Genomic DNA, 54,911 nt, shown 5'->3' with positions numbered 1-54,911 from the left:
GCCTGCTCGGGTTTGAGGCGGTCCGCGTCACCCGGCCCGACGCCGTCCCTGAAATCCGGGACAGGCTGCCCGCCTGGCTCGCGGACGGCCACCACGGCGAGATGGACTGGATGGCGGAGCGTGCCGACCAGCGCGCCGACCCCGCCACCCTGTGGCCCGGCGTCCGCAGCGTCATCGTGCTGGGCATGAATTACGGTCCCGAGGGCAACCCCCTTGCGCTCCTGGCGCGGCGGGAGCGGGGCGCCATCGCGGCCTATGCCCAGCGCCGCGACTACCACGAGGTGGTCAAGGGCAAGCTGAAGGAACTCGGCGGCTACCTCTCCGCCAAGGGCGACGTGCGGGTGAAGGTCTTCGTCGACACCGCGCCCGTGATGGAAAAGCCGCTCGCCGCCGCCGCCGGACTCGGCTGGCAGGGCAAGCACACGGTGCTGGTCTCGCGCGACCTCGGCAACTGGCTGCTGCTCGGCGCGATCTACACCTCGGCCGCGCTGGAGCCGGACGCGCCGGAGGGCGACCATTGCGGATCGTGCCGCCGCTGCCTCGACATCTGCCCGACGAACGCCTTCCCGGCCCCCTACCAACTCGATGCGCGCCGCTGCATCAGCTACCTCACCATCGAACATGCGGGGCCGATCCCGACCGAGTTCCGCGCCGCCATCGGCAACCGGATCTTCGGCTGCGACGATTGCCTGGCGGTCTGTCCCTGGAACAAGTTCGCCGCCGTGGCGGCGGAGGGGCGCATGGCCGCTCGCGCGGACCTCGCCGCGCCGCCGCTCGCAGACCTCGCCCGCCTCGACGACGCGGCCTTCCGCGCGCGCTTCGCCGGCACGCCGGTCAAGCGCACGGGGCGCGACCGCTTCCTGCGCAACGTCCTGGTCGCGATCGGTAATTCCGGCGCGCCCAGCCTCGCGGACGCGGCGGAGGCGAACCTGTCCGATCCCTCGCCCCTCGTGCGCGGCATGGCGGTGTGGGCCCTCGGCCGCCTCATCGACCCGGCGCGGCTGCGGGACCTTTTCAACGCCCGGGGTTTGGGCGAAACCGACGGCGTCGTCCGGGACGAGTGGCGCCTCGCCCTCGATTCCGGCGGCTCCGGGATGCCAGGACACGCCGCCTCATGAACCTTTTCGTCTTCGGTCTCGGCTTCACCGCCCGCCGCTTCGTCGAGCGTGCCCGTAGCCGCTTCGACACGGTGTGCGCCACGGTCACCGATCCGGCGCGGACCGGCCCGGGCGCTATCGCCGAGATGCGGGCCTTCGGGCCGGATTCCGACGACCCTCGCATCGCGGCCGATCTCGCCGACACGGATGTTCTCCTGGTCTCCGCGCCGCCCGGGCGCGATGGCGATACGGTGCTGAATCGCTACCGCGCGGCCATCGCCGACAGCCGTATCGGCTGGATCGGCTACCTCTCGACCATCGGGGTCTATGGCGACCACCAGGGCGCCTGGATCGACGAGGAGACGGCCCCGAGCCCAGTGAGCGGACGCTCGCGCGGACGTCTCTCCGTCGAGAACGACTGGCTGGCGCTGGGCGCCGAGACGGGCAAGCCCGTACAGGTGTTCCGTCTGTCGGGCATCTACGGCCCGGGTCGCAACCCGATCGTGAAGCTGCGCGAAGGCAAGTCGCAGCGCATCATCAAGCCCGGTCAGGTCTTCAACCGCATCCATGTGGACGACATCGCCACGACGCTGCTGGCCTCGATCGACCGGCCGCGCAACGGCGCCGTCTACAACGTCACCGACGACGAGCCGACGCCGCCGCAGGTCGTCACCGAATACGCCGCCAAGCTCGCCGGGCTGCCGCTACCCCCGGAGGTCGATTTCGAGACCGCCGACCTCAGCCCGATGGCGCGCAGCTTCTACGGCGAGAACAAGCGGGTGCGGAACCTCCGCATCCGGGAGGAACTCGGCGTCGACCTCGCCTATCCGACCTACCGCGAGGGCTTGGCCGCCCTCGTGGCGGATGCCCGGGCCTGAGGCCGGTCAGGCTGCCTGCCGGTTCGCCGCCGGCCCGAAATGGTCGCGATAGCGCGCCGCGATCGCCGAGACCGGCAGTACGACGAAGACGTCGGTGGTGCCGAACTGGTGGTCGATGACGGCGCCGTCGCCGAAGGTGGCGCCGACGCGCAGGTAGCCCTTGATCAGCGGGGGGAGCGCCTGCAGCGCCGCCTTCGGGTCCACGGCCTCGCGGGCGAGGCGGTTCATGGGCACGTAGCGCTCGGGCAGGGCGCGGGCGCACCAGCCCTCGGCGGCCCGGGCATGGTGATGGAGGAAGCTCAACGGCAGGGCGAGCCGCTCCGGGTCCGTCCCCTCCAGGCTGGCGCAGCCCAGCATGGCGTCGATGCGGTGGTGTTGGACATAGGCCCAGATGCCGGCCCAGAGCAGTTCCACCGTCCGCTTCGTCCGGTAGGGCTTCAGCACGCAGGAGCGGCCGAGCTCGAGGAAGCGGGCACCCGGATTGGCCGCCATCACCGGAGCGATGTCGTATTCCCCCGCCGTGTAGAAACCGAAATGGCGGTCCGCCGCGTCCTGGCGCAGGAGCCGGTAGGTGCCGACCACCTTCGGCCGGGGCCGCCGGAACGGCTTGGCGGCGAAGGGCGTCGCGTCCACGGCCGCGTGGTCGATGACGAGGAGATGGTCGCAGACCGCATCGTAATCGTCGATGTCCCGGCGCGACAGCATGGCGAGGCCGCTCGGAACCGCCGACATCTCCTCGTAGAACACCCGGTAGCGCAGGCGTTGCGCCCGCCGGATCTCCGAGACAGTGGTGGCGAGCCGCACCTCCAGGCTGCCGATGCGCCCGAGGGTCGGCGCGAGGCCGGGCGCGGCCAGGGGCTTCTTCAGGCGTGGCTTGAACCGGATCGGGGCGGCTCCTCCCGGCGGGAGCAGCAGGCCGCGGGGACGGAAGGCCGGCAGGCCGGCTTCCGCGGTGCGCTGCTTGAGCCGGGCGAAGGGGGCGTGCACGTGCGCCTCCCAGCCATTGAGCCACGCCGTGGAGGCATCGCGCGCGAAGTTCGGGACCATCGTCCAATCCGCCCTGTCGGGACACCGAGGCGGCTCCGCGGGAGCCCATGGCCTCGTGCCTTCGAGGGGCCACAACATCACGAAGCGCACACGCTTTTATGACACGGATTGCTGTTTTGCCAGAGGGGTTTGCGAAGTGAGGAGCCCGGTCCTCCGTCGAGCCCGCGATGGGTAGTCGCCGAAGGACCGGACTCGGGATCTCAGACGAACTGGTTCAGACCCGGGATCGAGCCGACGATCGGCCCCATGACGTCCTCGCCGGCCTTCTCGCGGCCGTAGGCGAACAGCTCCTGGCCGAGGGGCTGCATCTGGCCCATCGGCACGCCGGCCGACATCAGCTTCTGGCCCAGAGCCATCACGCCGCCCCCGCCCATCATGCCGCCGAGCATGCCCATCAGGCCCCCGCCGCCCTCACCGGCGTTGGAATCGGCGATCGCGGTCTCGGACCCGGGCAGGGCGCCGAGCAACTGGCTGACCTCGGTGGCCGGTCCCTCCTTCTGGAGGAAGGCCAGGATATGGCCGATGGCGGTCTGGGCCGTCGCGGCATCGAGGCCGGTCCGGTTCGTGACGCGGGCGATCAACTCTTCCATCTTCAAACAGCTCCAGCACGGTCGGGACCTAGTCCTTCCGGCCTCGCCGCCGCGAAATCAAGGCCGGTCCGCGAGGCGCTGGAAAATGACGCGGGCGCGGCCCATAACCGTCGCGGTCGATGCCGCGCCCCGGCCGGCAATGAGGAGCGGACGGTCATGCAGGACGACGGCACGATCCTGGTCGGCAAGGCGCCGCTCAGGGATGGCAGCCTGAAGGCCGAGGGTCTGACTCTCCGGCTCGCGAACCGCCACGGCCTAGTGGCGGGCGCCACCGGCACCGGCAAGACGGTGACCCTGCAGGTGATGGCGGAGGGCTTCTCCAACGCGGGTGTCCCGGTCTTCGCCGCCGACATCAAGGGCGACCTCTCGGGGTTGGCGGCGGCGGGCGAATCGAAGCCGGTCTTCGTCAAGCGGGCCGAGGAACTCGGAATCCCCTACGAGCCAGACCGCTTTCCGACGGTGTTCTGGGACCTGTTCGGCGATCAGGGCCACCCGATCCGCTGCACCGTCATAGAGATGGGGCCGCTGCTGCTGGCGCGCCTCCTGGAACTCAACGATACCCAGGAGGGCGTGCTCAACATCGCTTTCCGGGTGGCCGACGACAACAAGTGGCCGGTCCTCGACCTCAAGGACCTGCGCGCGCTCCTGCTTCATCTCACCGAGAATCTGAAGGCGATCTCGGGCCAGTACGGCAACGTCTCGGCGGCCTCCGTGGGCGCGATCCAGCGCCAACTTCTGATGCTGGAGAACCAGGGCGCCGACCGGTTCTTCGGCGAGCCGGCCCTCGACCTGAACGACTTCATGCGGGTGGACCGCGAGGGACGGGGCATCGTCAACATCCTGGCCGCCGACAAGCTGATGCAGCGGCCCCGGCTCTACGCCTCGTTCCTGCTCTGGATGCTCTCCGAACTCTTCGAGCAGCTTCCGGAGGTCGGCGACCTCGATAAGCCCAAGCTGGTGTTCTTCTTCGACGAGGCGCACCTTCTGTTCGACGACGCTCCGAAGGCGCTCCTCGACGCGGTGGAGCAGGTGGTGCGCCTGATCCGCTCGAAGGGGGTCGGCGTCTATTTCGTGACGCAGAATCCCCTCGACGTGCCGGAATCGGTGCTGGGCCAGCTCGGCAACCGGGTGCAGCATGCCCTGCGCGCCTTCACGCCCCGCGATCAGCGGGCTGTGAAGGCCGCCGCCGAGACATTCCGGCAGAATCCCGGCTTCGACGTCGCCAAGGCGATCACCGAACTGGGTGTCGGCGAGGCTCTGGTATCCTTCCTCGAGGCGAAGGGCACGCCGTCGGTCGTCGAGCGCGCCCTGATCGCCCCGCCGCAGGGCCGCGTCGGACCGATTACTCCGGCCGAGCGCGCCGAGCTAATTGCCAAAAGCCCGGTCCGGGGCAAGTACGACCAGTCGGTCGACAACGAGAGCGCCTACGAGATGCTGGCCGCCCGCAAGGGCTTGGACGGCGGCGGAACCGATGGCGCGGAGTCCGGCGCGGGCGGGCTGGGCGGAATGCTCGGCGGCTGGCTCGGGGGCGTCCTCGGCGGCAAGCCCGCCGGCAAGGGCGGCCGCCGCCCGGCCCCGGGCCTCGCCGAGCAGGTGCTGGGCAACGCCGCCCGCTCGATGGCCCGCAAGGTCGGCACGGAGGTCGGCAACGCGATCCTGCGGAACGTGCTCGGCGGGCTGACCAAGCGGTAGGCCGCCGGGCGCGGTACTTCGCGCCAGCATTGACAAATCGCCCCGTCTCCGCCTATCCACCGCCTCTCGCGCGGCTTCCTCGACGAAGTCCGCGCGTTTCGCGTTCGCGCTCGGCCCAGACGACAAGTCTCGATTCGGTGCCGCGGATGACCTGAACAAGAAGACGGTCCAGGCTCACCTCGCGGTGGGCTGGAGGCCGGCAGAGAACACGAAGAGAGAACGATGTTCGCAGTCATCAAGACGGGCGGCAAGCAGTATCGCGTCGCCGCCAACGACACCATCACGATCGCCACGCTCGCGGGCGAGGCCGGTTCGGCCGTCACCTTCGGTGACGTGCTCCTGTTCACGAACGGCGAAGGCGCCACCCAGGTCGGCGCGCCGCTGCTCTCGGGCATCAGCGTCACCGGCGAGATCGTCAGCCACGGCCGCGACGCGAAGGTCATCGCCTTCAAGAAGCGCCGCCGCCAGAATTCGCGCCGCAAGCGGGGCCACCGCCAGCACCACACGGTGGTCCGCATCACCGGCATCAGCGCCTGACGATCCGACCTGAGATTCAAGAATTCGGAGTAACTCCCCATGGCCCATAAAAAAGCAGGCGGCTCGTCCCGCAACGGCCGCGACTCGGCCGGTCAGCGCCTCGGCGTGAAGAAGTTCGGTTCCGAGGCCGTCATTCCGGGCAACATCATCGTGCGCCAGCGCGGCACCAAGTGGCACCCCGGCACCAACGTCGGCATGGGCACGGACCACACCCTGTTCGCCAAGGCCGCCGGCCGCGTGCTGTTCGAGACGAAGCGCGGCCGCGCCTTCGTCACGGTCGTGCCGGTGCAGGAAGCCGCCGAGTAAGGCGCTTGGCCTGGGCCTTCCGACAGGCGGGCCCCACCACCAGTTAATCCCGGGGAAGATGGGAAACCGTCTTCCCCGTCGTCGTTTCGGCGACGTGTCGAAATCCTGATGCCTGAACGAAGCCGAGTCCGCCCGTGAAATTCCTCGACGAAGCCAAGGTCTATGTCCGCTCCGGCGACGGTGGCGCCGGCTGCGTGGCCTTCCGCCGTGAAAAGTTCATCGAGTTCGGCGGGCCGAACGGCGGCGACGGCGGGCGCGGCGGCGACGTCTGGGTCGAGTGCGTCGACGGCCTCAACACCCTGATCGACTACCGCTACCAGCAGCATTTCAAGGCCCGGAAGGGCGAGCACGGCATGGGCTCGAACCGCCACGGGGCCAACGGCGCCGACGTGGTGCTGAAGGTGCCGGCCGGCACCGAGATCCTGGCGGAGGACGGCGAGACCCTGATCGCCGATATGACGCATGTCGGCCAGCGCGTGCGTCTCGCCAAGGGCGGCAATGGCGGCTTCGGCAACGCCTACTTCACCACTTCGACCAACCGCGCCCCGAAGCACGCCAATCCCGGCCTCGAGGGTCACGAGCAGTGGGTCTGGCTGCGCTTGAAGCTCATCGCGGATGCGGGTCTCGTCGGGTTGCCCAATGCCGGCAAGTCGACCTTCCTCGCCGCCGTCACGGCGGCCAAGCCAAAGATCGCCGATTACCCCTTCACGACCCTGCACCCGGGCCTCGGCGTGGTGCGCTCCGACGAGCGGGAGTTCGTCCTCGCGGACATCCCCGGCCTGATCGAGGGCGCCCATGACGGCGTCGGTCTCGGCGACAAGTTCCTGGCCCATGTGGAGCGCTGCCGCGTGCTGCTGCACCTCGTGGAAGCTACCAACGAGCATGCCGGCCAGACCTATAAGCTCGTGCGCCGCGAGCTCGAGGCCTACGGACACGGCCTCGACGAGAAGCCCGAGATCGTGGCGCTCTCAAAGGCCGACGTGGTTGACCCGGATGTGCTCAAGGAGCAGGTCGCCCGCCTGAAGCGCGCCTCGAAGAAGAAGCCCCTGGTCCTGTCCTCCGCCACCGGCCTCGGCGTGCAGGATGCTCTTCGGGCGCTGGCCCGCGAGATGGACGAGGCCCGGCTCGCCGAGGCCGAGGCGCAGCCCGCGCAGGCGTGGCAGCCCTGAGGAACGGCCGCTCGCTCTTGTGTCGCGGGCAGCCGGTCGCCACAAGCGCACCATCGTCCTCCCGCCGACGCTGCCGATGACCCTCGACGTCCAGATCCCCAACCTCCAAGATTTCCGCCGCATCGTCATCAAGGTCGGCTCGGCCCTCCTCGTTGACCGGGCGCGCGGGCGCCTGCGCCATGCCTGGCTCGCCGCGCTCGCCGAGGACATCGCCGACCTGCATGCCAGCGGGGCCGACGTGCTCGTGGTCTCCTCCGGCGCGATTGCGCTGGGGCGGACGGTGCTAGGCTACCCGCCCGGCACCCTGCGGCTTGAGGAGAGCCAGGCGGCCGCGGCCGTGGGGCAGATCGCCCTGGCCCGGCACTGGTCGGAGGCGTTGGGGCATCACGGCATCGCGGCCGGGCAGATTCTGGTCACGCCGCAGGATACCGAGGAGCGCCGGCGCTACCTCAACGCCCGCGCCACCGTGCTCAAGCTGCTCGAAGTGCGGGCCGTGCCGGTCGTCAACGAGAACGACACGGTGGCGACCTCCGAGATCCGCTACGGCGACAACGACCGCCTTGCCGCCCGCGTCGCCACGATGATCGGCGCCGACGTGCTGGTGCTGTTCTCGGACATCGACGGTCTCTACACCGCCCCACCGCACACCGACCCGGAGGCGCGCCACCTGCCTCTGATCGAGCGAATCACCCCCGAGATCGAGGCCATGGCAGGCGGCCCGGCCTCGGAACTCTCGCGTGGGGGCATGCGCACCAAGGTCGAGGCGGCCAAGATCGCCGCCAGCGGCGGCACCCACATGATCATCGCCGACGGACGCGAGAAGAACCCGCTGCGCACCATCCTGCGGGGCGGCCGCTGCAGCTGGTTCCTGTCGGGCTCCAATCCGGTCACCGCTCGCAAGAGCTGGATCGCGGGTTCGCTCGAACCACGCGGCATCCTCACGGTGGATGCCGGCGCGGCGCGCGCCCTTCAGGGTGGCGCGAGCCTCTTGCCGGTGGGCGTCACCAAGGTGCAGGGCGGCTTCGGGCGCGGCGACGCCGTGGTGATCCGGGACGAGGCCGGCCGCATCCTCGGGCGCGGCCTCGTGGCCTACGACAGCGACCAGGCCATGCGCATCATCGGCCGGCCGAGCCGCGAGATCGCGGATCTCCTCACTCATCCGGGCCGCGCCGAGATGGTGCATCGCGATGACCTCGCCATGGTGGGGGAATAGCTGATCTGTCAGCGGCAATGCTTGTTTTTACGGCACGCGACGTGGCATGACGGGTACGAACACATGGCGGCCGCGCCCTTTTCCGCGACGGTCGCGAGGATGAAGGCCGTGCCCGTTCTGAATCTGAGAACCGATTTTGCGCCCCCCGGCGATCTCTCCGAGGAGATGAACGCCATCGGCCGGCGCGCCCGCGCCGCCGCTCGCCAGATCGCCCTCGCTCCGGCCCACACCAAGGACACGGCCCTGCGCCTCGTCTCCGAGCGCCTGCGGGCCGAGCGGGACACGATCCTGGCCGAGAACGCCCGCGACGTGGAGGCGGCCCGCGCCGCCGGCCAGACCCAGGCGCTCATCGATCGGCTCACCCTGGATGCTGGGCGCCTCAACGCCATCGCGGATGCGGTCGCCAAGATCGGCGCGCTGCCCGATCCCGTCGGGCGGCAGATCGCGGCGTTCGAGCGGCCGAACGGCCTGCTCATCGAGCGCATCGCCGTGCCCCTCGGCGTGATCGGCGTGATTTTCGAGAGCCGCCCCAACGTCACCGCCGATGCCGGCGCGCTTTGCCTCAAGGCCGGCAACGCCGCGATCCTGCGGGCGGGCTCCGACAGCCACCGCTCGGCCATGGCCATCGCCCGGGTCATGCGGGCCGGGCTGGAGGCCGCCGGCCTGCCCGGTGACGCCATCCAGATCGTGCCGACCCGCGATCGCGCGGCCGTCGGCGCCATGCTGTCGGGCCTCGACGGGGGCATCGACGTCATCGTGCCCCGCGGCGGGCGTGGCCTCGTGGAGCGTGTGCAGGCGGAGGCCCGCGTGCCGGTCTTCGCCCATCTCGACGGCATCTGCCACGTCTACGTGGCGGCGGGCGCCGATCTCGACATGGCCCTCAAGGTCGTTCTCAACAGCAAGATGCGCCGGACCGGGATCTGCGGCGCCGCCGAGACGCTGCTCGTCGACCGGGCCTGCGCGGAGACCCACCTCGCCCCCTTGGTCAAGGCGCTGCTCGATTTCGGCTGTGCCGTGCGCGGCGATGCGGCCACGCAGGCCGTCGACGGCCGGGTGACGGCCGCGAGCGAGGCCGACTGGCGCACCGAGTACCTCGACGCCATCATCGCGGTGCGGGTGGTCGACGGGCTCGACGCGGCGATCGAGCATATCGAGACCAATGGCTCGCATCACACCGACGCGATCATCACGGACGACATGGCGGAGGCGACGCGCTTCCTCGCGGAGGTCGATTCGGCCATCGTGACCCACAACGCCTCGACCCAGTTCGCCGATGGCGGCGAATTCGGCTTCGGTGCGGAGATCGGCATCGCCACCGGGCGCATGCATGCGCGCGGGCCGGTGGGCGTCGAGCAACTCACCACCTTCAAGTATCGCGTCCACGGGAACGGGCAGACGCGCCCTTGACGCTCGCCCGTCCGACCCGGGACCCCGATGCGCCTTGACGCATCGGGGCCGGCGCGCCTGCCTCCCGTCGCGCCGGGCCTGCGCATCGGCCTCTACGGCGGCTCCTTCAATCCGGCCCATCTCGGGCACCGGCATGTCAGCCTCGTCGCCCTGAAGCGGCTTCGCCTCGACCGGGTCTGGTGGATGGTCACCCCTGGCAATCCGCTGAAGGACCGGGGCGAACTCGCGGCCATCGACCGGCGGGTCGAGCGGGCGTCCCGGATCGCCGATCATCCCCGCATCGCGGTGACGGATTTCGAATCACGGATCGGCGCGCGCTATACCCGCCAGACGCTGGGCTTCCTCACCCGCCGTCATCCGAATGTGCGCTTCGTCTGGATCATGGGCGCAGACAGCCTCGCGACATTTCACCGCTGGCAGGGATTTTCCGAGATCGCCGGCCTGATGCCGATGGCGATCGTGGATCGGCCGGGCTTCACCTTGACGGCACCGGCCGCCCGGGCCGCCCGGGCGCTCGCGCCCTGGCGCATCCCCGAGACGGAGGCGGCGAGCCTGCCAGACCGTGCGCCGCCCGCCTGGGTCTTCCTGCACGGGCCTCGTTCGACCCTCTCCTCGACGGCGCTTCGCGCCAAGCCGGGCGGCCCTGCATAGGCCGCACATGGAAAAGGCAAGCGCCACGTTCCACTTTATCCCTATCCGGGGTACGATGATGGGATGACGATGGCGATAGCAGGAACCCAGACGCTGAACGACGCGGCCCACACCGGAGTCCCGAGCTCCGAAGAAACCACCAACCGGAAGATCGATGATCTCCGGAGCCTCGCTCTCGAGTGCCTTGAGGACATGAAGGCCGAGGAAACGATCGAGATCGACCTGATGGGCCGAACCTCCCTGGCCGACACCATGATCATCACCTCGGGCCGCTCGCAGCGCCATGTCGGCGCGATTGCGGATCGCGTCCTGCAGGAGATGAAGACCAAGGGCCTCGGCACGGCCCGGGTCGAGGGTCTGCCGGCCTGCGACTGGGTGCTGATCGACGCCGGCGACGTCATCGTGCACATCTTCCGCCCCGAGGTGCGGGGTTTCTACAACCTCGAGAAGATGTGGGGCGCCGACCGTCCCGCCGCCGCATTGCCCTCCGCCGCCTTGGCCGAGTGAGAGCCGGCGCCGCCTCGTGCGCCTGCTCGTGGCGGCGGTTGGCCGCCTGAAGCCCGGTCCCGAGCGCGATCTCGCCGCGCGCTACCGCGAGCGTGCCGCGCAGGTCGGGCGCGGGCTCGGTTTCACTGCCTGCGACATCGCCGAGATTACCGAGAGCCGGGCGCGCCGCGCGCCGGATCGGGCCTCCGAGGAGGGCGCGGCCATCCTGGCGCAGGTCGCCAATGGTGCGGTCCTGGCGGTCTACGACGAGCGTGGGCGTTCGGACCTCACCAGCGAAACCATCGCGTCGCGGATCGGCGACTGGCGCGATGCGGGCCGTGCCGCCCTCGTGCTGGCCATCGGTGGCGCCGACGGCCTCGACCCGGCGGTACGGGCGCGGGCCGAACTGAGCCTCTCCTTCGGAGCCGCGACCTTGCCGCACGGGCTTGTGCGCGTCTTGGCCCTGGAGCAGGTGTATCGCACGCTGACGATCCTGGCAGGCCACCCGTACCACCGCGGAAACCTCGACGAGCGATGAATCCGGCGATCCGATTCGGACGAGACTGGGCAAAGCGCGGGCTGCTGCTGGCGGCCTGCCTCGTCGTGTCGGGGACGCCCCGCGCCGAGGCACCGGCGACGCCGGACGCCGTCCAGAAGGCCCTGGACGAGAAGACCCGCCGGGCCGAGAACCTGAAGCGCATCGAGGAGGCCCTGGCTGCCAGCACGGGCGCGCGGGCGAAGTACGAGGCCGAGATCGCGGCGATCGGCGGCGACCGGGCGAAGCTGAATACGGCTCTCCTCGACGCCGCCCGCCAGGCGCAGGCCACCGAGGTGCGTATGAGCCGTCTCGAGGAGCGCCTGAAGACGCTCGGCGCCAGCGAGACCGCCCTGCGGCGCTCCCTCGAATCCCGGCGCGGGGTGATCGCCGAAATCCTGGCCGCGCTCCAGCGCATGGGCCGCCGGCCGCCGCCGGCCGTGCTGGTGCGGCCCGAGGACGTGCTGGCGGTGATCCGCACCTCCATGCTTCTCGGCGCTGTGGTGCCGGAATTGCGTGGCGAGGCCGAGACCCTGGCCGGGGACCTCTCCGAACTCGTGCGCCTCAGGGGTCTGATCGCGGCGGATCGCGAAGGTTTGAGCAGCGATCTCGCGGGCTGGGCGCGGGAGCAGCAGCGCCTGAACGCCCTCATCGCCACGCGCCGCACCCGGCAGGCCGAGGTCGAGAGCGGACTGGCGGCCGAGCGCACCCGCACGGCCGAGCTCGCCGTGCAGGCCCGCAGCCTGAAGGACCTTCTCGACCGGATGGAGGGCGAGGTCGCGTCCGCGCGGCGTGCCGCCGAGGAGGCGCGGGCGGCCGAGACCCGCGAGGCCCGCGCGACGCAGGAGCGTTTCGCGGCGGCCGGCGCCCGCGACCCGGCCCGGCTGGCGCCGAAGGTGCGTTTCGTGGATACCCGTGGCGACCTGCCCCGTCCGGTCAGCGGAGCCACCCTGCGCAGCTTCAATCAGCCCGACGGAAACGGCGGCACGACCCGCGGCATATCGCTCGCGACTCGGCCGAAAGCCGTCGTTTCGTCACCGGCCGATGGCTGGGTGTCCTTTGCCGGGCAGTTCCGCTCGTACGGGCGACTCTTGATCATCAACGCCGGCGATGGCTACTATCTCTTGTTGGCGGGGATGGACCAGATCAACGTCGAGGTCGGCCAGTTCGTGCTCGCGGGCGAGCCGGTGGCTGCGATGGGGGAAGGCGGCGCCAGCCCCGACCCAGCAGGCGGTGATCGCGGCGATCCGGTCTTATACGTCGAGTTCAGAAAAGACGGCGGCTCCATCGACCCGGAGCCTTGGTGGGCGAAAAGCCCCAGCGAGAAGGTTCGCGGATAATGCGCAAGGTTTCCCTGGTTTTGCTCGGCGCGTTCCTCGGCGTCGGATCCTCGGTGGTGACCACCCAGACCCACCTGCTCTCGGGGACGAGCGCCGTGGCGGCTTCCGCTGAGACCTACCGTCAGCTCAGCCTGTTCGGCGACGTGTTCGAGAAGGTCCGCACCGACTACGTCGAGAAACCCGACGAGGCGAAGCTGATCGAGGCTGCCGTGAACGGCATGCTGACCTCCCTCGATCCGCATTCGAGCTACATGGATTCCAAGAGCTTCCGCGACATGCAGGTGCAGACCCGCGGCGAGTTCGGCGGCCTCGGGATCGAGGTCACGATGGAGGACGGCCTGATCAAGGTCGTGACCCCGATCGACGATACGCCCGCTTCCAAGGCCGGCATCCTCACCAACGACGTCATCACCCAGATCGACGAGGACCAGGTCCAGGGCCTCACCCTGAACCAGGCGGTCGACAAGATGCGCGGCCCGGTGAATTCGCCGGTGAAGCTGAAGATCAGCCGCAAGGAGTCGAAGGACCCGATCGAGGTCACGCTCAACCGCGACGTGATCAAGATCAAGCCGGTGCGCTCGCGCGCCGAGGGCGGCGACGTCGGCTATATCCGCCTGACCCAGTTCAACGAGCAGACCTTCGACGGCCTGCGCGCGGCGATCGACAAGCTGAACACCGACATCGGCGCCGACAAGCTCAAGGGCTACGTGCTGGATCTGCGCAACAACCCGGGCGGCCTCCTCGACCAGGCCGTGATGGTGTCGGACGCCTTCCTCGACCGGGGTGAGATCGTCTCCACCCGCGGCCGCAACCCCGACGAGACGCAGCGCTTCTCGGCGAAATCCGGTGACCTGACCAAGGGCAAGCCCATCGTGGTGCTGGTGAACGGCGGCTCCGCCTCGGCCTCCGAGATCGTGGCCGGCGCCCTCCAGGACCACAAGCGCGCCACGGTGCTGGGCACGCGCTCCTTCGGCAAGGGCTCGGTGCAGTCGATCATCCCCCTCGGCGGCTCGGGCGCTCTGCGCCTGACCACGGCACGCTACTACACGCCGTCGGGCCGCTCGATTCAGGCCAAGGGCATCGAGCCGGATCAGGAGGTCCTGCAGGAGGTGCCGGACGAGCTGAAGGGCAAGGACGAGACCAAGGGTGAAGCCGGCCTGAAGGGCCACCTCAAGCAGAAGGACGTCGAGGAGCGTGGCGGTTCGTCGGCCTACGTCCCGCCGGACCCGGCCAAGGACAAGCAGCTCATCGCGGCCTTCGACTACCTGCGCGGCATCCAGAAGGGCGCGGCCAACACGCCCAAGGCCGCTGTCCCGAACTGACCTCGTCCTCCGGGACGAGCCGGATTTAGCGAAGCGTTAACCATGGCGGCCCCCAATGTCGGTCCACGACCGATCTTGGGGGCCGTCTTCGTTCGGACGCGCGCCGCCCCGACCGTCGGTCCGGGACTTTGGGGAAGCGCCAGCGCGTGGCCACCGACGACATCCTGACCCGGCCCCTCGGGGCCAAGCCGACCGCCGGTCAGCGCTTGCAGGCCCTGAGGCGGTTCCGCCCCACCGTCCCGATGGTCCTGGGCGGTGTGGTGGCGGGCCTCGCCCTCGGCCTCAGCATTCTGGTGGCGACGGGCGATCCGGAGGGTGGCGAGCCCAGCGCCGTCGTGGCCATCACCCTGCGAGAGCCCGCCGTGGCGCCGGTGGCGCAGGCCGCGCCGAAGCGCGAGGCATCCCGATCACCCTCCAGCAACGCGGACGAGGTCGAGAGCGCCTCGGGCGTCACCGTGTTCCGCCCGCCCGGGACAGCCGCCCCCGGCGATGCGGTGGTGATTCAGGTACCGTCCGCGGCACCCGTCAAGCTCAACGCCGCCCCCGATTCGCGTCTCGTCGAACGCGGGCGCCACGGAAACCTGCCGCGCATCGGCGACGGCCGCCTGCGTCCCCTCGACGTCTATGCCCGGCCGGAGGGGAGCGGTTCCGGGCCGCGGGTCGCGATCCTGGTCTCGGGCCTCGGCATCGGCCAGGCCGCGACGGCGAGCGCCATCACCCGTCTGCCCGCCGCGATCAGCCTCGCCTTCGCGCCCTACGCGGGCGATCTCGAGCGGACCGTGGTGCGTGCCCGCGAGGCCGGTCACGAGGCGCTGCTCCAGGCACCGATGGAGCCCTTCGATTATCCCGACAGCGACCCGGGTCCACAGACCCTGCTGACCACCGCGCGCCCGCCCGAGAATCTCGACCGGCTGAGCTGGGTCATGAGCCGCTTCCAGGGTTTCGTCGGCATCGTGAACTACATGGGTGCCAAGCTGACCGGCGATGCCGCCGCCCTGGAGCCGGTTTTGCGCGAGATCGGCGCCCGCGGCCTCGGCTTCGTGGACGACGGCACCTCGCCGCGCTCGCTGGCCACCACCCTGGCCGCCAAGGCAAAGGTGCCGGTCGTTCGCGCCGAGATCGTGCTCGACGCCCTGCCACGCCCGGAGGCCATCGACCGGGAATTGGCACGCCTGGAGGCGCAGGCCCGCAAGAACGGCTTCGCCTTCGGTTCGGCCAGCGCCATGCCGATGAGCATCGACAGGATCGCCCGCTGGGCGGTGGAGGCGGAAGCGCGCGGTATCCGGCTGGTCCCGGTGAGCGCCGCACTGCGCAGCCCCGGTACAACCCGGGTGACGAGTGCCAAACCCTGAGGCCGGAGGCACCATAAGCGTGCGCTGCGGGAGCCGATTCCGTACAACTCGACGTTTCGTGCGTTGCAGCACATCATGCGCTTGCCTATGGTCGCGGCCATGACCGCATCCCCGATCGCCGACGGCGCCGACCTGCCGTATCGCCCCTGCGTCGGCATCACGCTGATCTCGCGGGCCGGCCTCGTCTTCATCGGTCGGCGCCGGGCCGATGCAGGGCCCGAGCACGTGGCGGACGGGCGCGCCTGGCAGATGCCGCAAGGCGGTATCGACGCGGACGAGGACCCGGAGGCGGCGGCCCTGCGCGAACTCTACGAGGAGACCAGCGTGGCGGCGGGCTCCGTCGTGCGCCTCGGTGAGACGGAGGATTGGCTGTCCTACGACCTGCCGCCGGACGTGCTGAAGCAGGCCTGGAAGGGGCGCTATCGCGGCCAGACCCAGAAGTGGTTCGCCTTCGGTTTCCTCGGCTCAGACGACGAGATCGACGTAACGTCTCCCGGGAACGGTGCTTTCAAATCCGAGTTCGACACTTGGCGCTGGGAGCCGATGGCGGGCTTGCCCGACCTGATCGTGCCGTTCAAGCGGCCGGTCTACGAGGGGGTGGTTGCCGCGTTCGCGGGGCTCACGTCCTGGCGGGCCCCGCAGTGACCGCCTGAGCCGGCGCCCCGATGCGGTGGTGGTCGATCCCGATCCTGTTGTTGCTCGGGTGGTTCGCGTTCACGCTGACACCCTTGTGGGCGCTCTACGACCTCGCCCGCGCGGTCCAGGCGCACGACACCGACTACATTGCCCGTCACGTCAACTTCCGCACCCTGCGCCTCTCGGTGATCCGGCAGGCCGCTGCCGCCGCGCAGGCGCGTAATCCCGCCGCGCCCGACGTCGAGCCGCGTGAGCGCCAGCGTCTCTCCGAGGCCGCCGCGGCCCTGGCTGTCCCGATCGCGGAGGCGCTCGTGACGCCCGCAACCGTGGTCGATCTCCTCGACGACGGCTGGCCGCAATCCGTCGAATTGGGGCAGGAGGCGCCTGCCCCGCGCTCCGGGGGCGGGGGCCTGCGCATCGACAACCTACGCCGATTGATCCCGTTCTACCTTGCCTCGGAGATGCGGGGCTTTCGGACGGTCGTGGTGGGCGTGCCGCCCGAGGCGTCCCGCGAGCGTCGGCTGCGCGTCCGCCTCCGCCTGCGCAACTGGACTTGGCGCGTGGTCGACATCGAGCTGAACGACGAGCTGCGGGCGCGCATCGCCCAGACCTTTGCGCGGGCCGACGCGAAGACGCGCTGAGCGGAGCGGGGCCTCCGATTGCCCCCCGCGCTCAGCCCTCGGCCTGTTCCGTCTCCCGATTGGTGAAGCGCGCGTTGCCGAGGCCGGTGCCGATGGTGAGAATGCCCCAGCGGGTCACGTCCTTGCGGTCCGGCACCTCGCTCAGGCCCTGCACCACGGCGTCGTTGTGCATCACCACCATGGTGGCGTGCCCACCAATGCGCGGGATCGACGCCGCCACGCGTTCGGCGAGGTTGAAGCCATCGCTCTCCCAGTTGCCCGGCAGGTTCTGGCCGCCGCGGGTGATGGTGCCGTCGGCTTCGATGAGACCCGGGCAGCCGATTCCGATAAACGGCGCCAGGGTGAGATTGGCGCGGTCGGCCCGTCGGATCAGGTCCGTCAGCATGCCGATCAGGCGCTCCACCGCCTCGTCGCGGGTCGGCATCGGCTCTTCGTCGCGGTGGCGCCAGATCTCCGAGCGCCAGACCTCGCTGCGCGACAGGTCGGGGGCCTTGCGCAGGTTCGTCGTGACCACGCCCGTGCGGATGTTGCTGCCGCCGATATCGACGGCCAGCAGGCTGTCGTAGCCGGAGAAGATCCAGGCCGGCGCGAGGTGAACGGCACCGATCAGGCCGCCTTCGTCCGGATGATGCCGGATCGGCTCCAGGGTGATGTCGATGCCCGCCGCGCGCAGGAGGTAGCTCGCACGCCCGATGGCGAGACAGCCGGCGCGGCTGTCGCGGAACCCCCCGCCCACCGCGATGGCCTGCGTGCCCTTCCAGCCGTCCTGGGCCAGGAAGAGCCGGACCACGCGGGCAAGCTCCTGCGCGAAGGCCTCGATGGCGCTGAAGACCGTGCCCGAGGCAAGGGTGTCCTCGGCCAGGAGGACGTGATCGAGGCGTCGCTTGGAAAAGTCGCAGCTGTCCTTGTCGCCCAGGGGATCGGGGCCGAGGGCGCGCATCCTGGCGCGGCACGTTTCCAGCATCTCGCGGAAGGCGGCCTTCGAGACTCGGTCGCCGACGAAGCCGTCACCGTCCTTCAACTCGATGTTGTAATCATCGACGATGACGGATGGCAGCCGTTGTGCCGCGTGCGCGATCCCCGCCTCGCGGACCGAGGACTCTTTAGCCGTACCGTTGCTCGTCATGTCCGTTCGCCTGACCTTCGCCGCATCATCACGCGCGTCCCAACGCGCGGGCACGCTATTTCGGCTTGACGGTTTCGGGAGCGATCGGCGCCTTCGGCTCGCGGGCCTCCATGAGGTCCTCGGCCTTCTCCTCGTCGGTGTCGCCACCGCGCTCGATCGTCTTCTCGGGATTTGCCGCGAGCGCGCGAACGATCGCCACGAGGCGCTCGCACTCGGCGTCGTACTTGTAGGTCTCCAGCACGATGGCGGCGTCGCGCAGGGTGCGCAGATCGCGCACCGTCTGCTTGTTTGCGGCCTCGCGCAGCTCGGACTTGCCCGCGATCGCCTCTTCGAGCTTGGCCCCCTTCACGTCGCAGGCGGCGCCGGCCATGGCGGTGCTGGCGGCAAGGATCAGGGCGGCGGCGAGGATGCGCATCGTGTGGCTCCGGAAGGCGGGTCCCGCGCGAGTCGCGCGGAATCGTCAGGCGTGGTGGGGGTTGGGACGCAGGATGCCGTTGGCCAGGGCCACGAGGTGGCTCAGACGGTAGGGCTTGGGCACGAACACGGATTCGGCGACCGCGTCCGCCTGGGCGAGGTGGCCGCGTCCGCCCGAGGTATAGACCACGGGCAGGTTCGGCCAGTGCTGGCGGGCGCGGCGGGCGAGCGCGATGCCGTTCGTGTTGCGGGCCAGATCGATATCGGTGAAGAGCAGGTCGACGCGCTCCCGCGCGAGGATGTCCTCAGCCGCGTCGGCATCGGCGGCGGTGAGGACCCGGTAGCCCTCGTCGAGCAGTGCCTCGGCGGCGAGCTCGCAGACCATGGCTTCATCCTCCACCACCAGGACGGTCTCGGCGGCGGCGCGCGGGCTGAAGGCGGGCAGTGTCGGAAAGGCGCAGGCGAAGGAAATCATGACGCAACTCCTACTCACCCGGCATGAGGCCGTGGGGCCCGTGCCGGATCGCCAGAGAAACGGGCCGCCAAGGCCCATCGTTCGCCGCCGTTCACTCCAATTGCGCGGACTTGGTAAGCGAAGCTTTAACCCTGTGAGCCAAGTCGTGAAGGCGTGCCTGCGGCGCCCATGACCCGTCCCTGGCATCTCGGCTTCGGCCTCATCCTCACGGCGCTCGCGGGCTACGTGGACGCCCTCGGTTTCATCCGGCTCGGCGGCCTCTACACCTCCTTCATGAGCGGAAACACGACGCAGTTCGCGGTCGCCCTCGGCCATGGCGATCCGCATCACGCGCTGCTGCCGGCCCTGCTGATCCTCGCCTTCCTCCTCGGGGGCATCTGCGGCGGCGGCCTTTCGGCGCTCACCCCGGCGCGGTGGGTGACGCCCGTGATCCTAGGCTTCGAGACCGCGGTGGTGACGGCGGCCTTCCAGGCCGCGACGGCCGCACCGGATTCCGGCATCGCCTCCCTGATGCTGGCGCTCGCCATGGGCGCGCAGAACGCCGTGCTCTCGTACGTCCAGGGCTTCCGGGCCGGCACCACCTTCGTCACCGGCGCCTTGTTCGGTCTCGGCCAGAAGCTTGCCCTGGCGCTCGCCCGGCGGGGCGCACGCACCGCATGGGTCGGGGACGGCGTCGTCTGGTTCTCGCTCCTCGTCGGATCGGTGGCCGGAACGGTCGCCTACGGGAAGCTGGCGTTGTATGCCCTCGCCATTCCCGCCGGCCTGGCCGGCTCCCTCGCGCTCCTCGCGACGATCCTGATCGCGCGGTCCGCCCCGCCCAAGGGTGTCGTCAAGGCACCCGCCATCAAGGCCGTGGCGAAGTGAATCGCGAGGACCAGCGTTGAGAGATCCGTCCGGATGAGTGCCCCCTCCCTCCTCGATCACGTCGCGCCGGTCGCGGCCGGCGCCCACGTCACGCAGGCGGTCTGGCTGAAGGATACGCTCGCCCTGGCCCTCGGCGATGGCGGCGTGCTCCTCGTCTCCGGCCAGGAGACGCGCCGCGTCGAGGCGCATCCCGATGCGGGGATCTTGGTTGGCGTCGGCGACGGGCGCCGCCTCGTCACGGGCGGCGACGACGGGCGCGTGGTCGCGACCTCCGCCACCGGCGATGCCGTCGAGGTGGCGGCCGCCAGGAACGGCGCCTGGATCGATGCCCTCGCGGTGCATCCCGACGGCGCCATCGCTTTCGCGGCCGGCCGCAACGTCGTCGCCCGCGACGCCAAGGGCCGCGAGAAGACCTTCGCGGCACCCTCCACCGCGCGGGGCTTGGCTTTCGCGCCGAAGGGCTACCGCCTCGCTGTCTCGCACTACAACGGCGCCACCCTCTGGTACCCCAACCTCGAGACCGCTCCCGACTTCATCGAGTGGAAGGGCTCGCATATCGACGTGACCTGGTCGCCCGACGGCCGCTTCGTCGTCACGACCATGCAGGAGAACTCCCTGCACGGTTGGCGCCTTCAGCCCGATCGCGGCCACATGCGGATGTCGGGCTATCCCGGCAAGGTGCGCTCCGTGGCGTGGTCCGGTGACGGCGATTGGCTCGCCACCAGCGGCGCCGAGGCCGCCATCGTCTGGCCGTTCGATTCGAAGGAGGGCCCCACCGGCAAGGCGCCGCGCGAGTGCGGTGTGCGCCCGGCCCGCGTCTCCCGCGTGGCGTTCCACCCCAAGGCCCTGGTCCTGGCCATCGGCTACGAGGACAGCTGCATCCTTCTGGTGCGGTTCACCGATGCCTCGGAACTGCTGGTGCGCCATGCCGTGAAGGGCAGCGCGATCTCGGCGCTGGCCTGGGACGGGCGCGGCACCCGCCTCGCCTTCGGCTGCGCCGACGGGCAGGCCGGTATTCTCACGCTGCCGACCTGAGGCCGCCCGCGATGGCGCTGTTCGGATTCGGCGGTCGCCGCGCTCCGGTTGACCAGGAAGCCCGCGAGGGGGTGATCGCCCGGGTTCGCCGCCTCGGCGGCTTCGATGCTGAGGTGATCGTCAAGGTCAGCGAGATCGTCTGCGCCGATCCGGCCTGTCCCGGCCTGGAGACGGTGATTCTGATCATGGTGCCGGGCGATCCGACCCGGGCCGTCAAGATCGCGCGGGCCATGGCCGAGATCGGCGACGCGGACGTGGCGGCCGCCCTCGACTCGACTTCGTAGGCCATCGGAACCGGCTGCCTGGTTCCCGCCTTGTCCTCGGCAGCCTTCGGTTCTCCGCCGTGCCCGACCGGGAGGTCTCGTGTTCCGCGTCCTGCGCACCCTCGGACTCGCGCTCGGTCTCCTCGCCGGTGCCATCGCGGCGCAGGTCCCCGAATTCGCTCAGCAATACGCCCAGCGCCTCGGCGGCACCGTCGACGAGTTGCGCCGGGTCGTGTCCGGGTTCGAGGCGGACGCCGCCGCCAGCGGGCGGAGCCGCAACGATGCGCTCGACCGCCTGAGCGGCGACCGCGACGCGCTGGTCTCGCGCCGGGGCGCGGCGGCCCGCGCCGACATCGCCCGCCTCGACGCGCTCTCGGGACAGCAGCGCGCCCTCGCCGAGGCGGGCGGCCCCCTGGGTCGCGCGGTGGCGGTCTTGCGCAATCCGGACATGTCCCTCGCCCGGGCGACCTACCAGGACTACGTTCCGGCGATCCCCACCACGGCGGATGGACTCACCGCCGGACTCCTGGGCTTCCTCGCCACCTGGGCGGGCTGGCGGCTCCTGGCCGAGACCGGTTGGCGGATGGTGCGGGGGCGCCGCCGCCCCGTGACCCAGGGCGCCTGACCTGCTTTGCCGTGGGCCACGGCATCGTGACTGTTGCACATCGTCTACAGCCCGTCCGCCGTGGCTGCACTAGGACTGTGGCGTAGCGCGTGGGCCTCACCCTGGCGCCGTTTCACGGCCTTCGATCGAACGCATGGCGCGCGCCTCAACTTCCTCCGTCGATCCGGCGAGCGATGCCGCCGCGCTCCTGCGGCGTGTCGGCTTCATCGGCCTGTTCGTGGTCATGCCAGTGGCCGCCCAGTTCGCGCGCCGCGCCGTGGTGGTGCTGGCGCCCATCGCCATCGCGCTTCTGGTGCTGGCCAGCATCGTCGACGGCAAGTCACGCCCGGTCCGTCCGGCCTCGACGCGCCTGCTGCGCTCGCCCGCGTTCCTGGCCGGCTGCCTCTTCATCCTCTGGGCCGCCCTCTCGCTGGTCTGGACACCCTTCCTCGATCTCGCCACCGAGCGCCTGCTCAACCTGGTGGCGACCCTGCTGATGACGATGGCGGGCTACCTCGCCCTGCCGGATCGCATGCGCTCGGCGAATCTCTATCTCCTGCCGGTGGGTCTCGCGGCCGCGGCCCTCGTCGCCATCGGCCTCGGTCTCACGGGTCAGGGCCTCTTCGGCCAGCGTCTCGCGCGGATCGGCGACGACGAGGGCATCCTTGACCGCGGTCTCATCCTCCTCGTCCTTCTGGTCTGGCCGGCCGTGGCGTGGCTCCGCTCGCGCGGCCGCGACGGCGAAGCCCTCGGCCTCGCGGTCCTGGTTTCCCTCGCCCTCATCGTCTCGCCGGGGCCGACGACCCTTGTCGCCCTCGCGGTCGGGGCCCTTGCCTTCGCGTTCACGGCCTTCCGGCCGAACCAGGGGCCGCGCATCCTCGCCCTGGTGGCCGCAGCACTCCTCGTGCTCGGCCCTGTTCTGCCCTTCATCGCCCGCCCGATCGGCGCGTGGCTGTTCGGCGGGCGCTCGCCCGGCGTCCTGAGCTTGAAGGCCTGGCAGGCGATCGTTACCTCCGAGCCGTTCCGGCTTGTCACCGGGCACGGGTTCGAGACGGCCCTGCGGGGCCGTTACGTCAACCTGCTGCCCATGAATGCGCCCCGGACCCTGCTTTTCGAACTCTGGTACGAACTCGGCCTCGTCGGCGCCTTCGCGGCCGCCTTCGCCCTGCATGCCGCGATTCGGCGGGCTGGCCGCGAGGCCTCGGTGCTGGTGCCGGGGGCGATGGCGGCGTTCGCCGCGGCCTTCCTCATCGCCTGCGTCGGCGTGGGCATGATGGTGATGTGGTGGCTCACCACGCTCGCCCTGGCGGTGCTGGTGTTCGTGGCGGTGGAGCGCGGCCAGTTCCGCACGCGCCGGCCCAAGGCCAGTCTGCTGCGCCCGGCCGGTAGCGCCTGATCAGGATTCCGCTGCCGCCTCGATGGCCTCCATGTCGGCGTCCGACAGGCCGAAATGGTGGCCGATCTCGTGGACGAGAACGTGGGTGACGAGGTGCCCCAGGGTCTCGTCGTGTTCGGCCCAGTAATCGAGCAACGGCCGCCGGTAGAGCCAGACCTGGTTCGGCATCTGCCCCGTGGCGGCCTCGCCGCCCTGTGCCAGCCCGATCCCGCGAAACAGACCGAGTAGGTCGAACTCGCTCTCGCACCCCATTTCGCCGAGGGTCTCTTCGTCGGGGAAATCCTCGACGTGGATGAGGAGGCCGGCGCACAGGTTGCGGAACGCCAGGGGCAGGTTGGCGAAGGCGGCGTGGGCCATGTCCTCGAAGGCCGCGAGATCCGGTGCCCGCGCCCCGGTCCAGTCCGGTGAGGTGCTCACGCGAACTCCGGCAGCACACGCTGCGCCAGGAAGCCCGCGAGGTCGCTGGTGATGTGGTCGATATGCGGTTCGCGCACCGCCTCCTGCTCGAAGGCCTCGCGGAACGGATCGATCGTCGGGGGCACCACCAGCACCGTCGACATCCCGATGTCATGGGGCACGACCAGGTTGCGGGCGATGTCCTCGAACAGGGCCGCCCGACGCGGCTCGACCCCGTGCCGCTTGAGGAAGCGCTCGTAGGTCGAGCGCTCGGGCTTCGGAATGAAGTCGGCGTCGGCGATGTCGAACACGTCCTCGAAGTGATCGAGGATGCCGAGCTTGGCCGCCACGTTCTCGGCGTGCCTGCGCGAGCCGTTGGTGAGGATCAACTTGCGTCCGGGCAGGGCCTCGATGGCATCGCCCAGGGCGGCGTCGAGCCGGATGGTCGAGTGATCGATGTCATGCGCGAAGTCGAGGAAGTCGTGCGGATCGATCGCGGATTCGACCATCAGTGCTTTTAGCGTCGTGCCGTAGCGATGGTAGAAGTACTTCTGCAGGGCGCGGGCCGAGAGGCCGTCGAGCCCGTACAGGCGCATGACGTAGAGGGTGATCCGCTCATCGACCTGGGGCCAGACCCGGGCGTCGCTCGGATAGAGCGTGTTGTCGAGGTCGAACACCCAGGTGTCGACGTGACGAAAGCCGCGGGATTGGGCGGTGGTGAAGTGGCTCTCGCCGGGGAGGAACAAAGCGTCTCGACACGGTTCGGGGTGGGCTCGCGAAGCCCGGCCGTCCGAGATGGGGACCGGTCTGTGCGAAGGGAAGCGTCACCTGAGGCCATTTCAGAGCATGGCCGTGGGCATACGGCAAGCGTCCAGGGCGCCGTCCAGGGAATTGGGACACCTCGCATTCAGCCGGTTAGGTTCGATTTCCTGGTCCGTGCTGGAAGATTGAGCAGTAGGATGTAAATTTGAGCGTATTGCCCCAGCAATAGAGAGAGTCAGAGCCTCGCCTTCCAGCAAGTATCGAAGTGTGTCCTTGGCGCCACTTTAACCGGACATACACGAATGCGAGACTAGGTCTAAGGGGTGGTGTGGCGCACCCCGGGCCGGGCGCTCCGCGCCTCCTCCGTCGGGAGAGAAAGCCTTGCTCGCTCGCGATTTCATGAACTTCTTCGACGCGTCCCGGCGCCAGGGCGTGATCCTGTCTTTCGGCGGCGACATCTCCGAGAACGTGCTGTTCTCCCTGGGCGAGGTGCTCAAGCTGCGCATGAGCCAGGGCGAGACGGATACCTCGGTGGCCAAGCGCGTGTTCGCGATCTTCGTCGAGCAGGCCCAGAACGTGATCCGCTACTCCTCCGACAAGGTGGCCAAGCCCTCCGGACCGGCGCCGGGCTTGATCAGCAACGGCGTGATCGTGGTCGGCATGGAAGCCGCGCGCTTCTACGTGCTCTGCGGCAACGAGATGCCCGATGCTGACGTGCCGTCCCTGCGCGCCCGCCTCGACCACATCGCCAGCCTCAACAGTGACGCGTTGAAGGCTTTTTATCGCGAGAAGCTGCGCCAGCCGCCGGACGAGGGCAGTCTCGGTGGAAGCATCGGACTCATCGAGATCGCCCGGCGCTCGAGCGCCCCGGTGGAGTACGGCTTCCAGGCGCTGGACACCCAGCGCAGCTTCTTCTGCCTCAAAGCCTATATTTGATGGGCCCGTCACCGATGGATCGCATCCAGCTTGCCGCCACGGACCGCTCGCCGCAGGTCGACTTCGACTTCGCGTCGGGCCACCTGACCCTGCGCGGCGAATCCTACCCCGAGGACGCGGCCGCCTTCTTCGGGCCCTTGCTTCAGGCCCTGAGGACCCATCTGGCGGACCAGTCCGGGGCACCGATCGTATTCGAGGTCGGCCTGGCCTACTTCAATTCCTCCAGCGCCAAGGCGTTGATGAACCTGTTCATGCCCCTGGAGGATGCGGCGGAGGAGGGGCGCTCGGTGACCGTGCGCTGGCACTTCGTCGACGGCGACGAGACCATCGAGGAGGCGGGCGAGGATTTCGCTGCCGATTTTTCGCATGCGCGCTTCGAGATGGTGAAGGAGCCGGTGGCATGACGCGCGCGGTACGGGCCGTGGCCGGGACGCCTCCTGCCAAGCCGGAGGATGCCTTCAGCCTCTACGACGCCGAGGAGGCGGTCCTGGCGCGCTCCGAGGCCATGCTGGCGGGGCTCTCGGACGTTGCGGGCGGCGTCCAGGCCCTCGCCGATGCCTATCGCCGGGGCTACCGGGAGCAGCGCCGCCTCGTGCGGATGAGCGACCGGATGCAGCTCGACCTCCAGAAGGCGAACCAGGCGCTTGCCGAGCAGCGCCGCGATCTCCAGGCGCTGAACACCGCTCTGTCGAGCGAGATCGAGCACCGGACCCGCCTCGAGGCCGAGCTGCGGCGCCTTGCCGACACCGATGACCTCACGGGGGCGCTGGCGCGCCGCCGGTTCATGGAGATCGCCGCCCGGGAATGGCTGCGCCACGAGCGCAGCGGTGCCCCGGTCTGCATCCTCATGCTCGACCTCGACCGCTTCAAGCTCCTCAACGACAGCTTCGGGCATGCCGCCGGGGACGCCGCCCTGGTCGCCTTCGTGGCGACCTGCCGGGCCAATCTGCGCACCCTGGACTTCATCGGCCGCACCGGCGGCGAGGAATTCGCCATCGTTCTGCCGGACACCTCCCTCGATGGGGGCTTCACCTTCTCGGAGCGCCTCCGGGAAGCCGTCGCCACCACGCCCGTGGGCGGAGCCGACTCGGCCGTGACCATCACGGTGAGCATCGGCGTCGCCCAGGCCTGGCAGGGCGAGAGCCTGGAGAGCGCGATGCAACGCGCCGATGCCGCCCTCTACGCGGCCAAGCGCGACGGTCGCAACCGCGTCGGTCTCAAACCCGACACCGCCGTCCCGGAGCGCTCGTGAGCGCCGAGGCGAACCCCATCATTCCGGCACAGGCCGCCCGGGTCGAGGACGCGGGCCGACGCCCGCGCGGCGGCTCCCTGCGCGGAGCGGGCCCCCGCCGGAGCAGCGACTTCCTGGAGGTTGCGGGCTTCGTCGACGTGCCGACCGGCGAGCCCGGCACCATGCGCCCGGGCGCGCTGCGCGGCGCCGCGCAGGGGCGCGACCTCGATACGCTCGCCCACATCCTGTTCCTGCGGATCTACCCCGTCATCGCCGTCGTCGTGCTGGTGACGCAGATCGGCATCGCCTGGGTGAACTACCGCGACCAGCTTCACCTCTACAGCGAGCGCGCCGACCTGATGGCCTCGCTCGCCGCCAGGGCGATCGCGCGGCCGGACTGGAGCGCCAGCCCGGAGATCTACCGCCGCCAGGTGGAAGCGCTGAGTCTCGATCCGGCCTTCCGCTCGGCGACCCTGCGCAACGCAGCCGGCGCCGTGCTGATGAGCTTCGGCGATCAAAAGCCCGGTCGTGGCTTCGAACGCATCACCGCACAGGCCGACATACCCGCAGAGCCGGGCGCCGCCGCCCAGGGACGCCTCACCGTGGCGATCTCGGCCGAGGGCCTGCGCGGGAACGCCGAGAAGCAGGCGGTGCTGGCCGTCGTCACCAGTCTGATCCTGATGTTGGCCTTCGTGTTCACGCTGCACGCCAACGTGCGCCGGCACGTGCTTTCACCACTCAAGCGTCTGCTGCTCGCCATGCGGGAGGTCGAGCACAAGCGCTGGGTGCCGGTGGAACTCGACGGAGCGTTTCGCGCCAGCAACGAGATCGACGTCATCTCCCAGGCGTTCAACCGGATGGTGGACGGCCTGCGCAGCGGCGACGAGGCCAAGCAGCTGCTTCAACAACTGGAGCAGGCCCACCACAAGCTGGAGGACGCCAACCGGCTCGTGATGGAGAGCATCGGCTACGCGCGCCGCATCCAGAGTTCCGTACTGCCCGACCGGACGGCCCTGGACGGCACCGGTCTCGACGTGGCCGTGCTGTGGGAGCCGCTCCACCTCGTCGGCGGCGACTACTTCTGGCTCGAGGAGATCGACGGGATCGGCATCCTGGTGGTCGCCGACTGCACCGGCCACGGCGTTCCGGGCGCCTTCCTGACCCTGATCGTCGCCACCGCCCTCGACCGCCTGCTGCACGAGCGCGGTCTGCGCGATCCGGCCGCGATTCTGGAGGCCCTCGACGGCATGGTCCGCACGCAGCTGCGCCAGGATGGCCGTGGCGCGGAATCCGACGATGGCCTCGATTGCGGGATTTGCGTCTGGGACCGTGCGCGGGGAGAAATCCGCTTTGCCGGGGCCGGCACCGCGCTGACCATCATCGACGGCGCGGCCGTGACCCGGATCCGGGGCGCCAAGCGCGGCCTCGGCTACCCCCAGCGTCCTGGCGAGCGCGTCTCGGTCGAGGAGACGCTCCTGACGGTCGCGCCCGGCATGAGCTTCTACCTGATGACCGACGGCATCACCGATCAAATGGGTGGCGCCGGTCCCGCCCGCCGGCTCCTCGGCCATCGTGGCGTCACAGACATTCTGGCCGGCGATCAGGCGGCGCCCCTGGCCGAGCAGGTGGCGCGGCTCGACGCTGCACTGACCGCCTACCGAGGCGGCGAGGCACGCCGGGACGACATGACCCTGCTGGCCTTCCGGCCACGCCGGGACACGCTGCCCGACGCGGCCTGAACGGGATCCCGGGACGGCGCGTCCCGGGCCGAGCCCTCAGCTCCGGCGGATCAGGGTACCGGCACCGTAATCGGTGAACAGCTCCAGCAGCACCGCGTGGCTGACCTTGCCGTCGAGGATGACCACCGCTTCGACGCCCTGCTCCAGGGCGTAGATGCAGGTCTCGACCTTGGGGATCATGCCCCCCGTGATGGTGCCATCCGCGATCAGCCGGCGGCAATCGTCGATCGACAGCTCGGGGATCAGCTTCTTGTCCTTGTCGAGGACGCCCGGGACGTCGGTCAGCAGCAACAGGCGCTTGGCCCGCAGCGCCCCCGCGATGGCACCCGCGAAGGTGTCGGCGTTGACGTTGTAGGTCTGGCCGTCGGCGCCGAAAGCGACCGGAGCGAGGACCGGGATCAACTCGGCCTTGAGCACCGCGTCGAGGACGCCGCGCTCGACATGGTCGGGCTCGCCGACGAGGCCGAGATCCAGTTCCTGCTCGGTCTGGCTCTCGGGATCGATGATGGTGCGCGTGGCCTTGCGGGCCCGCACCATGTTGCCGTCCTTGCCGCACAGGCCGATGGCGCGGCCGCCCTCGGCCGAGATCCAGCCAACGATCTGTTTGTTGATCGAGCCGGCGAGAACCATCTCGACCACCTCGACGGTGGCCTCGTCGGTGACGCGCAGGCCGCCCCGGAATTCGGATTCGATACCGAGCCGGCCGAGCATGCGCCCGATCTGCGGTCCGCCGCCATGCACCACGATCGGCTTCAGGCCGGATTGCTCGAGGAGCACGATGTCCTCGGCGAAGTCCTCGGCGGCCGCGCGGTCGCCCATGGCGTGCCCGCCATACTTGATGACCACGATCTCCTGGTCGTAGCGCTGCATGTGGGGCAGGGCCTGGACGAGGACTTCGGCGCGCACATGAACGTTGGGCAGCGGTTCTTTCATCGTGGGGCTGGTCCTCGATGGCGCGTCGGGCACCGCGCGCGACGCGGGGCTTCTAGCGCAGCAATGCGGCGGTGCGAAGCAGGCCGCGGACGATTATTCGCAGCGCGAGCGGAGTCCGCTGCCGGAGGCGTCCTGCGGGGTGGGCTTGGAGACCGTGGTGCTGCGGACGGGTAAATCTTCCTTAAGGTTGACGAATCATCATCGGAGCATCGCCCGGGAACTCGCGCCATGCTCCATTCCGACCCGCTTCAGCCGCGTCCGACCCTCGTGAATCCCAGCCATCTCGCCAGTGCGGTGGACCAACTCGGCCATCACGCCGCGTCGCAGGCGGAGGTCTGGCACCTGCTCACCCAGAACTTCATCGTCGACCTCGACGCCGTCGCCGTCCTGCTGCCACGCAGCGAGCCCGAGCCGCACTGGCTGCCCACCCGGCGCTGAACCATTGCCCGCGGGCGGCGGCGCGTTCGCACCTCGTCCCTCCATACCCCCTCTGGCACACGCCATGCTTGAGCGAGGGGCAACGCCAAGAAACCGATCCGACAGGCTAGAGGAAACACCAGGACAACGATCACGCGGACGCTCTGACGCCGGAGCCACACCGCGGACCTTATTCGCCATCTCGAACAAGGGGTCCGTCATGTCCGAACTGCTCACTGTTGCCCTCGTTTGCGCCGCGACCCTCGTGGCCAAGGATTGCTCGCGGGACACCGCCCTCGACGTCATCGTGTCGCCCGCCCGCACCCCCATGGAATGCCTGATGCACGGGCAGGCCGTGGCCGCCGCGACCGGCCTGCCGGGCGGCGACAACCGCTACCTCAAGGTCACCTGCGAACGCCGTCATGCCGACCTGCGCCACCTGCGCCGGGCCGGTTACGCGGCCGCCATCGTGCTGGTGCATCGCGACGCGATCTAGCACTTCGGCAGAGTGGGACGACGCCATGGCCGGCAAGGCCATGAGCGCCGCCGCAAGCACGGACGTCCACACAGACGGAGGCGACAGCACCGGCTTCAGGGTCCGCCGGCTGAGGCTCGCCTCAGGCGAGAGCGAGGGTCGCGCCGGCCGCGAGTTCGCCGCCCGCGATCACTTCCGCGTAGACCCCGCAATCGGTGTGGCCGAGATGCTGGGACAGGGTGCGGGGGATCGCGAGGTCGCGCTGGCCCGTCGCAGGGTCCACGTTGGTGGCCGCACAACGCTCCGTGCGCTTGTGGACGCGGAGGCGCACACCGCCCGGCGCCGTGAGGGTGCGCCCCACGAGGTCGAGTTCGGCCCAGGGCGCGAGGCCCGAGAGGTAGAGGTTGGCCCGGAAGCGGAGCGGGTCCACGGCCGCGCCGGTCATGTCCTCCAAGGCCGCCACGCTCGCCAGATTGACGAGGGAGACGAAGCCGCGCGGTGAATCCGTGAAGCGGTAGCCCTCCGGCGCGGTCAGCAGACGCGCCGGTCCCCGCATGGCGTCCGGCAGATAGCCGGCGAGGAAGGCCTCGATCACGGCGCGGCCCTCCGGGGTGGTAAGATCGCCCTCGGCCACCACCGTCCCGCCCTGGCGGATCGTGAGAAGGCCGCTGGCGGACTCGTAGCGCGTGTCGAGCTGCGCCAGAGCCTCGTGGCGCATCAGCATCAGGAACTTGATCTTGGGCTGGTGGGTCGGCGCCTCCGGATCGAAGCCGGAGGGGCCGTTCTCCACGGCGAACAGGCGGTCCCCCGGGAAGTAGGCGCCGGCCGCCAGGTCGACCTTGTCCAGGCGTTCCGGCGAGAGCCCTTTGACCGGGTAGCGGTAGAGGGCTTCGAGGCGAAGAGGCGCGGGGGAGGCAGCAACGTTCATGCGTCCAGCGTGGCCCTGATTTGCATCCCGGCGCAAGTCTGAACGCGGCGCGGTAAACCGCGTGGCGCGAGCCCTTGTGGTGCCGATATGCAACACCACATCCGGATGACCGGCGGCCAGGTGGCGCCGGGGTCTCCAGCGACAGCGGTCGTGGAGGCGACGTTTCGGCGACCGGCCGTGCCGCGACGAGCGGGCGGCGGGTCGAGTCGACACGGGGAGGTGGGACGAGATGAATTTTGAAATCTATACCGAGCGCGCCCGCGGCTTCGTCCAGGCGGCGCAGAGCCTCGCGATGCGCGAGGGCCATCCGCAATTCCAGCCGGGCCATATCCTCAAGGTGCTGCTCGACGATCCCGAGGGCCTCTGCGCCGGTCTGATCGACCGGGCGGGCGGTCAGTCGCGAGTTGCTCTGGCGCAGACCGAGGCTTGGCTCGCCAAGCAGCCGAAGGTATCCGGCAACGCGTCCCAGCCGCAGGCGACGCGCGAGCTCGTGCGCCTGTTCGACACCGCCGAGAAGGCGGCCGAGAAGGCTGGCGACAGCTATGTGACCGTCGAGCGCCTGCTTCTCGCCCTCGCGGTGGAGAAGGATACCGAGGCCGGCCGCGCGCTGGCGGCGGCCGGCGTCACCGCGGCCTCGCTCAACGGGGCCATCAATGCGCTCCGCAAGGGCCGCACCGCGGACAACGCCACGGCCGAGAACGCCTACGACGCCCTTAAGAAGTACGCTCGCGACCTCACGGAAGCGGCGCGCGAGGGCAAGCTCGACCCGGTGATTGGCCGCGACGAGGAGATTCGCCGCACGATCCAGGTCCTGTCCCGGCGCACCAAGAACAACCCCGTCCTCATCGGCGAGCCCGGCGTCGGCAAGACCGCCATCGTCGAGGGGCTCGCGCTTCGCATCGTCGACGGCGACGTGCCGGAATCGCTTCGCGACAAGAGCCTGCTCGCCCTCGACATGGGATCGCTCATTGCCGGTGCCAAATACCGCGGCGAGTTCGAGGAGCGGCTGAAGGGCGTGCTCTCCGAGGTTACGGCGGCCGAGGGTGGCATCATCCTGTTCATCGACGAGATGCACACCCTGGTCGGGGCCGGCAAGGCGGATGGGGCGATGGACGCCTCGAACCTGCTGAAGCCTGCTCTGGCGCGCGGCGAACTGCATTGCGTCGGCGCGACCACGCTCGACGAGTACCGCAAGCACGTGGAGAAGGACGCAGCCCTGGCGCGGCGCTTCCAGCCCGTCTTCGTGTCCGAGCCGACCGTCGAGGACACGGTCTCGATCCTGCGCGGGATCAAGGAGAAGTACGAGCAGCACCACGGCGTGCGCATCCAGGATGCGGCGCTGGTAGCGGCCGCGACCCTGTCGAACCGCTACATCACCGACCGCTTCCTGCCGGACAAGGCGATCGACCTGATGGACGAGGCCGGATCGCGCCTGCGCATGCAGGTCGATTCGAAGCCGGAGGAGCTCGATAATCTCGACCGCGAGATCGTGCGCCTGAAGATCGAGGGCGAGGCCCTGAAGAAGGAGACGGATTCCGCCTCCCGTGACCGCCTCGTTCGCTTGGAGAAGGAACTGGCCGACCTCGAGGAGCGATCGGCTGCGATCACCTCGCGCTGGAAGGCCGAGAAGGACAAGCTCGGCGCCGCCGCCGACCTCAAGCGCAAGCTCGACGAGGCCCGCAACGAACTGGCCGCGGCCCAGCGCCAGGGTCAGTACCAGCGCGCGGGCGAGCTTGCCTATGGCGTGATCCCGGGGCTGGAGCGCCAGCTCGCCGAGATCGAGGCACGCGGCGAGAGCGCCGTGTCCCAGGACGGCATGGTCGAGGAGGCGGTGACGCCGGCCCATATCGCGGGCGTCGTCTCGCGCTGGACCGGCGTGCCCGTCGACAAGATGCTGGAGGGCGAGCGCGACAAGCTCCTGGCCATGGAGAAGGTCCTGGGCGAGCGCGTCGTGGGGCAGCGCGAGGCGGTGGAGGCGGTGGCGACCGCCGTGCGCCGGGCACGCGCCGGCCTTCAGGATCCGAACCGGCCGATCGGGTCGTTCATCTTCCTGGGCCCCACGGGCGTGGGCAAGACCGAGCTGACCAAGGCGCTCGCCGGCTTCCTGTTCGACGACGACACGGCGCTGGTCCGCATCGACATGTCGGAATACATGGAGAAGCACTCCGTGGCCCGGCTAATCGGCGCGCCCCCGGGCTATGTCGGTTACGAGGAAGGCGGAGCCCTGACCGAAGCCGTTCGGCGCCGGCCCTATCAGGTCGTGCTGTTCGACGAGGTCGAGAAGGCGCACCCGGACGTGTTCAACGTCCTGCTGCAGGTGCTCGACGACGGGCGGCTGACCGACGGACAGGGGCGGACGGTGGATTTCCGCAACACGCTCCTGATCATGACCTCGAACCTCGGCTCGGAATACCTCGTCAATCAGAGCGAGGGCGACGACACCGATGTCGTGCGCGAAGAGGTGATGGGGGTGGTGCGCAGCCATTTCCGGCCGGAATTCCTGAACCGGATCGACGAGATCATCCTGTTCCACCGCCTCAAGCGGTCGGAGATGGGGGCGATCGTCGATATCCAGCTCAAGCGCCTGCAAAAACTCCTCGACGAGCGCAAGATCACCCTCGACGTCGAGCCGGAGGCCCGCGACTGGCTCGCCGACAAGGGCTACGATCCGGCCTACGGGGCGCGCCCCCTCAAGCGGGTGATCCAGAAGGCGGTGCAGGACCGGCTGGCGGAACAGCTCCTGTCGGGGCTGATTCACGACGGGGAGGCGGTGCCGGTGGAGGTCGGCCCCCTCGGCCTGAAGGTCGGCAAGTCCGGCCTCAGCACCGAGCGCCGGCCGGAGAGCGTCACCCTGAACTGAGACGGCGGGCCATTGACGAACGACGGGACCCAGGACGGAAGCGACCGTCTCGAGCCCCGTCGCTGCTGCGCGTCATTGTCCGGAATTCAGGATTATCTTGCGAATTCGGCCGTCGAAATCTCGGAATCGGGTCGAGATTCCGCGTAACGCGCAGGCCCCGAAAGTGTCGCCGGCATAGAAGCCGCGCGCGCTCTGCTCGCTGCACGCCATCAGGGGCGGCACGAGCACGGTGGCGAGGCCGACGGCCACCACCAGGGCAATGTTCAGGAGAACGGCGCCGAGCCAGCCGAGCGGCGATGAGAACGGCTTCTCGAAGTCGGTGCTGCCCTTGTTCGGTCCGGAGAGGTCACGAACGGCGGTACCCGCGCCACGACGTTCGGCCATCCGCTTATCGAGGTCCCGGAACTTCGAGATGTCGGCCACGAACGATATCCTCACGCGAGCGCGACCCACCTTGCCCGGACAACTCTCAAGGAAGGCTGAAGCGCGGCGCTGACATTCGCGGCGGACCGTTTCCATCAAGGCTGTGCACCGACGCGAATGCGTCTTGAGCGGAGTCGGCATTTGCGGAGAATGCCGCCTCCAAAAGCCGCGTTTCTCGTTCTCAGGACTCCCGATGTCGACATTGAAGCCGGAACGTCGCGCCGATCCGGCCGCGACGGAGAGTGCACTCTCGCGAGCCGGCATCCGCTTCACTGCCTGGGCCGAGAAGTGGTTCCCCGACGCTTTCATCTTCGTGGCGATCGCGGTGGTCATCGTGGCGCTGGGTGCCTTGGCCAACGGGGCACCGGCGCCCGCCATTGCGAAGAGTTTCGGTGACGGCTTCTGGAGCCTCATCCCCTTCACCATGCAGATGGCCTTCGTCACCATCGGCGGCTACGTGGTGGCGACGGCGCCGCCGGTGCAGGCGCTGATCGACCGGCTAGCGAGCATTCCGAAGACCGGGCGCGGCGCTGTCGGCTTCGTCGCCGCCGCGACCATGCTGTCCTCGTTCCTGAGCTGGGGCCTCAGCCTGATCTTCGGCGGCCTGCTGGCACGAGCGCTCGCCCGCCGTACGGAACTCCGCATGGATTACCGCGCCGCCGGCGCGGCCGCCTATCTCGGCCTCGGGGCGACCTGGGCCATGGGCCTCAGCTCCTCGGCCGCCCAGCTTCAGGCGAACCCCGCGAGCCTGCCGAAGGCGCTCCTGCCGATCACCGGCGTGATCCCCTTCAGCGAGACCATCTTCCTGTGGCAGTCGATGCTGATCGCGCTGGTCCTCTTCGTGATGTCGGTGATCATCGCCTACGCCTCCGCTCCGCGCCCGAACACGGCGGTGACGGCCGAGGACCTCGGCGTGAGCGTCGAGCGCGAGAAGCCCGATCTCGGCCGCCCCGAGCAGCCCGGCGAGTGGCTGGAGCACTCTCCGATCCTCACGGTCCTGCTGGTGGTGATCGCCGGCGCCTGGATCTACCAGGAGTTCGCGCGGCAATCCTGGATCACCGCGATCTCGAACCTCAACACCTACAACCTTCTCTTCATCACCCTCGGCCTGCTGCTGCACTGGCGCCCCAAGCGCTTCCTGGTGGCGGTCTCCAAGGCCGTGCCTGCCACCGCCGGCATCCTGATCCAGTTCCCCCTCTACGCCGCCATCAGCGCGATGCTGACGGGGCCGAAGAACGCCGCCGGCATCTCGGTCTCCGAGGTGATCACCCACGCCTTCGTCAGCCTGAACACCACGGGCAGCTTCCCGATCTCGATGGGCGTCTACTCGGCGGTGCTGGGCTTCTTCGTGCCGTCGGGCGGCGGCAAGTGGCTGCTCGAAGCCCCTTACGTGATGCAGGCGGCCAACGAGCTTCAGGTGCATCTCGGCTGGGCCGTGATGGTCTACAATGCCGCCGAGGCCCTACCGAACCTCATCAATCCGTTCTGGATGCTGCCGCTGCTGGGAATCCTTGGCCTCAAGGCGCGCGACATCGTGGGCTTCAGCTTCCTCCAGCTTCTGATCCACCTGCCGGTGGTGCTGTTCCTGCTCTGGGCGCTGGCCTTCACGCTGACCTATCACCCGCCAGTGATGCCGTAGGCTCGGGCGAAAGCCTCGCGAGGGGACTGAACCACATGCGCATCGCCATCCTGCCGGTCCTGTCGACCCTGCTGCTCGGGAGCCTGTCCGCAATGGCCCAAGATCGACCGCCGGAAGATCGACTGCCGGAAATTCCGGCTGATTCTCTGACCGACGCCCAGAAGAAAGCGTCGGCGGACTTCCTCGCTGCCCGCAAGACGCCGGTGTTCGGGCCGTTCGTACCGCTCCTGCGCAGTCCGGAGTTGATGACCAATGCCAGCAACATGGGCCTGCATCTGCGCTACCGCAGCGTGCTGCCCCTGCGCTTGAGCGAGTTCATCATCCTCATCACCGCGCGGGAATGGACGCAGCAGCTGGAGTGGCACATCCACGCGCCGATCGCCCTGAAGGCCGGCCTCGATCCCGCGATCGTCGCGGCGATCCAGGAGGGCCGGCGGCCGGACGCGATGGGGCCGGAGGAAACGCTGGTCTATGCGTTCTCGACGGAGCTCCACCACAACAAGGCGGTGAGCGACACCACCTATGCTCGCGCGGTGGAGACTTTCGGCGAGCAGGGCGCCATCGAGATGGCGGGGATCAACGGCTACTACACCCTGCTGGCGATGAGCATGAACATGGCGCGCACGGCCTTGCCGAAGGGCGCCACGCCGCAACTGCCGCAGCTGGTGCGCTGAGAGCGGGCTATCGGTTCTCCTGACGAGATGCCGGCGGACCGGCACATCGCCGATGACCAGGGCCGGGGTCGTTCACGTCCAAACGGACCGGTACGCCCTAAACTCATGCGCGCCGCGCCGGAACGAGGGCACCGGCGGCGGCGAGCAGCCAGCCGGCCATCAGCGCGAAGCCCCCGGTCGGCGCCGCCATGGGAAACAGAGGCGTGCCGCGGAGCGCTCGAAGGGCGAGATCGCCGCAGAACAGCACCAGCCCGACGACGAGAGCCCAGGCCGCGACGCGCGTGATCGGCCGGTGCGTCGTGCCCGTCGCCGAGAGCGCCACGAGCGCCAGGATCGCGGGGGCGTGGAACAGTAGAAACTGGGCGGCCGTCTTCAGGCTGTCGGCCCCGCTGAGATGGGCGGCGGCCGCGCTCGCCGCGACGCCGAGGAGGCCGGCAAGCGCGCCGAGCGCCAGGAGGACGCGGTCGAGTCCGCTCACGCGCCGCGCTCCCGCAGCAGCCGGGCGATGCTCGCGCGCAGCTCGGGTACGCCCCGATCGTCGCGGCTCGAGGTGAGCAGGATCTCCGGATAGGCTGCCGGGCGCCGGGCGATGGCCGACTGGATGCCGGCGATGCGCGCATCCATCTCGGACTTCTTCAGGGCGTCGCCCTTGGTTAGCACGATCTGATAGCTGACGGCGGCCTTGTCGAGCCCGTCGAGAACGTCGGTGTCGATGCTCTTCAGGCCGTGGCGCGAATCGATCAGCATGAACACGCGCGCGAGGTTCGAGCGGCCCTTGAGGTAGTCGTGGATCAGGTCGGTCCAGGCCTCGACCTTCGTCTTCTCCACCGCCGCGTAGCCGTAGCCCGGCATGTCCACGAGGGTGAGCCGGCCGCCGATGTCGAAGAAGTTGAGCTGCTGCGTGCGCCCGGGCGTGTGCGAGGTCCGCGCCAGGGTGTTGCGCCCGGTCAGCGCGTTGACGAGGCTCGACTTGCCGACGTTGGAGCGGCCCGCGAAGGCGATCTCGACGCCCTTCATCGGCGGCAGGGCGGGGACGTTCGGCGCCGAGGCGATGAAGTCGGCCGCGCCCGCGAACAGCAGGCGTCCCGCCTCCAGAAGGGCGGCATCGTCTTCGGCTTGGGACATCAGGCGGCTCCGGACGGATGAGGCGCATCCGCCGCCCTCGCGAGCCGACACGCCGGAAACAGGAAGTCCTCCCCGTCGTGAGACGGAGAGGACCGGTTGGGGTGTCGCGCGCCGTGGCCGTTGGCTCGACGCTCGGCTGAACTCAGCTTTTGGCGACGGCGTTCTTGTCCGCGCTCTTGCGCCGGAACATGCCGCTCAGGTTGTCCCACAACTCCACCTTCACGCCGTTACGGCGCATGATGACGTATTGCTGGATCACCGAGAGGGTGTTGTTCCAGGCCCAGTAGATCACCAGTCCGGCCGGGAAGGAGCCGAGCATGAAGGTGAACACGATGGGCATGAAGGTGAAGATCTGCGCCTGGACCGGGTCCGGCGGTGCGGGGTTCATCTTCATCTGGATGAACATCGTGATGCCCATGATGATGGGCCAGATGCCGAGGTGGACGAAGTCCGGAGCCGCGTAGGGCAGCAGGCCGAACAGGTTGAGGAAGCTCGTCGGATCGGGGGCCGCCAGATCCTGGATCCAGCCGAAGAACGGCGCGTGCCGCATCTCGATGGTGATGAACAGGACCTTGTACAGTGCGAAGAAGACCGGGATCTGAATCAGCACCGGCCAGCAGCCGGCGACCGGATTGATCTTCTCCTTCTTGTACAGCTCCATCATCGCCTGTTGCTGTTTCATCTTGTCGTCTTTGTACCGCTCCCGGATCGACGTCATCTCCGGCTGCACGGCCTTCATCTTGGCCATGGACTGGTACGACTTGTTCGCGATGGGCAGGAACAGAAGCTTCAGGCAGAGGGTGACGATTAGGATCGCCACACCGAAATTGCCGAACAGGTGGAAGAAGAAGTCCAGTGCCCGGAACATCGGCTTGGTGATGAAGTGGAACCAGCCCCAGTCGATCAGCAGGTCGAACTGCTTGATGTTCTGGTTCGCCTGGTAGGCGTTGACGGTGTTCACTTCCTTGGCGCCGGCGAAGAGCTGCTGGGTCGCCGCTACGGTGGCGCCGGGCTGGACCACCTGCACGTTGCCGAGCACGTTGGCCTGGTAGACCTTGGTGGCGCCGTCCGTGCGCTCGGTGAAGCTGCCGGTATAGGGGGTCGACTGGTCGGGGATCGCCGCGGCGGCCCAGTACTTGTCGGTGATGCCGACGAAGCCGCCCGTCACGCCCGTCCAGGTCTTGCCCTTGGTGAGCGCATTGCCGAGGGCAGGCTCCTTGGCGAGGTGATCGTAGGTGTATTCCTGCAGGCCGTCGGCGCCGAGGACGCCGATCATGCCCTCGTGCAGCACGTAGTAGCCCTGAGTGTGCGGCTTACCCCAGCGCGAGACGAGGCTGTAGGGATAGAGGCTGACCGCGTTGGAACCCTTGTTCTCGACCTCGTCGCGGACCGTGAACAGGAACTTGTCGTCCACCGCGATGACGCGCTTGAAGAGGAGGCCGGCGCCGTTGTCGTAGGTCAGCGTCACGGGTTTGCCCGGCGCCAAGGTCTGGGTGTCGGCGGCCCACACGGTGTCGCCGTTGGGCAGGGGGCCGGCGTTCTGGCCGACCCATCCGAACTCCGCATAGTAGGGATTCTCGGTGCCGGTGGGCGAGAGCAGGACGATGCGCGGGCTCTTGTCGTCGACGGTCTCGTGGTAGTTCTTGAGCAGGACGTCGTCGATGCGACCGCCCTTTAGGGCGATCGAGCCCGCGAGGGCCGGGGTGTCGATGGTCACGCGCGGCGAGCGCGCGATGGCCGCCTCGCGGGGCACGATGCCGCCGCCGGCGCCCGAGGCGCCCGGCAGGGTTCCGGGGACGGGCGTGGCCGGGCCACCTTCCTTCGGGGCCGCGCTCGGCACGCCGTCGGGGCTGGTGGCCTGCGTCGCCGCCTTGTTCTGCAGGGCGGCCTGGCGCTGCTGCTCCACGCGCGGGGCGGCGATGAAGTAGTTCCAGCCGAGCAGGACCGCCAGCGACAAGGCGATCGCGACGATCATGTTCGTCTTGTCATTACCCATCGGTCGGTCCGTCGCATGCGTTGGATGGAGAGGAAGGCGCGCCCGCTCTGTCAGGCCGGGAGCCGGGCGACGCGGAGGCCGTCGCGCCCGTGGCCAATACCGGAGCCGTCGCCGATGCGCCAGACGCAGGCGCGCCTTTGCCGCGTCTGCGCCGGGACGACACCTGACCGGATTCGGCCCTGTGTCCGGAACCGGCGCCAGTTTTAGCGGCTTGCGGCTTCGTCACCACGGCAACGGCTTGGCGTAGATCCTCGATCAGGGTCTGGAACGGGGCGTGAAGGGCAGGGCGCCGGGCCACCAGCACCACGTCGGCGTCACGCGCCGGCAAAACGCCGGCCGCTTCCGCCACGGCCGCGCGCAGACGCCGGCGGATGCGATTGCGCTCCGTCGCGTGGCCGACCCGCTTGGTGATGGTGAAGCCGATGCGCAGGCCCTCGGGCGCGTCGTCGCCCGCGGCCGGTTCGGCACGGACGAGGCCCTGTGCCGAGAGACGCTCGTTGTGATAGCGACGCCCGCCGGCCGCAGCCAGAAAATCGGAGCGTCGGGTGAGTCGTCCGATCGTCGACATGGCCGATCCGATCCCGCGACCCGGTCTGCGGTCCTCGGCCGGGAGGCTTCGAACCAGGAACATGCTGGAGCGCGCCGCCATGGCGGCGCGGCCGGAGCTCTTAGGCCGAGAGCTTCTTGCGGCCGTGAGCGCGGCGGGCCGCGATGACCTTGCGGCCGCCGGCGGTGGCCATGCGGGCGCGGAAGCCGTGACGACGCTTACGCACGAGCTTGCTGGGCTGATAAGTTCTCTTCATGGCGCGATCTCCGAATGGTCGAGGATCGATCCGGGCTGCACGAATGGCCGCGCCGGATATTCACTCGCCCGAAAATGTGTCTGCAAGCGCGAACAGCGCCCATCGAGGGCGCCGCGTCGCGATGGCGCGGCTTATGACGGATGGGGTGGACCGAGTCAATTCCGGCCGACCGGTTTCGGTGCGTCGGATCTCAATTTCGAGCGTCGCACGCGGGCGCCGCTCGTCGCCTTCCGGCCGGCATCCAAATTGGTCGGCGCGGTAACGGATCGTTAACCACGTTGCGCCATCCTGTGATCCTGTTCGGCGACCCCGAACAGCGTTGGACTGCTTATCCGACGCTTGAATCGCTCCCGACGACCTCTCCAAGGCCGCCCTGGAAACAGGCGGCCTTTTTTCGTGTTCGCTCGGCCAAGGCACCGATGGCGCCGATTAACGTTAACATCACGTGAAGCCCCCGCGCCGGGTCTTCGGCGCTAGAGTTGCGAACCAGGTGCAAACGCGCCGCCAGCGTCTCACTTTGGGACGATCCCGGTACGGTCGCGGCACAGGAGGCACCATGAGCGGATTCGACGTCATGTTTCGAGACGAGCGGGATTGGGTCAACTTCGGTGACACCTACGTCACCTCCGAGGCGTTCAAGGTCCTGTTCCGCGAGGGCATGACCCTGGTGGAGGAGGCCGCCGCCTATCTCGACGGCACGGGACGGGAGGAATCTCGACTCATGTCCCGCGACGGCACGCTGAGCTATGCCAGCGAAAGCATGCGTCTGACCACCCGCCTGATGCAGATCGCCTCCTGGCTTCTCGTGCAGCGGGCGGTGTCGGAGGGTGAACTCACTCCGGCCGAAGCCATGCAGGAGAAGACCCGCGTTCGCCTGACCACGCCCGAGACCTTCCGCGGCGAGGTGTTCGGCGTGCTGCCGCCGACCCTGCAGGATCTAATCGTGCGCTCGCGGCGCCTGCACACCCGCATCCTCCACTTGGATGCGGTGATCACCGACGAGCGGCCGACCCCCGCCCCGCAGGAAAGCCCGGTGGTGGCACAGCTGAGCCGCCTGCGTTCGGCCTTCGCGGCGCCGGTCTCGGCCTGACGCCCGCCGCCCCGGCATCGCCGGGGCGCGGCAGCGGGAAGGTCGCGCGCATCAGAATCCCGGAACGCAGAGCGGGCGACACCCATGAGGTGCCGCCCGCTCTGCGTTTCACGCCATCGTGAGGCCAGCCGCCGCGCGAGCGCCGGGCCAGCCTCCGATCCGATTACTTCTTGCCGAACGACAGGGCGCCGAAGCGCGAATTGAAGCGCGAGACGCGGCCACCGCGATCGAGCATCTTCTGCTCGCCGCCGGTCCAGGCCGGGTGCGTGTTCGGGTCGATGTCGAGGTTGAGGGTGTCACCCTCCTTGCCGTAGGTCGATCGGGTCATGTAGTCCGACCCATCGGTCATCACGACCTTGATGAAGTGGTAGTCGGGATGCTCGGTACCCTTGGCCTTGTCGGCCGCGCTCTTTGCCATGACGAAACCCTTGAAGTCGAAATCCTGGAATAGCCAAGCCGACCGGCCCGTCTGGCGGCCCGCGGCCATAGATCACGCGCAATCGGATGAAGGCGCGCCTATACCCCACGCACCTTCGCCCGACAAGCGTGCGCCGACCGAAGAGACCGACCAACGGTCGCTTTTCCCGAGACGACCAACGAAGATGAGGCACCATGGCTCGCGGCCGTGACAAGAAAAATCCCGGGGCGGCCCGACCAAAGGCACCGCTCGGCTCGCTGCGCCCACTGATTCCGTTTGCGGTGGTGTATCGCGGACGAATCCTGGCGGCGTTCCTTGCGCTGCTGGCGGCGTCGGGCGCGACCCTGGTGGTCCCGATCGCGTTGCGCCGGGTGATCGACCACGGCTTCTCGCCGGACGGGCAGGGGGTGATCGACACCTATTTCGCCGCGTTGATCGGCGTGGTCGCGGTGCTCGCGCTGTCCAGTGGTGCGCGCTACTACACCGTGGTGACCCTGGGCGAGCGCGTGGTGGCGGACCTGCGCACGGCCGTGTTCCGGCGCCTCACCCAGCTCGACCCAGCCTTCTTCGACCGGTCGCTCTCGGGCGAGATCATCTCGCGCCTCACGGCGGACGCGACGCAGGTCAAGGCGGTGTTCGGCGTCTCGATCTCGATCCTTCTGCGCAATGCCTTCCTGTTCTCGGGCGCCGTGGTGATGATGGTCATCACCAGCCCCAGGCTCTCCATCCTGGTGCTGGCCGCGATTCCCCTGATCGTGTTTCCGCTGATTCTCTCCGGGCGGGGCGTGCGCCGGCGCTCGCGGGCGGCGCAGGACCGGCTGGCGGACGCCTCCGCCTACGCGGCCGAGGCGGTGAACGCGATCCGCACCATGCAGGCCTTCGGCATGGGCCGGACCACGGCGGCCCGGTTCGGCGAGGCTTCTGAGAACGCCTACGGGGCGGCCCGGGATTCGATTCAGGCGCGTGCCCTCCTCACGGGCGTGGCGATCTTCCTCATCTCCGCCAGCGTCGTCGGGGTGATGTGGTACGGCGCGCAAGGGGTGCTGGCCGGCACCATGACCGCCGGCCAACTCTCTCAGTTCGTGCTCTACGCGGTGTTCGGCGCGAGCGCCCTGGGCCAGCTCTCGGAGGTCTACGGCGAACTCGCCCAGGCCGCTGGTGCCGCCGAGCGCCTGGGCGAGATTCTGGCCGCCGAGCCGGCGATCCGGGTCCCGGCTGACCCCGTGCCGATGCCGGTCCCGGCCAAGGGCGCGGTGTCGTTCGAAGCCGTGCGCTTCCTCTACCCGGCGCGCCCCGAGCATCCCTCTCTCGATGGAATCAGCTTCACGATCGCGCCGGGCGAGCGCGTCGCGCTGGTCGGCCCCTCGGGCGCCGGCAAGACCACGGTGCTGCAATTGCTGCTGCGCTTCTACGATCCGCAGACCGGCCTCATCCGGGTTGACGGAATCGACATCGCCAGGGCCGATCCCGATGCGCTGCGCGAGCGCCTCGCCCTGGTGCCGCAGGACCCCACCGTGTTCTCGGGCAGCGTGCTGGAGAACATTCGCTACGGCCGGCCCCAGGCCACCGAGGCGCAGGTGCAGCGCGCCGCCGAACTCGCCAATGCGGACGGTTTCATCCAGGCCCTGCCGCAGGGCTACGCCACCACCGTGGGCGAGCGCGGCGTCACCCTGTCCGGTGGCCAGCGTCAGCGCGTGGCGATCGCGCGCGCCATCCTGAAGGACGCCCCGATCCTGCTCCTCGACGAGGCGACCTCCGCCCTCGACGCCGAGAGCGAGCGCGCGGTGCAGGCTGCCCTCGACACCCTGATGCGCGGGCGCACCACCCTGGTCATCGCCCACCGCCTCGCCACGATCCGCAAGGCGGACCGGATCCTCGTCCTCGACGGCGGCCGGATCGTGGAGAGCGGGACGCACGAGAGCCTGCTGGCGCAGGGCGCGCTCTATGCGCAGCTCGCCGCGCTGCAGTTCACCGACGCGCTGGACGAGACGGCGCGGGGCAAGGAGCCGCGTCCGCGCCTGACGGCCCTTCCGGCCGAGTAGGCGCCGGCCGGGCCGACGGCCCGGTCAACCCTGTGGCTGCGTGCCGCTGAGGGGGTTCGCCTCGTCCCAGCCGTAGCCCAGGGTCTCGAACCGCATCGAGCGGGTGTCGACCATGAGCAGGCGCCCGACCAGGGATTCGCCGAATCCCGTCACGGTCCGGATCACCTCCAGGGCCATCAGCGAGCCCATGAGGCCGGCGAGCGCCCCGAGGACACCGGCCTCCGCGCAGGGGGGCACCGTGCCAGGCGGCGGCGGGCTCGGGAACAGGCAGCGATAGGTCGGGTTCGGGCGCCCGTCCGCGCCGGCCTCGTAGGGCCGCAGCGTGGTCAGGGAGCCGTCGAAGCGCCCGAGCGCCGCCGTCACCAGGGGGCGCCGGGCGTGGAAGCAGGCATCGGAGACCGCGTAGCGCGTGGCGAAGTTGTCCGAGCCGTCGGCCACCACGTCGTAGGCCGCGATCAGCGCGCCCGCATTCTCCCGCGTGAGGCGCGTCGGGTGCGCTTCCACCGTCACGTGCGGATTGAGACGCGCCACCGCCTCGGTAGCGCTCTCGACCTTGAGGCGACCGATATCGGCGGTCGCGTGGATGACCTGCCGCTGGAGGTTCGAGAGCGAAACGATATCGTCGTCGACGATGCCGATCGTCCCGATTCCGGCGGCGGCGAGGTACTGGATCAGCGGCGCACCGAGGCCGCCAGCCCCGATGACGAGGACGCGGGCGGCCTTCAGCCGTGTCTGTCCCGGGCCCCCGACCTCTGGAAGGACGAGGTGGCGGGCATAGCGTTCGACTTCGTCGGGGGAGAAGGCCATGGCCAGCAGATAAGCCCCGCCGGCACGCGGCGAAAGCCCGGCCGCGAATTGCACCCCCGCGCACCGGCGCTTATGGCCGTGCGCACCCGGACATCACGCGAAGAGTCCCGCCCGTGCCGAACGCGCCCCTCGACCGCTCCCCCGTCGCCCTCGCCCAGAGTCTGATCCGCTGCCCATCCGTGACGCCCGAAGAGGGCGGCGCGCTCACCTGGCTCGCCGGCATCCTCGAAGAGGCCGGCTTCACCGTGGAGCGTCCCCGCTTCTCGGAAGCGGGCACCCCCGACATCGACAACCTTTATGCGCGCATCGGCACGCGGGCGCCTTACCTGCTGTTTGCCGGCCACACCGACGTGGTGCCGCCGGGCGACGTCGCGCGCTGGGGCCACGGCCCTTTCGACGGTACGGTGGAGAATGGAATCCTGTACGGGCGCGGTGCCGTCGACATGAAGGGCGGCATCGCCTGCATGCTCGCCGCGGCCCTCGACTATCTCGACGTGGCCGGACCCGACCTGCCGGGCTCGATCGGCTTCCTCATCACCGGCGACGAGGAGGGGCCGGCGATCAACGGCACGGTCAAGCTCCTCGAATGGGCCCGGGCCCGGGGCGAGCGCTTCGACCATTGCCTGCTGGGCGAACCCACCAACCCGGATTCCCTCGGCGACATGATCAAGATCGGCCGGCGCGGCTCGCTCACGGGCCGGCTCGTGGTGCAGGGCCGCCAGGGCCACGTGGCCTACCCCGATCTCGCCGAGAACCCGATTCCCGGTCTCCTGCGTCTGGCCTCCGCGCTGCTCGCCGAGCCGCTCGACGCCGGCACACGGCACTTCGACGCCTCGAACCTCGAATTCACCACTCTGGACGTAGGCAACGAGGCCACCAACGTGATCCCGGCCGAGGCCCGCGCGACCTTCAACGTCCGTTTCAACGAAACCTGGACCGCCGAGACCCTGGGGGCGGAGATCCGTGCCCGCCTCGATCGGGCGGCGGGCCGCAGCGTCCGCTACACCCTCGCTCTCCTGCCCTCGAACTCTCCGGCCTTCCTCACGGAGCCCGACGTGTTCACCGAGCTCGTCGCCGGCGCGATCACGACGGAGACCGGGCGCCGGCCGCTGCTCTCGACCACGGGCGGCACCTCGGATGCCCGCTTCATCAAGGATGCCTGCCCGGTGATCGAGTTCGGCCTCGTCGGCCGCACGATGCACCAGACCGACGAATGCGTGCCGGTGGCCGACCTCCACCGTCTGACCGCGATCTACACACGGGTGCTGGCGGCGTATTTCGAAGCGCGCTAACCCCGTCGTCGCGCCCGGCAGAGCCTGTCTGCCGCGAGGTCGGACTTCAGGCGGCACCACTCGGTGCGCCCGTGGGCGCGGATTGGGTCCGGAAGCGCCGGGAATCCGGACCGAGGCGGTCGCCCACCGCGATGAAGATCTGGCGCAGGCGCTGGACGTGTGGATCGTCGAGCCGCAACTCGATGCTGGCGACGACGAGGTCGACCGCGGACGCCCGGTCCGGTGCCGCTTCGATCATGGTCGCACCCAGGATGATTCGGCCGACTTCGAGTAGCAGAGCCTCATTACGCACCGCGCTCGGGGCCGCGAGCCGTTCGAGGTCGAACAGGGTGCGCACACCGAGGGGCCAGAGCCTGATCACCTTCTCGCGCCCAACCGAGCAGCAGAGCTGCGCCTGAGCCACCCAATCCATGATCTGGTAGACGCCGTAGGGCGTCTCCACGAACAGCATCAGGGGGTTGGCGGCCGCCAGGTTCTGGGTCGAATGGATGTGGTGGTCGTCGAGGCGGACGCGGATCTCGCTGTCGATCCCGTCGATGATCTCCACGGGCGTGATCTTGAAGGCCCGGTAGACCTCGTATTCCTCTCGCTTGAAGTTCTTGAGCTTGTCGCGCTGAACGATGTTGCGCAGCACGACGTCCGGCATGATCCCGGCGACGAAGCAGCCGGTGACGGCCAGGGCCAGCACCAGGGGCGCGTTCATCGGCTCCTTCACGGTGGTGAGAAGTTCCGCGCCGCTTGCCCCGAGGCGGAGCAGGCCGATCACCAGGATCGGCGCGAGGACGATGCCGATGACGATCTTGATCGTCTCGCCGACGATCGTCGCCGGGCTCAGGTCGAAGTTCTTGATCGCGCGATACAGGTTGCGCAGCGCCGTCAGGTAGCTTCCGGCGAAGGCCGCGCAGGCACCGAACAGCCAGACCGTGGTTCCGTCCTGGATCCGCGCGCAGGCGCCGTCCAGCCACGCGAAGCCGGGCGACGTCGCGCACAGGAAGGCGGCCAGCAGTGACAGGGTGTGAAATACGGCCGCTGCCGCCAGGAGGCTGAAGGCGATGCTGCCCAGAACCCAGGCGGTCGTGGTGAAGTCCTCGCGGTGTCGTGACTGGTCGAAGATGTCCAGCGACGCGTCGGAGCCATCGACCGCCCCGCTCTTTCCGAAGACCCGGGCGCGGCCGACGAAGTACTTGTATTTCACGAACTCGAACGAGGGGATCAATCGCTGGCTCGAAGGCCCCGCGATATCGAAGACCGCTGCGAGGTCCCGGACGATCTCCTGCCTCTGGCGTTTCACCGCCTCGCGGATCGCGATGAAGATAAAGGGCGACAGGGCCGCGAAGACGGTTGCGCCGAGGATGAACAGGTGAACGGGAGGTTTCGTCACGGGGCGTTCCATCATCTCCGGCACGAGTCACACCGGGTCAGACGAATGATCACGCTTCCTGCAAATTTCGCAACTTAAGAGAGAATTTTATCAATCTGAAGTTATTATTGATACGTAGTCCACCCCCACGAGCGTCAGTCCGCAGGCCGGGGCCAGCGGACCGCAGCGGCTGCGGTCGCGGCTGGCCAGGATGTCGGCGACGTCGTCGGCACTGAGCCGACCGCTGCCGGCGAGCATCAGCGTGCCGACCATCGAGCGGACCTGATGGTGCAGGAAGGCGCGGGCCGAGGTCGCCACCACGATCTCGTCGTGCAGGCCCATCGGTATCGCCGCGACGTCGAGTTGATCGAGGGTCCGAAGCGGGCTCTTCGCCTGGCACTCGGCGGCGCGGAAGGCGGTGAAGTCGTGCAGGCCGAGGAGTCGTGCGGCGGCCGCCCGCATCAGCCCGACGTCGAGGGGCCAGGGCACCTGCCAGACATGGGCCCGGTTGAGGACCGGTGGCGTGCGGCGGTTGAGGATCCGGTAGCGGTAGTGTCGACGGGTGGCGGAATGCCGGGCGTTGAAGTCGGCGCCGACGATCTCCGCGCTGAGGATCGCCACGGGGTTCGGGCGCAGGTGCGCGTTGAGCGCGTCGCGCACCACGTCGGTACGCCAGTCCCGCGCGAGATCGAGATGCGCGACCTGGTGGGTGGCATGCACCCCGGTGTCGGTGCGGCCCGCGCAGGTGAGCCCGGCCACCTCGCCGGAGAAGCGCTTCACGGCCGATTCGATCGCGCCCTGGACGGAGGGCTGGGCGGTCTGGCGCTGCCAGCCGCGGAACGGGCTGCCGTCATATTCGATGACGAGCTTGTAGCGCGGCATCAGGTCCGACCCGGACTGGTCATGCCAGCTCCATTCCCGGCGTGCGATGCGCGCCGCGCACAAACTCCGCGCCGCTGGCGACCCCACCCTTGCCGGCTCGGCGCAGGGCCCGCAGGCGCACGGCGCCCGTGCCGCAGGCGACCGTGGCCTCCGCGTCGAGGAGCGTGCCCGGGGCACCGGAGCCGGATGCGGCCTCAGCCGCCAGCACCTTCACGCGCTCCAGCCCCTTGCCGAAATCCGCCTCGAAGAACGCGCCCGGAAACGGTGACAGGCCGTTGATGTGGTTGGCGACATCGCGAGCCGGCCGAGACCAGTCGATGCGGGCCTCGTCGTTGCTGATCTTGTGGGCGTAGAGCACGCCGGCCTCGGCCTGGGGCGTGAAGGTGAGGTCGCCCCGCTCCAGGGCCTGGAGCGCGCGCGCCATCAGGTCGGCACCCAGCGGCATCAGCGCATCGTGAAGGTCGCCCGCCGTCATGCCGGGGGTGATGGGCAACCGCGCCTCCATCGCCACCGGGCCGGTGTCGAGCCCCGCTTCCATGCGCATCACGCCGACGCCGCTCATCCCGTCGCCCGCCATCACAGCGCGCTGAATCGGCGCGGCGCCGCGCCAGCGCGGCAGCAGCGAGCCGTGCAGGTTCAGGCAGCCGTGGCGCGGCAGGTCGAGGATCGCCTGCGGCAGGAGCATGCCGTAGGCCACTACCACGGCGACGTCGGCGGCGTGGCCCGCGAAGGTCTCAGCGGCGTCCGCCCCCTTCAGGCTGGCCGGCGTCAGAACCGGTGCGCCGAGGCTCTCGGCCATCATCTGCACGGGCGAGGGCCTGAGGGCCATGCCGCGCCCGGCCCGGGCCGGCGCGCGGGTGTAGACGGCCGCGATCGCGTGCCCGTCCCCGGCGAGGCGCGCCAGGGTCGGCACCGCGAAATCCGGCGTGCCCATGAAGACGACGCGCATGGTTCTTGATCCCTGAGGCTGCGGCGTCAGACGTCGCCGCGCTTGGCCGCCTTGGCGAACTTCTTCACCACCCGGTCGCGCTTGAGCTTCGACAGGTGGTCGATGAACAGCACCCCGTCGAGATGGTCGATCTCGTGCTGGATGCAGGTGGCGAGCAGGCCGTCCGCCTCGATCTCCTGCTCGACGCCCGCGAGATCGCGGAACCGCACGCGTACCCGATCGGGTCGCTCGACCTCGCCGTAGAATTCCGGGATCGAGAGGCAGCCCTCGTCGTAGATCCGCTTCTCCTCCGATGCCCAGACGATCTCGGGATTCAGGAAGACCTGGGGGTGGCGGTCGTTCTCGTCCTTCGAGGTGTCGATCGTGACGACGCGCTTGGCGACCCCAATCTGAATCGCCGCGAGACCGACGCCGGGCGCGTCGTACATCGTCTCCAGCATGTCGGCGGCGAGCGTCCGGATCTCGTCCGTCACGGGGCCAACGGGCTCGGACGCGAGGCGCAGGCGCGTGTCGGGCAGGATCACGAGGGGGCGGATGGTCATGGGGGCGATCGGACTTGAAACTGGGAGCGGGGCCGGCGGTGGCCTGGACCTCCGCGGATCGTGAGCCCCCGCAGATACGGGGGCGCCGGAGGCCGGTCAAATTGCCCGGCGCCCGCGCGATGCGATCAGAACGGCGTGCGGCTGCGGATCGCCGCCGTCAGCGTGCCCTCGTCGAGGTAGTCGAGCTCCCCGCCCACCGGAACCCCGTGCGCGAGGCGGGTGATCTTCAGGTTATGGGCCTTCAGGGATTCGGTGACGTAATGGGCCGTGGTCTGGCCGTCGACGGTGGCGTTGAGCGCCAGGATGATCTCGCGCATCGCCGGGTCGGCGGCACGGGCGACCAGGCTGTCGAGGTTCAGGTGCTCGGGCCGGACCCCGTCGAGCGCCGAGAGCACGCCGCCCAGCACGTGGTAGCGCGCCGTGACCGCGCCCGAGCGCTCGAGCGCCCAGAGATCGGAGACATCCTCCACCACGACCAGGGTGGCGGGATCGCGGCTCTCGTCGCAGCAGATCGTGCAGGGGTCGCGCGTGTCGACGTTTCCGCAAGCCTGACAGACGACGATGCGTTCCGACGCCACCCGCATGGCATCGGCCAGCGGCGCCAGCAGCGTCTCGCGCTTCTTGATGAGCTGCAGGGCGGCGCGGCGCGCGGAGCGTGGGCCGAGCCCCGGCATCCGGGCGAGGAGCTGGATCAGGCGCTCGATCTCGGGGCCGGCGACGGCTTGGGGCATGAAGCGCGGATCTCAAGGTGGGTGGAGGAAAGCCCACACGGCGGATTGCGTAAGGTGCGGACAACCCGGCCGTGGGGACGAAAGGGATACCCGGCAGTGCTGCGCCGAGCCCGTGCCGTTCGATCTTCAAATAGGGACTTCGCCGCCTGATTTCGCCCCTTTTGGACGGATCGGGAACATCAAAAGGCAACGTCCCCGCGCATTTTGGAAAAAGCTTGGCCATCAACGTTGTTCATGTAACTTTTTTTGTCGGCCAACAGGCGAGTTGACGGCAAACCATCCGTGTCTATGCAAGGAGTGCGTGGTTCCAGACTGGAGAACCTGCGCGCGGTGGACCTGACCAACCGCGCGGACATTCTGGAGCGCGCGAAGACGGAGAGCCGGAACGGCTTCCAGTCACAGGGGCGGCGACGCGATCAGGTGCCCGAGGAGAGATGAGCGTGACCAATATCGGCGACTACAATGCGGCGCACGGCTCCGACGCAATCGGGCTGCGCAAGCTGAAGGCGGTGCACTGGAACCTCGAGGCCCCGCGCTTGTACGAGGAAGCACTGGCCCGCGGCGAGGGCCAGCTGGCCCGTGGCGGCGCCTTCGTGGCGACCACCGGTTCCCATACGGGGCGTTCCCCCAAGGACAAGTTCGTGGTGCGCGATGCCGCCACCGAGAACGAGATCTGGTGGGACAACAACGGCGCGATCACGCCCGAGCAGTTCGACACCCTCTATTCCGACTTCCTGGCCCATGCGGAGGGCCGCGAGTTGTTCGGGCAGGACCTGCGCGGCGGCGCCGACCCGGTGCATGGCGTCAATGCCCGCGTGTTCACCGAACTCGCCTGGCATTCGCTGTTCATCCGCAACCTGCTGATCCGTCCGGACCGCGCCACGCTCGCCACTTACGTGCCGGATCTGACGATCATCGATCTGCCGAGCTTCCAGGCCGACCCGCACCAGCACGGCTGCCGCTCGAAGACGGTCATCGCCATCAACTTCGCCCGCAAGCTCGTCCTCATCGGCGGCTCCGCCTATGCCGGCGAGATGAAGAAGTCGGTCTTCACCTACCTCAACTACATGCTGCCCGGGGCCGGCGTGATGCCGATGCACTGCTCGGCCAACGCGGCCCTCGACGAGGCTGGCGATTCGGCCCTGTTCTTCGGCCTGTCCGGCACCGGCAAGACCACGCTCTCCAACGATTCCTCGCGCCAGCTTCTGGGCGACGACGAGCACGGCTGGAGCAAGGACGGCATCTTCAACTTCGAGGGTGGCTGCTACGCCAAGACCATCCGCCTCTCGCGCAACGCCGAGCCGGAGATCTACGCCACCACGGAGCGTTTCGGCACGGTGATGGAGAACGTGGTGATCCACCCCGAGACCCGGGTGCCGGATTTCGACGACGCGTCGCTCACCGAGAACACCCGCTGCGCCTACCCGCTCGACTTCATCGCGAATGCGAGCGCCACCGGCCGGGCCACGCACCCCAAGAACATCGTCATGCTGACTTGCGACGCCTTCGGGGTGATGCCCCCGATCGCCAAGCTGACCGGCGCCGAGGCGATGTATCACTTCCTGTCCGGCTACACGGCCAAGGTCGCCGGCACGGAGCGGGGGCTGACGGCGCCCGAGGCGACGTTCTCGACCTGCTTCGGCGCACCGTTCATGCCGCGCCACCCCAGCGTCTACGGCAACCTGCTGCGGGACCTGATCGCGGCGCATGACGCCGATTGCTGGCTCGTCAACACCGGCTGGACTGGCGGCGGCGTCGGCACCGGACGGCGCATGCCGATCCGCGTCACGCGACGCCTGCTCAACGCGGCCCTCGACGGCTCCCTGTCCAACGTCGAGTTCCGGCGCGACCCCTATTTCGGCTTCCAGGTGCCCGTCGCGGTGCCGGGCGTCGAGACGGAGGTGCTGTCCCCGATCGAGACCTGGAACAACAAGACGGCGTTCCACGAGACCGCCACCCGCCTCGTCACCATGTTCCAGGAGAACTTCAAGCGCTTCGCCGCGCATGTCGACGCGGATGTCCGCGCCGCGGAACCGGGGCTCGCCGCGGCCGCCTGAGCGCCGCGCCTCATCCAAGAGACCCGGCCGGGGCGACCCGGCCGGTGTCGGCTCAGCCGGCCGGCGGCGTCAGGACCAGCTTGCCCTCGAAGGGCGCCTTCTGGTTGCGGTTGCTCGTGCAGGCATAGGCCTCCTGCCCCTCCTTCAGGGTACGGATGCGCAGCGTGCCCTTGCCGTTCTGCTTGACGAGGTAGCCCTTCTCGCTGGCCACGTGAACGAGGTCGCCGTCGGCGTGCAGCACGTTGGCGTTCTCGAATTGGCCCGGCGCCGTGATGGTCACCGGCTCGCCCGCCGAACTGATGATGTGCAACTCCACGTTCGTGTTGGCCGGGAGCCGCAATTCGGCGGGCGCGCAGACAGGTTTGTCACCGTCCATCGTGATGGTGAGTTCGACCGGCGGCATCGCGCCACTACTGGCCGGCGGCAGCGGCTTGCTTTGGGCCAGGGCCGCATTCCCGAAGGCCGTGGCGCTCAGCGCTACGAGCCCGAACATCGCGTATCGCAAAATCATCACCTCGAACGTGTCTCACCGATCCCTGTGAGAAGCGTCGGAGATTCCGCGGGTTCCGGTTTCCGGGGGCGCGCGGCAAGGCGCCGCGACGCGGCGGGGAGGGCGCGAATCCCCCACCCGCCGTGTTCGATCCTCAGAACAGCTTCATGCCCGGCGGGATCGGGAGGCCCTTGGTCAACTCGGCCATCCGCTCGGCGGCGACCTGCTCGGCCTTGCCCCGCGCGTCGTTGACGGCGGCCACGAGGAGATCCTCGAGGATCTCGCGCTCGTTGGGGACCATCAGCGTGGGATCGAGCTGGATGCCCCGTACGAGGCCCTTGGCCGTCATCGTCACCCGCACGGCGCCACCGCCCGAGGCACCCGTGACCTCGACCGTGTCGAGTTCGTCCTGCAGGGAGGCCATCTTCTCCTGCATGGCCTGGGCCTGCTTCATGATGCCCATCAGGTCGCGCATCGGCTCTGCTCCTTGGTTGGTTCGGGTTGGCGTCGTGAAAGAGACGGAGATGGCTCGCGATTCGGGACGCGACCAGGTGCGCGGCTACGCTTCGTCGTCGGGCTCCTCGGTCTCCGCCTCGCCCGTGGGAGGCGCCTCCAGGGCGGGGGAGGCCTCGGGGGCGCGGTCGCGCACATCGACAATCTGCGCGCCGGGGAAGCGGGCGAGCACCTCGCGGACGAGGGGATGGGCCGCCGCATTCTGGTGGCGGGTCTCGGTGGCGGCACGGGCTGTGTCGTCGAGGGTCGGCTCGCCGGCCTCCTTCGACAGCGCGACGATCCAGCGCCGCCCGGTCCAGGCGTCGAGGGCACGGGCGAGGTCGTTGGCGATGCTCTGGCGCCCGCCCTCGGCGAGGCGGAACTCGATGCGGCCCTCCTCGAAGCGCACGAGGTGGACCTCGCGCTCCAGGGCCATCTTCAGGCCGATGTCGCGCTTGGCATCCGCCAGGGCGACGACGTCGGTGAAGCGCAGGAGGCGGGGCCCTTCCGGCTGCGGAGCGGGGGCAGGATTTGCAAGGACAGGACTTGCCAGGGACGGACTTGCAAGGACAGGACTTGCGAGGCCGGGATTCACGAGGGCGGGGCGTGAACCACCGCCGTTGGCCGCCATGGACAGGGCAGGGCGCGGCGGGGGCGCCTCGGCGGAGAAGGTCGGAATCGGCGGCAGGGCCGGACGGGCTTCGGCCGAGATCGATCCCGGTGCGGAAACCGCCTGTGCGGCGCCGGATACGGCCGCAGAGCCCGCCAAGGCCTGGGCCTTCATCTGGCGCAGGGCCTCGTCGGGTGTCGGCAGATCGGCCGCGTAGGCGAGACGCACCAGGGCCATCTCGGCCGCCGCCAGCGGACGCGTCGCGGTCTGGACCTCGGGGATTGCTTTCAGCAGGATCTGCCAGGCCCGCGAGAGCACGCGCACGGAGAGCTTGCCGGCGAAATCGCCGCCGCGCACCCGCTCCGCCTCGCTCAAGGTCGGGTCGGCGGCGGCCTCATCGGGAACGAGCTTCAGGCGGGTGACGAGGTGGGTGAAACCCGCGAGGTCCGACAGGATCACCGCCGGGTCGGCGCCGGCCTCGTACTGCCCGCGCACCTCCGCGAAGGCGGCGGGGATGTCGCCGCGCATTACCGCCTCGAACAGGTCGACGATACGGCCGCGATCGGCCAGCCCCAGCATGTCGCGCACGCTCTGGGCACTCACGATGCCGGCCCCATGCGCGATGGCCTGATCGAGGAGCGAGAGCGCGTCGCGCACCGAACCCTCGGCCGCCCGCGTGATCGCCGCCAGGGCCTCGGCATCGGCCTCCACGGCCGAGGCCGTGGAGGCCGATGCC

Annotated in this window: 58 protein-coding genes and 1 pseudogene (1 of these 59 running past the window's edge); 34 read left to right on the top strand and 25 right to left on the bottom strand. The window is 69.4% G+C overall.

Translation table 11 applies throughout. The annotated features are described in order from the left end of the window. Both queG and MFF30_RS13260 read left to right on the top strand, forming a co-directional pair. A protein-coding gene (gene queG, locus MFF30_RS13265; RefSeq protein ID WP_283205895.1) for a tRNA epoxyqueuosine(34) reductase QueG crosses the window boundary here: on the top strand, positions 1-1,118 show its 3' portion. It extends 28 nt beyond the left edge of the window; 1,118 of the gene's 1,146 nt are visible here — the last part of the coding sequence; its start codon lies beyond the left edge, outside the window; its stop codon occupies positions 1,116-1,118. Beyond that, positions 1,115-1,975 carry an SDR family oxidoreductase gene (locus MFF30_RS13260; protein ID WP_238279889.1) on the top strand — a complete coding sequence of 287 codons (861 nt, stop codon included), beginning with the start codon at positions 1,115-1,117 and terminating at the stop codon, positions 1,973-1,975. Before queG ends, MFF30_RS13260 begins: the two co-directional genes overlap by 4 nt. Before the next feature lie 6 nt (positions 1,976-1,981). Here MFF30_RS13260 and olsB read toward each other — a convergent pair whose 3' ends face one another. Together olsB and MFF30_RS13250 are read right to left on the bottom strand one after the other, a co-directional pair. Next, positions 1,982-3,022 carry a l-ornithine N(alpha)-acyltransferase gene (gene olsB, locus MFF30_RS13255; protein ID WP_238279888.1) on the bottom strand — a complete coding sequence of 347 codons (1,041 nt, stop codon included), beginning with the start codon at positions 3,020-3,022 and terminating at the stop codon, positions 1,982-1,984. Between the two features lie 200 nt (positions 3,023-3,222). Continuing rightward, positions 3,223-3,612 (bottom strand): DUF2267 domain-containing protein, encoded by a 390-nt coding sequence (locus MFF30_RS13250; protein WP_238279887.1) that lies wholly within the window; start codon positions 3,610-3,612, stop codon positions 3,223-3,225. Between the two features lie 156 nt (positions 3,613-3,768). Here MFF30_RS13250 and MFF30_RS13245 point away from each other — a divergent pair, with 156 nt between their 5' ends. From MFF30_RS13245 to MFF30_RS13180, 14 genes are all read left to right on the top strand, one after another. Next, positions 3,769-5,304 carry a helicase HerA-like domain-containing protein gene (locus MFF30_RS13245; RefSeq protein ID WP_238279886.1) on the top strand — a complete coding sequence of 512 codons (1,536 nt, stop codon included), beginning with the start codon at positions 3,769-3,771 and terminating at the stop codon, positions 5,302-5,304. Positions 5,305-5,526: 222 nt separating this feature from the next. Then, the gene (gene rplU, locus MFF30_RS13240; RefSeq protein ID WP_056215136.1) at positions 5,527-5,841 is read left to right on the top strand and encodes a 50S ribosomal protein L21; all 315 of its coding nucleotides are present in this window, start codon (positions 5,527-5,529) and stop codon (positions 5,839-5,841) included. Between the two features lie 39 nt (positions 5,842-5,880). Further along, positions 5,881-6,147 carry a 50S ribosomal protein L27 gene (gene rpmA, locus MFF30_RS13235; protein ID WP_238279885.1) on the top strand — a complete coding sequence of 89 codons (267 nt, stop codon included), beginning with the start codon at positions 5,881-5,883 and terminating at the stop codon, positions 6,145-6,147. A 134-nt stretch (positions 6,148-6,281) separates the two neighbouring features. After that, the gene (gene obgE / locus MFF30_RS13230; RefSeq protein ID WP_238279884.1) at positions 6,282-7,316 is read left to right on the top strand and encodes a GTPase ObgE; all 1,035 of its coding nucleotides are present in this window, start codon (positions 6,282-6,284) and stop codon (positions 7,314-7,316) included. Positions 7,317-7,392: 76 nt separating this feature from the next. Next, complete coding sequence (gene proB, locus MFF30_RS13225; RefSeq protein WP_238279883.1) at positions 7,393-8,529, top strand: glutamate 5-kinase; 1,137 nt, start codon at positions 7,393-7,395, stop codon at positions 8,527-8,529. Between the two features lie 108 nt (positions 8,530-8,637). Further along, entirely contained in the window at positions 8,638-9,936 is a 1,299-nt protein-coding gene (locus tag MFF30_RS13220) for a glutamate-5-semialdehyde dehydrogenase (protein ID WP_238279882.1), read from the top strand. Between the two features lie 27 nt (positions 9,937-9,963). Then, entirely contained in the window at positions 9,964-10,587 is a 624-nt protein-coding gene (locus tag MFF30_RS13215) for a nicotinate-nucleotide adenylyltransferase (protein WP_238279881.1), read from the top strand. 63 nt (positions 10,588-10,650) lie between these two features. Further along, positions 10,651-11,094 (top strand): ribosome silencing factor, encoded by a 444-nt coding sequence (rsfS, locus tag MFF30_RS13210; RefSeq protein ID WP_238279880.1) that lies wholly within the window; start codon positions 10,651-10,653, stop codon positions 11,092-11,094. Between the two features lie 16 nt (positions 11,095-11,110). Then, entirely contained in the window at positions 11,111-11,611 is a 501-nt protein-coding gene (gene rlmH, locus MFF30_RS13205; protein ID WP_238279879.1) for a 23S rRNA (pseudouridine(1915)-N(3))-methyltransferase RlmH, read from the top strand. Beyond that, positions 11,608-12,948 (top strand): murein hydrolase activator EnvC family protein, encoded by a 1,341-nt coding sequence (locus tag MFF30_RS13200; RefSeq protein WP_238279878.1) that lies wholly within the window; start codon positions 11,608-11,610, stop codon positions 12,946-12,948. Before rlmH ends, MFF30_RS13200 begins: the two co-directional genes overlap by 4 nt. Next, positions 12,948-14,270, top strand: a complete 1,323-nt coding sequence (locus MFF30_RS13195) for a S41 family peptidase (protein ID WP_238279877.1) — start codon at positions 12,948-12,950, stop codon at positions 14,268-14,270. The genes MFF30_RS13200 and MFF30_RS13195 overlap by 1 nt, the downstream gene beginning before the upstream one ends. 146 nt (positions 14,271-14,416) lie before the next feature. Beyond that, positions 14,417-15,622 carry a divergent polysaccharide deacetylase family protein gene (locus tag MFF30_RS13190; protein ID WP_238279876.1) on the top strand — a complete coding sequence of 402 codons (1,206 nt, stop codon included), beginning with the start codon at positions 14,417-14,419 and terminating at the stop codon, positions 15,620-15,622. A gap of 87 nt (positions 15,623-15,709) precedes the next feature. Further along, positions 15,710-16,267 (top strand): RNA pyrophosphohydrolase, encoded by a 558-nt coding sequence (locus tag MFF30_RS13185; protein WP_238279898.1) that lies wholly within the window; start codon positions 15,710-15,712, stop codon positions 16,265-16,267. 20 nt (positions 16,268-16,287) lie between these two features. Next, the gene (locus tag MFF30_RS13180) at positions 16,288-16,899 is read left to right on the top strand and encodes a DUF2939 domain-containing protein (RefSeq protein ID WP_238279875.1); all 612 of its coding nucleotides are present in this window, start codon (positions 16,288-16,290) and stop codon (positions 16,897-16,899) included. Between the two features lie 31 nt (positions 16,900-16,930). Here the strand turns inward: MFF30_RS13180 and MFF30_RS13175 are convergent, their stop codons facing one another. From MFF30_RS13175 to MFF30_RS13165, 3 genes are read right to left on the bottom strand one after another with little or no spacing between them, the layout of a single operon-like run. Next, positions 16,931-18,025: an ROK family protein gene (locus tag MFF30_RS13175; RefSeq protein WP_238279874.1), complete on the bottom strand. Its 1,095-nt coding sequence runs from the start codon at positions 18,023-18,025 to the stop codon at positions 16,931-16,933. 55 nt (positions 18,026-18,080) lie between these two features. Beyond that, on the bottom strand, positions 18,081-18,440 hold the full coding sequence (locus tag MFF30_RS13170; RefSeq protein ID WP_238279873.1) for a photosystem reaction center subunit H: 360 nt from the start codon (positions 18,438-18,440) through the stop codon (positions 18,081-18,083). A gap of 45 nt (positions 18,441-18,485) precedes the next feature. Then, positions 18,486-18,914 carry a response regulator gene (locus MFF30_RS13165; RefSeq protein WP_238279872.1) on the bottom strand — a complete coding sequence of 143 codons (429 nt, stop codon included), beginning with the start codon at positions 18,912-18,914 and terminating at the stop codon, positions 18,486-18,488. 168 nt (positions 18,915-19,082) lie between these two features. Between MFF30_RS13165 and MFF30_RS13160 the strand changes: the two genes are divergently transcribed. The 5 genes from MFF30_RS13160 to MFF30_RS13140 all read left to right on the top strand — a co-directional run bounded on the left by MFF30_RS13160 (position 19,083) and on the right by MFF30_RS13140 (position 23,076). Continuing rightward, positions 19,083-19,778, top strand: coding sequence for a YoaK family protein (locus tag MFF30_RS13160; protein WP_238279871.1), 696 nt, complete (start codon positions 19,083-19,085; stop codon positions 19,776-19,778). A 33-nt stretch (positions 19,779-19,811) separates the two neighbouring features. Further along, on the top strand, positions 19,812-20,813 hold the full coding sequence (locus MFF30_RS13155; RefSeq protein WP_238279870.1) for a WD40 repeat domain-containing protein: 1,002 nt from the start codon (positions 19,812-19,814) through the stop codon (positions 20,811-20,813). 11 nt (positions 20,814-20,824) lie between these two features. Beyond that, positions 20,825-21,097, top strand: a complete 273-nt coding sequence (locus MFF30_RS13150; protein ID WP_238279869.1) for a hypothetical protein — start codon at positions 20,825-20,827, stop codon at positions 21,095-21,097. Positions 21,098-21,176: 79 nt separating this feature from the next. Further along, entirely contained in the window at positions 21,177-21,701 is a 525-nt protein-coding gene (locus MFF30_RS13145) for a DUF2937 family protein (protein ID WP_238279868.1), read from the top strand. Positions 21,702-21,834: 133 nt separating this feature from the next. After that, complete coding sequence (locus MFF30_RS13140; protein ID WP_238279867.1) at positions 21,835-23,076, top strand: peptide ABC transporter permease; 1,242 nt, start codon at positions 21,835-21,837, stop codon at positions 23,074-23,076. Here MFF30_RS13140 and MFF30_RS13135 read toward each other — a convergent pair whose 3' ends face one another. Both MFF30_RS13135 and MFF30_RS13130 read right to left on the bottom strand, forming a co-directional pair. Beyond that, positions 23,077-23,433, bottom strand: coding sequence for a metallopeptidase family protein (locus MFF30_RS13135; protein WP_238279897.1), 357 nt, complete (start codon positions 23,431-23,433; stop codon positions 23,077-23,079). It lies immediately after the preceding gene. Positions 23,434-23,489: 56 nt separating this feature from the next. Then, the gene (locus tag MFF30_RS13130; protein WP_238279866.1) at positions 23,490-24,218 is read right to left on the bottom strand and encodes a pyrimidine 5'-nucleotidase; all 729 of its coding nucleotides are present in this window, start codon (positions 24,216-24,218) and stop codon (positions 23,490-23,492) included. A gap of 397 nt (positions 24,219-24,615) precedes the next feature. Between MFF30_RS13130 and MFF30_RS13125 the strand changes: the two genes are divergently transcribed. Genes MFF30_RS13125 through MFF30_RS13110 form a run of 4 tightly spaced genes read left to right on the top strand, consistent with a single transcriptional unit; the run spans position 24,616 to position 28,140 of the window. After that, positions 24,616-25,170 carry a SiaB family protein kinase gene (locus tag MFF30_RS13125; RefSeq protein ID WP_238279865.1) on the top strand — a complete coding sequence of 185 codons (555 nt, stop codon included), beginning with the start codon at positions 24,616-24,618 and terminating at the stop codon, positions 25,168-25,170. Positions 25,171-25,184: 14 nt separating this feature from the next. Beyond that, positions 25,185-25,574, top strand: a complete 390-nt coding sequence (locus MFF30_RS13120; protein WP_238279864.1) for a DUF1987 domain-containing protein — start codon at positions 25,185-25,187, stop codon at positions 25,572-25,574. Continuing rightward, the gene (locus MFF30_RS13115; RefSeq protein ID WP_238279863.1) at positions 25,571-26,422 is read left to right on the top strand and encodes a GGDEF domain-containing protein; all 852 of its coding nucleotides are present in this window, start codon (positions 25,571-25,573) and stop codon (positions 26,420-26,422) included. The genes MFF30_RS13120 and MFF30_RS13115 overlap by 4 nt, the downstream gene beginning before the upstream one ends. After that, positions 26,419-28,140 carry a SpoIIE family protein phosphatase gene (locus MFF30_RS13110; protein ID WP_238279862.1) on the top strand — a complete coding sequence of 574 codons (1,722 nt, stop codon included), beginning with the start codon at positions 26,419-26,421 and terminating at the stop codon, positions 28,138-28,140. The genes MFF30_RS13115 and MFF30_RS13110 overlap by 4 nt, the downstream gene beginning before the upstream one ends. 36 nt (positions 28,141-28,176) lie before the next feature. On the opposite strand, the gene argB is transcribed toward MFF30_RS13110, so the two are convergent. Then, entirely contained in the window at positions 28,177-29,073 is an 897-nt protein-coding gene (argB, locus tag MFF30_RS13105; RefSeq protein ID WP_238279861.1) for an acetylglutamate kinase, read from the bottom strand. Between the two features lie 228 nt (positions 29,074-29,301). Here argB and MFF30_RS13100 point away from each other — a divergent pair, with 228 nt between their 5' ends. After that, the gene (locus tag MFF30_RS13100; protein ID WP_238279860.1) at positions 29,302-29,511 is read left to right on the top strand and encodes a hypothetical protein; all 210 of its coding nucleotides are present in this window, start codon (positions 29,302-29,304) and stop codon (positions 29,509-29,511) included. Positions 29,512-29,710: 199 nt separating this feature from the next. Further along, positions 29,711-29,986, top strand: a complete 276-nt coding sequence (locus MFF30_RS13095) for a hypothetical protein (protein ID WP_238279859.1) — start codon at positions 29,711-29,713, stop codon at positions 29,984-29,986. 121 nt (positions 29,987-30,107) lie between these two features. Here the strand turns inward: MFF30_RS13095 and MFF30_RS13090 are convergent, their stop codons facing one another. Further along, positions 30,108-30,893 carry an MOSC domain-containing protein gene (locus tag MFF30_RS13090; RefSeq protein ID WP_238279858.1) on the bottom strand — a complete coding sequence of 262 codons (786 nt, stop codon included), beginning with the start codon at positions 30,891-30,893 and terminating at the stop codon, positions 30,108-30,110. 229 nt (positions 30,894-31,122) lie between these two features. On the opposite strand from MFF30_RS13090, the gene clpB reads away from it, so the two are divergent. Further along, complete coding sequence (gene clpB / locus MFF30_RS13085) at positions 31,123-33,753, top strand: ATP-dependent chaperone ClpB (RefSeq protein WP_238279857.1); 2,631 nt, start codon at positions 31,123-31,125, stop codon at positions 33,751-33,753. Between the two features lie 72 nt (positions 33,754-33,825). Here clpB and MFF30_RS13080 read toward each other — a convergent pair whose 3' ends face one another. Then, on the bottom strand, positions 33,826-34,176 hold the full coding sequence (locus MFF30_RS13080) for a hypothetical protein (protein ID WP_238279856.1): 351 nt from the start codon (positions 34,174-34,176) through the stop codon (positions 33,826-33,828). Between the two features lie 193 nt (positions 34,177-34,369). Between MFF30_RS13080 and MFF30_RS13075 the strand changes: the two genes are divergently transcribed. Together MFF30_RS13075 and MFF30_RS13070 are read left to right on the top strand one after the other, a co-directional pair. Further along, positions 34,370-35,815 (top strand): short-chain fatty acid transporter, encoded by a 1,446-nt coding sequence (locus MFF30_RS13075; protein ID WP_238279855.1) that lies wholly within the window; start codon positions 34,370-34,372, stop codon positions 35,813-35,815. A 35-nt stretch (positions 35,816-35,850) separates the two neighbouring features. After that, positions 35,851-36,489, top strand: a complete 639-nt coding sequence (locus MFF30_RS13070; RefSeq protein WP_238279854.1) for a carboxymuconolactone decarboxylase family protein — start codon at positions 35,851-35,853, stop codon at positions 36,487-36,489. A 103-nt stretch (positions 36,490-36,592) separates the two neighbouring features. Here the strand turns inward: MFF30_RS13070 and MFF30_RS13065 are convergent, their stop codons facing one another. The 5 genes from MFF30_RS13065 to rpmH all read right to left on the bottom strand — a co-directional run bounded on the left by MFF30_RS13065 (position 36,593) and on the right by rpmH (position 40,413). Next, positions 36,593-36,967, bottom strand: coding sequence for a DUF423 domain-containing protein (locus tag MFF30_RS13065; RefSeq protein WP_238279853.1), 375 nt, complete (start codon positions 36,965-36,967; stop codon positions 36,593-36,595). Then, positions 36,964-37,614 carry a ribosome biogenesis GTP-binding protein YihA/YsxC gene (yihA, locus tag MFF30_RS13060; protein WP_238279852.1) on the bottom strand — a complete coding sequence of 217 codons (651 nt, stop codon included), beginning with the start codon at positions 37,612-37,614 and terminating at the stop codon, positions 36,964-36,966. The genes MFF30_RS13065 and yihA overlap by 4 nt, the downstream gene beginning before the upstream one ends. Before the next feature lie 142 nt (positions 37,615-37,756). Continuing rightward, the gene (yidC, locus tag MFF30_RS13055) at positions 37,757-39,610 is read right to left on the bottom strand and encodes a membrane protein insertase YidC (protein WP_238279851.1); all 1,854 of its coding nucleotides are present in this window, start codon (positions 39,608-39,610) and stop codon (positions 37,757-37,759) included. Continuing rightward, positions 39,603-40,178, bottom strand: a complete 576-nt coding sequence (rnpA, locus tag MFF30_RS13050; protein ID WP_238279850.1) for a ribonuclease P protein component — start codon at positions 40,176-40,178, stop codon at positions 39,603-39,605. Before rnpA ends, yidC begins: the two co-directional genes overlap by 8 nt. A gap of 100 nt (positions 40,179-40,278) precedes the next feature. After that, positions 40,279-40,413, bottom strand: coding sequence for a 50S ribosomal protein L34 (gene rpmH / locus MFF30_RS13045; protein WP_055947927.1), 135 nt, complete (start codon positions 40,411-40,413; stop codon positions 40,279-40,281). A gap of 556 nt (positions 40,414-40,969) precedes the next feature. Between rpmH and rcdA the strand changes: the two genes are divergently transcribed. Then, positions 40,970-41,503, top strand: coding sequence for a protease adaptor protein RcdA (rcdA, locus tag MFF30_RS13040; RefSeq protein WP_238279849.1), 534 nt, complete (start codon positions 40,970-40,972; stop codon positions 41,501-41,503). Between the two features lie 163 nt (positions 41,504-41,666). On the opposite strand, the gene rpmE is transcribed toward rcdA, so the two are convergent. Continuing rightward, positions 41,667-41,921: a 50S ribosomal protein L31 gene (rpmE, locus tag MFF30_RS13035; RefSeq protein ID WP_018045309.1), complete on the bottom strand. Its 255-nt coding sequence runs from the start codon at positions 41,919-41,921 to the stop codon at positions 41,667-41,669. 194 nt (positions 41,922-42,115) lie between these two features. Between rpmE and MFF30_RS13030 the strand changes: the two genes are divergently transcribed. Next, positions 42,116-43,963 (top strand): ABC transporter transmembrane domain-containing protein, encoded by a 1,848-nt coding sequence (locus MFF30_RS13030; protein ID WP_238279848.1) that lies wholly within the window; start codon positions 42,116-42,118, stop codon positions 43,961-43,963. Positions 43,964-43,987: 24 nt separating this feature from the next. Here MFF30_RS13030 and MFF30_RS13025 read toward each other — a convergent pair whose 3' ends face one another. Then, positions 43,988-44,770, bottom strand: a complete 783-nt coding sequence (locus MFF30_RS13025; RefSeq protein WP_238279896.1) for a HesA/MoeB/ThiF family protein — start codon at positions 44,768-44,770, stop codon at positions 43,988-43,990. Positions 44,771-44,883: 113 nt separating this feature from the next. Here MFF30_RS13025 and dapE point away from each other — a divergent pair, with 113 nt between their 5' ends. Further along, positions 44,884-46,062, top strand: coding sequence for a succinyl-diaminopimelate desuccinylase (dapE, locus tag MFF30_RS13020; protein WP_238279847.1), 1,179 nt, complete (start codon positions 44,884-44,886; stop codon positions 46,060-46,062). Between the two features lie 46 nt (positions 46,063-46,108). On the opposite strand, the gene MFF30_RS13015 is transcribed toward dapE, so the two are convergent. From MFF30_RS13015 to recR, 5 genes are all read right to left on the bottom strand, one after another. Continuing rightward, positions 46,109-47,443, bottom strand: coding sequence for a hypothetical protein (locus MFF30_RS13015; protein ID WP_238279846.1), 1,335 nt, complete (start codon positions 47,441-47,443; stop codon positions 46,109-46,111). A 90-nt stretch (positions 47,444-47,533) separates the two neighbouring features. After that, complete coding sequence (gene truA / locus MFF30_RS13010; protein WP_238279845.1) at positions 47,534-48,304, bottom strand: tRNA pseudouridine(38-40) synthase TruA; 771 nt, start codon at positions 48,302-48,304, stop codon at positions 47,534-47,536. A 19-nt stretch (positions 48,305-48,323) separates the two neighbouring features. Beyond that, complete coding sequence (gene fmt / locus MFF30_RS13005; protein WP_238279844.1) at positions 48,324-49,253, bottom strand: methionyl-tRNA formyltransferase; 930 nt, start codon at positions 49,251-49,253, stop codon at positions 48,324-48,326. A gap of 26 nt (positions 49,254-49,279) precedes the next feature. Next, positions 49,280-49,795 (bottom strand): peptide deformylase, encoded by a 516-nt coding sequence (locus MFF30_RS13000; protein ID WP_238279843.1) that lies wholly within the window; start codon positions 49,793-49,795, stop codon positions 49,280-49,282. Positions 49,796-49,920: 125 nt separating this feature from the next. Beyond that, complete coding sequence (gene recR, locus MFF30_RS12995; protein ID WP_238279842.1) at positions 49,921-50,526, bottom strand: recombination mediator RecR; 606 nt, start codon at positions 50,524-50,526, stop codon at positions 49,921-49,923. A gap of 440 nt (positions 50,527-50,966) precedes the next feature. Here recR and MFF30_RS12990 point away from each other — a divergent pair, with 440 nt between their 5' ends. Then, positions 50,967-52,583: a phosphoenolpyruvate carboxykinase gene (locus MFF30_RS12990; protein ID WP_238279895.1), complete on the top strand. Its 1,617-nt coding sequence runs from the start codon at positions 50,967-50,969 to the stop codon at positions 52,581-52,583. Between the two features lie 52 nt (positions 52,584-52,635). Here MFF30_RS12990 and MFF30_RS12985 read toward each other — a convergent pair whose 3' ends face one another. From MFF30_RS12985 to MFF30_RS12975, 3 genes and pseudogenes are all read right to left on the bottom strand, one after another. Further along, complete coding sequence (locus tag MFF30_RS12985; RefSeq protein WP_238279894.1) at positions 52,636-53,094, bottom strand: cupredoxin domain-containing protein; 459 nt, start codon at positions 53,092-53,094, stop codon at positions 52,636-52,638. A gap of 133 nt (positions 53,095-53,227) precedes the next feature. Continuing rightward, entirely contained in the window at positions 53,228-53,548 is a 321-nt protein-coding gene (locus MFF30_RS12980) for a YbaB/EbfC family nucleoid-associated protein (RefSeq protein ID WP_238279841.1), read from the bottom strand. 84 nt (positions 53,549-53,632) lie between these two features. Next, positions 53,633-54,911: pseudogene (locus MFF30_RS12975) on the bottom strand (DNA polymerase III subunit gamma/tau); the annotation flags it as partial.

This window comes from Methylobacterium goesingense (assembly GCF_022179225.1).
Taxonomy (GTDB): domain Bacteria; phylum Pseudomonadota; class Alphaproteobacteria; order Rhizobiales; family Beijerinckiaceae; genus Methylobacterium; species Methylobacterium goesingense.
The sequence above is the reverse complement of the archived record's forward strand: the minus strand, read 5'-3'. Positions and strand labels throughout refer to the sequence as shown.

Excerpts from the sequence above, each read along its gene's own strand:
- MFF30_RS13260 (WP_238279889.1), top strand. The coding sequence starts at position 1,115 with ATGAACCTTTTCGTCTTCGGTCTCGGCTTCACCGCCCGCCGCTTCGTC.
- olsB (WP_238279888.1), bottom strand. The coding sequence starts at position 3,022 with ATGGTCCCGAACTTCGCGCGCGATGCCTCCACGGCGTGGCTCAATGGC.
- MFF30_RS13250 (WP_238279887.1), bottom strand. The coding sequence starts at position 3,612 with ATGGAAGAGTTGATCGCCCGCGTCACGAACCGGACCGGCCTCGATGCC.
- MFF30_RS13245 (WP_238279886.1), top strand. The coding sequence starts at position 3,769 with ATGCAGGACGACGGCACGATCCTGGTCGGCAAGGCGCCGCTCAGGGAT.
- rplU (WP_056215136.1), top strand. The coding sequence starts at position 5,527 with ATGTTCGCAGTCATCAAGACGGGCGGCAAGCAGTATCGCGTCGCCGCC.
- rpmA (WP_238279885.1), top strand. The coding sequence starts at position 5,881 with ATGGCCCATAAAAAAGCAGGCGGCTCGTCCCGCAACGGCCGCGACTCG.
- proB (WP_238279883.1), top strand. The coding sequence starts at position 7,393 with ATGACCCTCGACGTCCAGATCCCCAACCTCCAAGATTTCCGCCGCATC.
- MFF30_RS13215 (WP_238279881.1), top strand. The coding sequence starts at position 9,964 with ATGCGCCTTGACGCATCGGGGCCGGCGCGCCTGCCTCCCGTCGCGCCG.
- rsfS (WP_238279880.1), top strand. The coding sequence starts at position 10,651 with ATGACGATGGCGATAGCAGGAACCCAGACGCTGAACGACGCGGCCCAC.
- MFF30_RS13200 (WP_238279878.1), top strand. The coding sequence starts at position 11,608 with ATGAATCCGGCGATCCGATTCGGACGAGACTGGGCAAAGCGCGGGCTG.
- MFF30_RS13195 (WP_238279877.1), top strand. The coding sequence starts at position 12,948 with ATGCGCAAGGTTTCCCTGGTTTTGCTCGGCGCGTTCCTCGGCGTCGGA.
- MFF30_RS13185 (WP_238279898.1), top strand. The coding sequence starts at position 15,710 with ATGGTCGCGGCCATGACCGCATCCCCGATCGCCGACGGCGCCGACCTG.
- MFF30_RS13180 (WP_238279875.1), top strand. The coding sequence starts at position 16,288 with ATGCGGTGGTGGTCGATCCCGATCCTGTTGTTGCTCGGGTGGTTCGCG.
- MFF30_RS13175 (WP_238279874.1), bottom strand. The coding sequence starts at position 18,025 with ATGACGAGCAACGGTACGGCTAAAGAGTCCTCGGTCCGCGAGGCGGGG.
- MFF30_RS13170 (WP_238279873.1), bottom strand. The coding sequence starts at position 18,440 with ATGCGCATCCTCGCCGCCGCCCTGATCCTTGCCGCCAGCACCGCCATG.
- MFF30_RS13165 (WP_238279872.1), bottom strand. The coding sequence starts at position 18,914 with ATGATTTCCTTCGCCTGCGCCTTTCCGACACTGCCCGCCTTCAGCCCG.
- MFF30_RS13160 (WP_238279871.1), top strand. The coding sequence starts at position 19,083 with ATGACCCGTCCCTGGCATCTCGGCTTCGGCCTCATCCTCACGGCGCTC.
- MFF30_RS13155 (WP_238279870.1), top strand. The coding sequence starts at position 19,812 with ATGAGTGCCCCCTCCCTCCTCGATCACGTCGCGCCGGTCGCGGCCGGC.
- MFF30_RS13150 (WP_238279869.1), top strand. The coding sequence starts at position 20,825 with ATGGCGCTGTTCGGATTCGGCGGTCGCCGCGCTCCGGTTGACCAGGAA.
- MFF30_RS13140 (WP_238279867.1), top strand. The coding sequence starts at position 21,835 with ATGGCGCGCGCCTCAACTTCCTCCGTCGATCCGGCGAGCGATGCCGCC.
- MFF30_RS13135 (WP_238279897.1), bottom strand. The coding sequence starts at position 23,433 with ATGGCCCACGCCGCCTTCGCCAACCTGCCCCTGGCGTTCCGCAACCTG.
- MFF30_RS13120 (WP_238279864.1), top strand. The coding sequence starts at position 25,185 with ATGGATCGCATCCAGCTTGCCGCCACGGACCGCTCGCCGCAGGTCGAC.
- MFF30_RS13115 (WP_238279863.1), top strand. The coding sequence starts at position 25,571 with ATGACGCGCGCGGTACGGGCCGTGGCCGGGACGCCTCCTGCCAAGCCG.
- argB (WP_238279861.1), bottom strand. The coding sequence starts at position 29,073 with ATGAAAGAACCGCTGCCCAACGTTCATGTGCGCGCCGAAGTCCTCGTC.
- MFF30_RS13100 (WP_238279860.1), top strand. The coding sequence starts at position 29,302 with ATGCTCCATTCCGACCCGCTTCAGCCGCGTCCGACCCTCGTGAATCCC.
- MFF30_RS13095 (WP_238279859.1), top strand. The coding sequence starts at position 29,711 with ATGTCCGAACTGCTCACTGTTGCCCTCGTTTGCGCCGCGACCCTCGTG.
- MFF30_RS13090 (WP_238279858.1), bottom strand. The coding sequence starts at position 30,893 with ATGAACGTTGCTGCCTCCCCCGCGCCTCTTCGCCTCGAAGCCCTCTAC.
- clpB (WP_238279857.1), top strand. The coding sequence starts at position 31,123 with ATGAATTTTGAAATCTATACCGAGCGCGCCCGCGGCTTCGTCCAGGCG.
- MFF30_RS13075 (WP_238279855.1), top strand. The coding sequence starts at position 34,370 with ATGTCGACATTGAAGCCGGAACGTCGCGCCGATCCGGCCGCGACGGAG.
- MFF30_RS13070 (WP_238279854.1), top strand. The coding sequence starts at position 35,851 with ATGCGCATCGCCATCCTGCCGGTCCTGTCGACCCTGCTGCTCGGGAGC.
- yihA (WP_238279852.1), bottom strand. The coding sequence starts at position 37,614 with ATGTCCCAAGCCGAAGACGATGCCGCCCTTCTGGAGGCGGGACGCCTG.
- yidC (WP_238279851.1), bottom strand. The coding sequence starts at position 39,610 with ATGGGTAATGACAAGACGAACATGATCGTCGCGATCGCCTTGTCGCTG.
- rnpA (WP_238279850.1), bottom strand. The coding sequence starts at position 40,178 with ATGTCGACGATCGGACGACTCACCCGACGCTCCGATTTTCTGGCTGCG.
- rpmH (WP_055947927.1), bottom strand. The coding sequence starts at position 40,413 with ATGAAGAGAACTTATCAGCCCAGCAAGCTCGTGCGTAAGCGTCGTCAC.
- rcdA (WP_238279849.1), top strand. The coding sequence starts at position 40,970 with ATGAGCGGATTCGACGTCATGTTTCGAGACGAGCGGGATTGGGTCAAC.
- rpmE (WP_018045309.1), bottom strand. The coding sequence starts at position 41,921 with ATGGCAAAGAGCGCGGCCGACAAGGCCAAGGGTACCGAGCATCCCGAC.
- MFF30_RS13030 (WP_238279848.1), top strand. The coding sequence starts at position 42,116 with ATGGCTCGCGGCCGTGACAAGAAAAATCCCGGGGCGGCCCGACCAAAG.
- MFF30_RS13025 (WP_238279896.1), bottom strand. The coding sequence starts at position 44,770 with ATGGCCTTCTCCCCCGACGAAGTCGAACGCTATGCCCGCCACCTCGTC.
- truA (WP_238279845.1), bottom strand. The coding sequence starts at position 48,304 with ATGCCGCGCTACAAGCTCGTCATCGAATATGACGGCAGCCCGTTCCGC.
- fmt (WP_238279844.1), bottom strand. The coding sequence starts at position 49,253 with ATGCGCGTCGTCTTCATGGGCACGCCGGATTTCGCGGTGCCGACCCTG.
- MFF30_RS13000 (WP_238279843.1), bottom strand. The coding sequence starts at position 49,795 with ATGACCATCCGCCCCCTCGTGATCCTGCCCGACACGCGCCTGCGCCTC.
- recR (WP_238279842.1), bottom strand. The coding sequence starts at position 50,526 with ATGCCCCAAGCCGTCGCCGGCCCCGAGATCGAGCGCCTGATCCAGCTC.
- MFF30_RS12985 (WP_238279894.1), bottom strand. The coding sequence starts at position 53,094 with ATGATTTTGCGATACGCGATGTTCGGGCTCGTAGCGCTGAGCGCCACG.
- MFF30_RS12980 (WP_238279841.1), bottom strand. The coding sequence starts at position 53,548 with ATGCGCGACCTGATGGGCATCATGAAGCAGGCCCAGGCCATGCAGGAG.